Genomic DNA, 57671 nt, shown 5'->3' with positions numbered 1-57671 from the left:
TTTCCTTTGAAGCCGAAGCCGCCGGCATCGATCAGGACCGGGTGGTCCAGCGGATTCTCGACGTCGTAGCCGTCGCTTGACCCCGATGAACGCCAGCCTGCCGCCCGAGCCGGGCATCCGTGTCAGCCTCGCCGATCTGATCGAGATGCGCCATCGCGTGCGTGAAGTGCAGCTTTTTTCCACACCGAGCCAGCGCAGCCCGCTGATCGGCCTGCACCACTCCAAACTGCGCGGACGTGGCGTCGACTTCGATCAGGTGCGGGTCTATCAGGCCGGCGACGATGTGCGCACCATTGACTGGCGCGTGACGGCCCGTACCCAGGAACCCCACACCAAGCTGTTCCACGAAGAACGTGAGCGACCGATCTTCATCATGGTCGAACAAAGCCGCCGGCTGTTTTTCGGCTCGGGCCTGATGTTCAAGTCGGTGCTCGCCGCCCAGGCCGCGAGCCTGATCGGCTGGGCCGCCCTGGGGCACAACGACCGGGTCGGCGGGCTGGTGTATGGCGACAATGAGCACTACGAAATCAAGCCCCGGCGCAGCAAGCAAAGCCTGCTGCAATTGCTCAACCGGCTGGTGCGGGTCAATCAGTCGCTCAACAGCGAAAGCGAGCCGGACCGCGACGCCTTTGGCATTGCCCTGCGCCGCGCCCGGGAAGTGTCGCGCCCTGGCAGCCTGGTGATCGTGATCTGCGACGAACGCGCCCTTTCGGACAGCGCCGAGCAACAGCTGAGCCTGTTATCGCGCCACTGCGACCTGTTGCTGCTGCCGTTGTCCGATCCGCTGGACCATGCCCTGCCCGCCGCCGGTCTTTTGCGTTTCGCCGAACGCGGCGCGCAACTGGAACTCGATACGCTGAATTTCGACCTGCGCCAGACTTACCGGGCCCAGGCCGAAGCACGTATCGCCCGCTGGGAACTGCTCGCGCAGAAACTGCGGGTGCTGCTGATGCCGTTGAGTACTCAGAGCGAGATGGTCGAGCAATTGCGCGAATACCTGAACCCGCAGAAACCGGGGAAAGGCCGATGAGCAGCCTTGATCAACTGCAACCGCTGATTTCCCCGCCACCGGTGGAATTCTGGCCTCCGGCACCGGGTTGGTGGCTGCTGCTTCTCGTGGTGCCGCTGATCGGTTTGGGCCTGTGGAAGCTGCGTCGCTTCATTGCGCACAAACGCCCCGTGGTACGTGCCGAACAGCCGCTCGACCCGGTACGCCTTGCGGCCCTGGCCGAGCTGGCACTGATGCCCAAGCCTTACGACGGTGCGCCGGCCGGTGCCTGGCTGCAGCAACTCAACGGCCTGCTCAAGCGCCTGTGCCGCAACCACTATCCCTACAGCCAGAGCCACACCCTCAACGGCCGCAAATGGCTGGCGTTCCTCGACAATCGCTGCCCGGCGGCCGGCCTGACCCGCTGGATGGTGCTCGTGGAAGGCGCCTACAAACCCGAATGCAAACTCGACGACAAGGCCATTGCCGGCCTGACCCAAGCCGTCGATACGTGGATTCGCAAACATGTTTGAATTCGCCTGGCCGTGGATTTTTGCCCTTGCGCCGCTGCCGTGGCTGATGCGCATCCTATTGCCGGTGGCCGACAGTGGTGAACCGGCCCTCAAGGTCAGCTTCCTCAGCGACCTGGAAGGCCTCGCCGGGCGACGCGCCCGGGCCAACCTGCCCGCCTGGCGCCAGCAGGCCCCGTTCATCCTGCTATGGCTGTTGCTGCTGGTCGCGGCGGCGCGCCCGCAATGGCTCGGCGAACCCCTGCCAATTGCTGCCAGCGGCCGTGACCTGCTGGTGGCAGTGGACGTTTCCGGGTCCATGGATTTCCCTGACATGCAATGGCAGGACGAAGACATCAGTCGCCTGTCACTGGTCCAGCATCTGCTCGGGGACTTTCTCGAAAGCCGCGAAGGTGACCGGGTCGGGCTGATCCTGTTCGGCAGCCAGGCCTACCTGCAGGCGCCGCTGACCTTCGACCGCCACACCGTGCGCGTCTGGCTCGATGAGGCGCGCATCGGCATCGCCGGCAAAAATACCGCCATCGGCGATGCCATCGGCTTGGCCCTCAAGCGCCTGCGTTTGCGTCCGGCCACCAGCCGCGTGCTGATCCTGGTGACCGATGGCGCCAACAATGGCGGTGAAATCGCCCCACTCACCGCTGCGCGACTCGCCGCCAAGGAAGGCGTGAAAATCTACCCGATCGGCATCGGCGCCGATCCGGAACAAAGCGGCACGGTCGGTTTTCTTGGCGTCAATCCGAGCCTGGACCTGGACGAGCCGTCCCTCAAGGCCATCGCCGAGGCCACGGGCGGCCAGTACCTCCGTGCTCGCGACGGCAAAGAGCTGCAGGCGATCAAGGACACCCTGGACCAACTGGAGCCCGTGGCCCAGCAACCCACCCAGGCCCGCCCGACTCAAGCGCTGTACCACTGGCCACTGGCCCTGGCGCTGTGGTTGAGCATGCTGCTGGTGGCCCCCGTGCTCTGGCCGGACAACCCCTTGCAACGCCTGTTTACCAAGGATCTGTTCTTGCAAACCCAACTGCTGCCTGACTGGCGCCAGCGTCTCAAACGCCTGCGCCTGCGGAGGCGTCGATGAGTGCGCTGTGGCCGTACTGGTTCCGCCCCTGGTGGCTGCTGTTGCTGCCGGTGCTTGGCTGGTTGCTCTGGCAACTCTGGCACCGCAAGAAGCGCGCCGGGCGCTGGCAAATGATTCTGCCACCGGCCTTTCACGCGGCACTGCTCAGTGGCGGCAGTGGCCGTGACAGTAAACTGCCCTGGATCGCCCTCGGTCTCGCGTGGCTGTTGACCGTGCTCGCCCTGCTCGGTCCGGGCTGGCAGCGTGTCGAACAGACCAGTCAAAAGCCCGCCGACCCGCTGGTGGTGGTGCTCGAGCTGACCCCGGAAATGCTCGCCACCGACGTCATGCCCAACCGCCTCGAACAGGCGCGACGCAAGCTGTTCGATCTGCTGCAGATTCGCAGCGACGCGCAAACCGCCATCGTCGTCTACGCCGGCAGTGCCCACACGCTGGTACCGCTGTCGGATGATCTGTCCACCAGCCGCAACCTGCTGGACGCACTGAAACCGTCGTTGATGCCAGAGGCCGGGCATCGCGCCGATCTGGCGGTCACCAAGGCCCTGGCACTGCTCGAACAAGCGGCGCTGGGCGACGGCCGGATCCTGCTGATCGGTTCGTCCTTGACCGAACAGGAACGGCTGGGCATCCGTCACGCGCTCAACGGCAAATCGACCCAATTTCTGATGCTTGGCATCGGCACCGCCGAAGGCTCGCCCATCACCCAGGAGGACGGCAGTTTCCTCAAGGATGAACAAGGGGCCATTCTCGTGCCGCGCCTGGACGAGCCGGCCTTGAAAGGTTTTGCCAGCGACCTGGATGGACGCTTTCGCCAGGCACGCCTGGACGACAGCGACCTGCACGCCCTTGGCCTGTTCGACGGGCCACGCAACCTGCGCAACGACGGTCAGACCCTGCGCCTGGACACCTGGGCCGATCAAGGTTACTGGCTGTTGCTACCGCTCCTGTTGCTGGCGGCCTGCGCGGGACGTCGTGGCTGGCTGCTGTGCCTGCCGCTGTTATTGGCGCTGCCTCAACCGAGCTACGCCTTCGACCTCGTCGACCTGTGGTTGCGTCCGGATCAACAAGGTGTGCACCTGCTCAAACAAAAGCGCCCGGCCGAAGCCGCCCGGCGTTTCGAAGACCACCAGTGGCAAGGCGTGGCGCTCTATGAGGCCGGAGATTACGCCCGCGCCGCCGAGCGGTTCGCAGAAGGCAACGATGCCCACGCCCACTACAATCGAGGCAATGCCCTGGCCAAAAGCGGTGAGCTGGAGGCAGCACTGGACGCGTACGAACAGGCACTGGAACGTCAACCGGACTTGCGCCCGGCGCTGACCAACAAGGCGCTGGTGGAAGAGCTGCTCAAGCAGAAAAACAGCCCGCCCGCCCCGGAACCGGACTCTTCCGCCGGCGATGAACCCCAGGCCATGCAACAACAGACTCCACCCGGCGTCTCATCGCAGTCTTCGGACAGCGGCGAGCTGCAGGCGCAAGAACCGCCGGCCGACTCCAGGGCCGCGCAACCGCCGGTGTCGCCACCCAGGCCGGGTGCCAATGAAGTGCCCGGCAGCGAGTTGGGTGACGAACAACACACCACGCCGCCCTTGCGCCCTGCCACCGACAGTATCGAAGGTGAACAGCGTCAGGCGCTGGAGCAGTGGTTGCGGCAGATCCCGGACGACCCCGGTGAGCTGCTGCGGCGAAAATTCTGGTACGAACAGCAACAACATCAGGATCAGGAAAAAACTCGATGACCCGCTTCACCGTTTTATTGCTCGCGCTGTTGCATGGCCTGTTGTTCTGCACTGTCCAGGCGCAGGCTGCAGAGCTGGCCGCCAGTGTGGACCGCAGTCGCCTGAGCTCAGGCGAGACGGTCGAGCTGACCCTGGAATCCACCGACGTGACACAGTTCGGCAAACCCGACCTGACACCGCTGGAGCCGTTGTTCGAAGTGCGCGGCACCCGCCAGGTCAACCAGTTGAACACCCTCAGCGGTGAAAACCAGGCCGCCACGCGCTGGATCATCACCCTCCTGCCCCGGCAAAACGGCAGCGTCGTGATTCCGCCACTGCAACTGGGCGAGCTACAGAGCCAGCCGATCACCCTGCAAGTGGTCGAGAGCGAAACACCGGACAACCCGAACAAACGCACCCCGGTGTTCATCGATGCCAGCCTCGATCAAACCAGCGTGTACGTTCAGGCCCAGGCAGTCCTGACCCTGCGCATCTACCACTCGGTGTCGCTGTACGACGACAGCAGCCTGCCACCCTTGCAGATACCTGACGCACGCATCGAACAATTGGGCGAATCACGCACCTACGAAAAAGACATCGATGGCCTGCGCCACGGTGTGATCGAAATGCGCTACGCGATCTACCCGCAACACAGTGGCGAACTGATCATTCCGGCACAGGTCTTCAACGCGGCGCTGGTCGACGCACAACCGGTACAGGACAGCACTGCCCAGGGGCCGAAATCCGGCAAGCTGATGCGCGTCACCTCGGCCGAACTGCTGTTGACGGTCAAGGCCAAACCCATCACCTGGCCGGCCGATGCCCCCTGGCTGCCTGCGCGCAGCCTGACCCTGAGCGAAAGCTGGAACCCGGAGCCGGACCACGCCCAGGTCGGCGATTCACTGACCCGCAGCCTGACGGTGACGGCCGAGGGCTTGTCCAGCACCCAACTGCCACCGCTGCCCGGCACCGATGTCGGCGGGCTGCGCCGCTACCCGGATCAACCGGTGCTCGGCAACCAGAACAGCGAACGCGGCCTGATCGGTAGCCGTGAAGACCGCGAGGCCCTGGTGCCGACACGGACCGGCGCCATCGAGCTGCCCACCGTCGACGTGGTCTGGTGGAACACCTTCGAAGACCATCTGGAACACAGCAGCCTGCCTGCCCGCACGCTGCACGTGGCGGCCAACCCGAGCCTGGTGGTCGACACCCCGGCCGGCGCGTCTGCGGTCGAAGCCGGCGCCGACAGCGAAGCCCTGTGGCGCTGGAAGCTCAGCACCTTGTTCCTGGCCTGCACCACCCTGCTCGGCTTCGGCCTCTGGTGGCGTGGCCGCTGGCAACCGGCGGTGGCGCGCACAGCCCAAACCGGCCCGAGCCCGCGCACCGTACTCGACGACCTCAAGCGCGCCTGCCTGGCCAACGATTCCCACGCCACCCGCCAGGCCCTCGACGCCTGGGCCCGGCAACAACCGGAAACCCTGGCCGACATGGCCGCCCGCTTCGTGCCACTGTCCAACGCCCTCGACGGCTTGAACGGCGCGCTGTACAGCGAAACCGGCCAGTACTGGCAAGGCGACGAGCTGTGGCGGGCGATCAAGGCGATCCCGATGGCCGAACGGGTGCAGGATGTGGTTGGCGACAGTGGGTTGCCGCCGCTTTACCCCAAATAACTCGCCCTTGAGACAAAGAGCACAACCTGTGGGAGCGAGCTTGCTCGCGAATGCGGTGCGTCAGACACATCATTGTTGAATGGGCTAACGCTTTCGCGAGCAAGCTCGCTCCCACAGTTAATCGGGTATTGCCTTAAGATCGGGGCTGCCACAGGTTGAGTGCCTGACCACCTTGGGAGTGTTTCCCAGTAAACTCTCCCCCCTTTCGCCGCCTTCATTTTTCACGCGGCCATCACCTATTTTTTTGTACCGGAGTCCGCCTTGCGCTTGTTTCACACCTCCGACTGGCACCTGGGGCAAAACCTGCACGGCCAGGATCGCGATTTCGAACATGGCTGTTTTCTTGACTGGCTGTTGCGCCAGCTGAAACTGGATCAGCCGGATGTGCTGTTGATCGCCGGCGATATCTTCGACACGGTCAACCCGCCGGTCAAAGCCCAGGAGCGGCTCTACGACTTCATCGTCAGCGCCCACGAGCAGCAGCCGTCGCTGACCATCGTGATGATTGCCGGCAACCACGATTCCGGCTCACGGATCGAACTGCCGGCCCCCTTGATGCGCCGCTTGCGCACCCACGCGCTCGGCCGTGTGCTGTGGCTCGACGACGGTCAACTGGACGCCGAACGCCTGCTGCTGCCCCTGCCTGATGCCAGTGGTGAAGTCACCGCCTGGTGCCTGGCGTTGCCGTTCCTGCGCCCGGCGGAAGTCACCGGCGCGCATTTGGGCGACAACTATCTGCGCGGGATCGGCCAGGTGCACGAATGGCTGATCGAAGCGGCCAACGCCAAGCGCACGCCAGGCCAGGCACTGATCGCCATCAGCCACGCGCACATGGCGGGCGGCTCGGTGTCGGAAGACTCCGAGCGCAGCCTGATCATCGGTAACGCCGAAGCCCTGCCCGCCAGCCTGTTCGGGCCGAGCATCAGCTACGTTGCCCTGGGTCACCTGCACAAACCGCAGAAGGTCAACGGCGAGGAGCGCATCCGCTACAGCGGCTCGCCAATTCCGCTGTCGTTCTCCGAGATCAGCTATCAGCACCAGATTCTCGACATCAATCTCGACGGCGAAACCCTGGTGAGCGTCGAGCCGAAACTGATCCCTCGCGCGGTCAACCTGCAACGCATCGGTCCGGCGCCATTGAGCGAGATCCTGTTGCAGCTGGCGGACCTGCCGGACATCGACCTGTTGGCCGACCTCCAGCGCCAACCCTGGCTGGAGGTGCGGGTGCGCCTCGATGAACCGCAGCCCGACCTGCGCAATCAAGTGGAAACCGCCCTGCAAGGCAAGGCCGTGCGCCTGGTGCGCATTGCTGCCGAGTACGCCGGCAATGGCGGCCGTGACGGCGTCGAGGATGGCAGCACGCTGATCGAGCTGGACCAGCTCACGCCCCAGGAGCTGTTCAGCCGCGCCTGGCAGGACAACTACGGCAGCGAGGTCGACGAGCAAACCCTCAAGGACTTTGCCGAGCTGTTGCAGGACGTGCAGATGGAGAGCGAACAGCCATGAAGATTCTCGCGATCCGCCTGAAAAACCTCGCCTCCCTGGCCGGGCCGTTTGAAATCGACTTCACTGCCGAACCCCTGGCCAGTGCCGGACTGTTCGCCATCACCGGCCCCACCGGTGCCGGTAAAAGTACGCTGCTCGATGCTTTGTGCCTGGCGCTGTTTGGCGCCGTACCACGCCTGAACAACACCGGCCGCGACGCCAAGGTACCGGACGCCGACGGCGAAATCGGCACCGGCGACCCACGCACCCTGCTGCGTCGCGGCACGGGTGAAGGCTATGCGGAAGTGGATTTCGTCGGAGTCGACGGCCGCCGTTACCGCGCCCGCTGGGAAGCCAATCGCGCTCGGGACAAGGCCGCCGGCAAACTGCAGGCCAGCCGCCAGAGCTTGCGTGACATCGATCAGGACCAGTTGCTGGCCAGCCAGAAAGGCGAATACAAGGCTCAGCTCGAAGCCGCGCTGGGGCTGAACTTCGAACAGTTCACCCGTGCCGTGCTGCTGGCGCAAAGCGAGTTCAGCGCCTTCCTCAAGGCCGACGACAACGACCGCAGCGAACTGCTGGAGAAACTCACCGACACGGCGCTCTACACTCGTCTCGGTCGTCGCGCCTTCGACAAGACCAAGGAGGCTCGCGAGGTTCACAAGCTGCTGCAGGATCAAGCCAGCGGAGTGACGCCGCTGGCACCGCAGGCCCGTGCGGAACTGGATGAGCGCTTCAATGCCGCGCAGCAACAGCAGAAGTTGCAGCAGGCACAACTCAAACAGCTTGAGCAGCAGCACACCTGGCTCAAGGAGCTGCGTCAGTTGCAGGACACTCAACTCGCAGCGACCGAGCAACTTCACAGTGCCCAACAGCAGTGGGAAGGTTTGGCCGGCGAACGCTTGAAGCTGACACGGCTGGAACAACTCGGCCCGCAACGGCACCAGTTCGCCCGCAAAACCGAACTCGATGCACTGCTGACGCCACTGGCCGCACAGGTTGCTGCCCATACCCGGCAGCAGCACGAGCTGACTGAACGCCAGACGGTGCTGGAGCAGAACCTCTCTGCCACACAAATCGCCCTGAGCGAAGCCCTGCAACGACAAACCGACAGTGCTCCGCTACTGCGTCAGGCCTTCGAGGAACAAAGCACCCTCGCCCGCCTGGCCAGGGACACCGCCCTCAGCGCCGACGCGAAGCACACCGCAGAACAAGCCTGCATCCAGGGCCAAAGCGCCATTCAAGCCCTGTTGGAAAAGCAGAACCAGGTTGCCGATCGTTTGCAGCGTATCGCCACCGAGCTTGAGCAAAGCGGCCATCTGGCACCGCTGAGCGACGCGTGGAATGCCTATCGGGATCGCCTGCAACAGTTGATGTTGATCGGCAACCGCTTGAATAAAGGTCAGGCCGAGCTGGCGACCCTCGAACAAACCGCCACTCGCTGCGGCGAAGAACTCGCCTTGCAAAGGCAGCAACTTGAAGTGCTGTTCAAGGAGGCCGGCGCGGAGCCGGACGCCGTGGCCGAGCAGATCGGCATCCTCGGCAACCTGTTGCAGGACAACCGTAAACAGCTGCGCGCCATCGAGGACCTGACGCGGCTGTGGGCCAGCCAGCAGGAACTGGACAAGCGCGGCGCCGACCTGCAACAACGTCAGCTCGCCGCACAACAGGAACGTGAGCGCCTGACTCAGGACGGGGTGAAAACCAAAGCCGAACTGACGGTTGCCGAACAAACCTTCAACGTCACCCGGGAACTGCTGGAGCGCCAACGTCTGGCCCGCAGTGCGAGTGTCGAAGAGTTGCGCACGCAGTTGCAGGACGACCAGCCGTGCCCGGTCTGCGGCAGTCACGAGCATCCTTACCATCAGCCCGAAGCGCTGCTGCAGAGCCTCGGTCGCCACGATGAAAACGAACAGGCCCGCGCGCAGCAAGCGGTCGACCAGCTCAAGGAAAAGCTCACCGAATTGCGCGCCGAAGTGGTGGGCGTCATCGCCCGGCAAAAGGAGCTGCTGCAACAACAGGAACAACTGGACGCCCAACAACAAGCGTTGGCACCGAGCCTCGACGCTCACCCACTGGCCGCACAACTTCTGGACCAGGACGCCGAAAAGCGCGACGCCTGGCTGACCCGGCAAAACGATCAGTTGAACCAGAGCATCACTCAGGACGAACAACGTCAGCGCGCCCTGCTCACCCTGCAGCAGGATGCCGCGCGCTTGACCCAGCAATTGCGCCACGCCGAAACCGCGCATCAACAAGCGGCCCAGCACCTGAGCAACCAGCAGCGCGAACTGGGCAGCGACCGTCAACGGCTCGACGAGGAACTCGCCGCATTCGGCAGCCTTCTGCCAGCCGAAACCCTCGAAGCGCTACGGGTGGAGCCTGCTGCGACCTTCATGCAGCTGGATCGGCAGATCGCCGAACGCCTCACACAGCTCGATCAGCAGAAAGAAGAACTTGCCGAGCAGCAACAGCGTCAACAGACGCTTGAGAAAGAACAGGATCGCCAGCAAACCCGCGTGCAACAACAGCAAATCGCCGAGCAGCAATTCAGTGCACTGGCCGAACAGCAACGGGCTTGCCAGCACCAGCTTGCCCAATTGCTGGGCGAGCACGGCAGCGCCGAGCAGTGGCAGCAAGGGCTGGAAAACGCCGTAGAGCAAGCACGCAGTGCCCAGGCGACAACGGCGCAGGAGCTGCAGCACGTACGTACGCAACGGGTGCAGATCGCCGCCGAACTCAAGGCGCAGCAGGAGCGTTTGCAAGCGCTGGAAAACGAAGATCGCGATCTCACCGACAAGATCGCCGACTGGCGCAGCCGTCATCCCGAGCTGGATGACGGTGGCCTCGAAGATCTGCTGCGGGTCGACGACACGCAAGTCAGCGAACTGCGCCAACGTTTACAACACAACGAAAAAGCCATCGAGCAGGCCAAGGTGCTGCTGCAGGAGCGTGATCAGCGCTTGCTCGACCATCAAGCCCAGCACAACGGCCACCTCGATGCCGAGCAACTCGCCACGGCCCTCACCGACCTGCAACAACAGTTCGCCGTCAGCGAGCAGCACTGCGCCGAACTGCGCGCCGAGCAGGTCGAGGACCAGCGCCGGCAGAACGCCAATCAGGCCCTGGCCCAACAGATTGCCGACGCCTACAACGAGTATCAACGCTGGGCACGCCTGAATGCGTTGATCGGCTCCGCCACCGGCGACACCTTCCGCAAGATCGCCCAGGCCTACAACCTCGACCTGCTGGTGCATCACGCCAACGTGCAATTGCGCCAACTGGTGCGCCGTTATCGCCTCAAGCGCGGCGGCAGCATGCTCGGGTTGCTGGTGATGGACACCGAAATGGGCGACGAACTGCGCTCGGTGCATTCGTTGTCCGGTGGCGAGACCTTCCTGGTATCGCTGGCACTGGCCCTCGGCCTGGCTTCGATGGCATCGAGCACACTGAAAATCGAGTCGCTGTTCATCGACGAAGGCTTCGGCAGCCTCGATCCGGAGTCCCTGCAACTGGCCATGGACGCCCTCGATGGCTTGCAGGCCCAGGGCCGCAAGGTCGCGGTGATTTCCCACGTACAGGAAATGCATGAACGGATTCCGGTGCAGATCCAGGTCCGCCGCCAGGGCAACGGCCTGAGCACCCTGGAGGTGAAATGAACAGGCTGTATTCCTTCCGCCGCTGCCCGTACGCCATGCGCGCACGCATGGCCCTGCGTTATTCGGCAGTGGCCGTGGACATCGTCGAAGTCAGCCTGAAGGCCAAGCCCGCCGAGATGCTCGCGCTGTCGGGCAAAGGCACGGTGCCGGTGCTGAGCGCGGATGGCCGGGTGATCGACGAAAGCCTCGACATCATGCGCTGGGCGCTGGCACAGAACGATCCGCAAGACTGGTTGCTCAAGGATGATCCTGACGCAGCGGCGCAAATCGCCAGCCTGATCGAACAGAACGATCAGGTGTTCAAGGTGCACTTGAATCGCTACAAGTACGCCGAGCGTTATCCCGCGCAGCCGATGGAGGCGTATCGCGCCGAAGGCGAGGTGTTTTTGCAAAGGCTGGATGAGTTGCTGGAGGGGCGCGACTATTTGCTGGCCGACCATCCGAGCCTGGCCGACGTGGCGCTGATGCCCTTCGTGCGCCAATTCGCCCACGTCGACCGTGAATGGTTTGCGCAGACGCCGTATCGGCGGCTGCAGGAATGGTTGCAGCGGTTTCTGGAGTCGGAGTTGTTTACCGGCGTGATGCGCAAGTAAGCACACCACAAAGGATTCAGTGACCAGCAGGGCTCAAGCCAACACCCCACACATCCCGATCGCCGAGCAATCGACCTGGAACGGCCCGAACACCACGCCTTCATTCCTGATTGGCGGATTGCCGGCCAGCATGCCCTGCGCATTGGCATTTTCGATGTTGCGGGCGATGTTGTGATTGGCTTCGATGGCGCGCGCCACCGAGCCCGCCGAGCCCTGTCCGATCCCCAACAGGGAGGATCCGTTGGTCATGAACGCCAGGAAGGCGATCACCCAGAGTCTGTGCCCTTTCATGCGCCGGCGACTCCTGCGAGTTCAGCCTGATCAACGCTGGCGTTTTGCGCACGGTGGTCAAACTGGATGCCGGGATGAGCGACCTGGATCGGCGCTTCGAAGGTGGATTGTGACTGGGCTGACAGGCTGACCAACAGCACCATGGCAAGGTACAGACCGATCGCTACATAAGCGCCGTGTTTGGCAGAAGTGAGAATTGCGCTGGCCATGATGTTCTCCGCAGGCATGTTTCAATGCCCACAGAATCGATCAAAACAGCCTGGGTAACCACTCAGGGTTATCCATAGTGATCATCAGCTTCGTTGATCATCAAGCCAGACTATTTCAGTCTTCAATAAAACTCATCAAGCGCTCGCGCGCAGCATCCGGCTCACCGGGAACAGCGTCGGATGCCGACAAAATAGGGGTGGAATAGAGAAACAGAAGAACCAATGCCAGACGCGTCACCATGCTGCCGATCCTTGCCGTGAGGAGGAGTCAAAAAATCAGCGTCAATTTAAACGTATGGCTATGTGATATCAAGCGCGACATTGATAGCAAACTGATGCTGTCGCAAATGCGTTATGCAGGAGCGACATCACTCTGATCGTTTTCAACACCTGCTTGTCAGCATCAGGCTCTTCGATCATCAGTGACTTCGCTCCTGCATAAAGGCAGGGGGGAAGTTCAGGCTTGGGTCTTATGATCCAGCGCGGCGTAGAAGTTGGCGCTCTGTTGCAGGTATTTCTGGGTGTAGCTCTGGGTGTGGGCTTTTTTGTCGCTGACTTCAACGCTGGCACTGGCTGGCAGCGCAACGGTGGCAGAAATGGCGGAAGCGGCGATGACAGAGAAGATGTTGAAGTTCATGGCGGTATTCCTCGGATTCAGTTGGCTTGCTTGCCCGGTGGGGCCGTGAAGCAAACTTAACCCTCGAGGGTTCATGCCTTGAAATGCTTTGTAGCAGTACCAGATATCAGCGCCATTGATAAAAGCAGGCAGGCCCCGTCAACCGGGGCCTGCGGCTTATTGACGCAGCAGAAACTTCAAGTCGCTCGGAGCGTCCATCGGCAGTTTTTGCACGGTTTTACCCAACAGACCGCTCTTGGCGTCGCGTTCGACGACGACAATCTGGTTGCTCTTCTGGTTGGCGATCAACAGGAATTTTCCGCTCGGGTCGAGGCTGAACCCCCGCGGATGGTCACCTTCTACCGCCCGGCGTTGCAGCTCGTTGAGGCGTCCGGTTACCGGGTCAATGGCAAACACCAGCAGTTGATTGGCCGTGCCACGGTTGCTGACGTAGAGGAACTTGCCATCGGCCGAGGCATGCAACGCCGCGGCTGCCTTGTCCGAGACGGGTTGCCCGGCAGCCAGGTCGATCATCTGCGTCTGCTCGAGCGCGCCGTCGTGGTAATCGAACACCGCCACCTGAGCGCTCATTTCCATGGTCAGCCAGGCGTGTTTGCCATCGGCGCTGAACAGCAGATGACGCGGTCCGCTACCGGGTGGCAGTTGCACGAATGCCGGGGCGGCCGGGGTCAATGGCAGCTGCGGATTGGCCTTGGGGTCGAAACGGTAGGCAAACACCTTGTCGGCGCCCAGGTCGTTGGAGAACAGGTATTTGCCGTCCGGCGACGGGATGCTCGAATGCACGTGGGCCGAGGCCTGGCGCTTGGGATTGACCCGGCTCGCCGGGTGGCTGCTCATCTGCACCACCGGTTTGAGCGTGCCATCGGCCGCCACCGGCACCACCGCGAGGGTGCCGCCGGGGTCTTCGGCCACCGAATAATTGCTGACAAACAAATGGCTGCCATCGACGCTGAGACTGGAATGGGTCGGCTCGTTGCCCAGGCTTTGCACCTGACTGATCAGGCTCAGCACATGGGTCTTGGGATCTATCGCATAAGTGCTGACGCGCCCGACCGGATCAATCTGGCCCGGGCCGTTTTCGTTGACCACGAACAGGTGTCGCTGGTCTTTCGACAGGGTCAACCACGATGGATTTTCGCTTTTCACCACTTGCAAGGGCCTGGCGTTGATCTGCCCGGTGGTGCTGTCGAACGCCAGGCGGTAGATCCCCTGGCTTTGCCCGGCGGTGTAGGAGCCCACCAGCAGTTGATAGTCCTCGGCGGATGCGGCCTGGACGCCCATCGCGCCGATGCTGCCGGCCATCAACAGTTGCCAGAGGTTACGCATCGTCCTGGTCGTCCTCTTCGTTGTCACCGCTGACGACATCGCCCAGGCACACCAAACGGTGTTCGCCCGAGTCACCGGTGATCAACCAGCTTTGCAGCGTGGAGTCGAAGGTCGCGGCCTGGACCTGCGCCGGGGTGAACTCCCAGTGTTTGGCCGCACGGCCATCCATGCATTCAATGTGCAGGTTATCGAACTCGTCGAGGGCGAATTCGAAGGCATGCAGCCCGTCGATTTCCACCATTCCGCAGTGTTCGAGGGCATTGAGCAAGGTGTCGGTTGGGGCAGTCATGGCAATCAGTCTTTGAATGAGAAAGACGCAATGATAGCTCATCGCACCCCATTTCCCTTGGTTGGAATGATCAACCTGTGGGAGCGGGCTTGCTCGCGAATGGGGTGACTCGGTCTTTTGTAGGAAATGCGGACCTAGAAATCCCGCTTGTAGAAGATGTCCAGCGAACTGGCCACGCCGCCGGCGGCTTCGAGGTAGACCCTTTTGCTCAGCTTGTAGCGCAGGGCAATGGTGTTGGCCGGTTCGAACACGCCGACGCCGTAGCGCAGGCTGAGTTTCTCGGAAATATTGCCGCTGGCCACCACACTGGTGGCGTCGCCACTGCCCTGGGTGTCGAGCTGGAAGTCCTGGATGCCCAGGTTCTTGGCGATGCCGCTGGTCACACCGGAACTGCCCATCAAGCCCAACCCGAGGGCCGCCTGGGCGAGCATGTTGTTGTCTTCGCCATTGCTGCTCAGCGGACGCCCGAGCACCAGATAGGACAAGGCCTGCTCCTGGCTCATCGCCGGTTCGGAGAAGATCTGCGTGGTCGGTTGTTCGGCGCTACCACTCAAACGAATGCCGGCGATGATGTCGTCGGTCTTGCGAATGGCTTCGATGTCCAGGTACGGCTGGTCGATGGGCCCGGCAAACAGCAAACGTGCCCGGCGCACCGAAAGCCGCTGGCCATAGGCGCGGTAACGCCCGTCGTTGAGCCACAGCTCGCCACGGGTGTCCATGTTGTCGCCGATGTGCACATGCCCCTGCACATTCGCCGTCAGGCCAAACCCGGCAAAGCTCAGCTTGTCCTCGCCGACCAGCACTTCGATGTCCATCTTCATCGCCAGCGGTGGCTTGCCCTCCTCGGTCTGCTGACCGACGATCACCGTGTCATCGGAAACCTTGACCGTCGACGGCGGCAATTCACGAATGGTGATTTCGCCTCTGGGCACCAGCACTTTACCGGCGATGGCCAACTCATCGCCCTTCATCGAGATTTTCAGGTCCGGTGCGACTTCAAGCTTGGCGTAAGGCTCGACGGTGACCGGCAATTGCGTGCCCTTGAGCGCCAGATCCACCACCAGCGCCTGACCCCACGCGATGTTGCCGTTCAAGCTGCCCTGCCCGGCCTTGCCGCTGTTCCAGCCACCGTTCAGTTGCACGCTTTCACCGGCGATGAGCGCCTGAACGTGCAGGTTTTGCAACTCCATCGGCAACTCAGGTCCAGTTACCTCGCCGTCACTGAGTTGCAGGCTGCCATTGACCTGCGGCGCCAAAAGTCCGCCGGAAATCGTGCCGCTGCCATTCAGGCGCCCGGTCAGCTTCTCGACCATCGGCACGAACGGTCGCGCCACCGACAGGTCCAGCCCGCTCAAGCGGAACGAGCCGCTCAACGGTTTGTTCTTCGGCAACGGGTTGAGCTGCGCCTGCACCATCAGTTCGCCGAGCTTGCCGCCGACGAAATTGAGTTCGGTGTCGATACGTTTGGGCGTGAGTTTGCTGGTGAGTTTCAGGGTCTGGTACGGGAAGTCCAGCCACTGGTCCTTTTCCTTGATGCGCAACGTGCCGCCGCCGGCATCGACGCTGACCTGGCCGTTGGGGCCACTGGCCGGCAGGTCCAGTTGCAGATCGGCATTGAGCCGGCCCTGCCAGGCGAAATCCTTCGGCAACCACTGCGCGAGGCTGTCGATCGGGAACTGCCTGAGGTGATAACGCAACTTCGGCTCGGGCATCAGGCGCGAGTCTTCCCCGCACAGGCTGGCCTGGCCGGATGCCCAGCAATGGGCACCGAAGTTGATTTTGCCGTCCGCCAGGCGCTCGAGTTTCGCCGGCCCTTGCAGCTTCCAGTCCTGGCCACCGGCCTGGATATCACCGCTGGCCAGGCGTCCACGCCAATTGCCTTTATCCAGCGCACCGTCCAGACCCAGCGCCAGTTTCAGCTTCGGCCCCTGCAGATCGAGGCTCAGCTTCTGGTTCTTGATGTCGCCCTGGCCGCTGGCGGTCAGGGTTCCCAGCGAGGTGTCACCGGCCTGGATGCCGCTGCCCTTGAGGTCGATTTTCGCCCGTTGCGCACTGTCCAGCGTGGCGTCCAGGTTCAGGCTTTGCAGGCGATTGTCCTGGAAAACCAATTGCGAGCCTTGCAGGTCAAGCTTGCCCTGGGGCGCCTTGAGTGTGCCGGCGACATCCACGCGGCCATTGAGCTGGCCGCGCAGCTCCGGCCAGAGCTGGGCCAGGCGCGGCAGCTTGAGATCGATCTGCCCGGCGAGTTTCTGTTGCAGGCTGCCCTTGCCGCTGATGCTGTTCTCGCCCAGGCGAACCTGCAGGGCGTTGAGGTTCCATTGCTCACCACGGCCATCGGCCTTGGCCTGGATCACCGCCGGCTGGCCGCGCAGTTTGCCCTTGAGGTCCAGGTCGGCATTGAGGCTGAGCATTTCGCTTTTCAGTTCGCCCGTGCTGCGCAACGGCCCCGCCAGCGTGCCCGGCAGCTCCGCGACCCAGTACGCCGGGTTGATCGCCGACAGGTCCAGCGCGGTGTCCCAGGCAATACCGTCGGCGAACTGCAGGTTCAGGTGCCCTTCAGCCTTGCCCTGCCCGGCCTGGAGTTGAATCTGTTGCAGGTAGATTTTCGTCAGGTCGCCGGCGAACGGACTGGCCAGGGTGAATGCACCGGCCGGACCGTCCGCCGCGGCTTCAAAATGACCGAGGTACTTGCCGTCGGTGTAGGACACCTCACCGTTGAAGCGGCGCAACGCCACCTCTGGCTCGTCGATCAATGGATAGAGACGGTGCCACGGGAAGTCCAGCCAGTCGATTTTCGCTTCGGCGCTCAGGCCTTTGCTCCAATCCACGAGCCCTGTGAGCTTGAGGCTTTGCTTGTCGTTGGCGGTCAGGTCGAGCGCGGCGATCTGCGCGCCGTTGGCGTCGACCTTGCCTTGCAGCGCCAGGGCGACCGGCCCTTGCTCGGCGGGCAGCGTGGCTTTGCCGAGCAGCGCGTAGCCGTTCTTCAAGTCGCCAGCGCCGGTGAGTTCAAGCTGATTGAGTTGCAGGGTGTCCGGCAGATCGGCACCGGGTTTGAAACCATCGGCGGTAATGCGCACCTTGGCCGGCAGGTTGTCCACCAGGGGTTGCAGTTCGCCGGTCAGTTGCCCGTTGAGGTAACCGCTGCTGTCGGCTTTCAGGTTCAGGGTTTTCAGCAGGTCGCCGTCGACGTTCAGCGCCAGCGCCAGGGGTTCAGGCGTCGACAACAGGGTCAGCTTGCCGGAAGCACTGAGGGGCCAGTTGCCGGAGGGTTGCAGCAGACCGGACAGGTTCAGGCTCAAGTCATCGCGCTGTAACGATACCGAATCGATCTTCAAGCCGGCAGCCGTCCAGTGCGCCGCCAGTTGCAAGCCCTTGAGTTCTTCGCTGCCGTTGAACAACAGGCTGCCGACCTTGATCTCTCCCAGTTCGATGGCCAAGGGTAACTTGAGCTCCGGGAGCGTGATGGGGCCGCTGTCCGGCTCTTCGGCACCCGGCGGGAACGTCAGGCTGACCTGGTCGGCCTGCAATTGTTCGATGCACAAGGTCATGCGGGTCAGGCACAACGGCGACCAGGCGAAAATCACCTGGTTCAGTTCAACCCGGCTAGTGTCCTGCTGCCACAGCACCCGGTCGGCACTCCACTGCCCGCCCAGCCGGCCCTGGAAATTGTCCAGGGTCAAACCCGGTACGAAACCCAAGGCCCAGCGGCTGCCCGTCGCCGTGCCCAGCACCGTGGCCAGCGTCAAGACAACCAGCATCAACAGCGCGGCAATCGCCAGCAGCGTTACTTTCAAACTACGCTTCACAGCTCAGGCCCCATGGAAAAGTGCAGTCGAATGCCGCCATCGTCGTCCAGCGCATGGGCCAGGTCCAGGCGGATCGGCCCCACCGGCGAGACCCAGCGCACGCCGATACCGACCCCGGTCTTGAGGTTCGGCAGTTCGAGGGTGTTGAAGGCATTGCCCTGGTCGACAAAGGTCGCGACCCGCCATTTTTCGGCGACCGAATACTGATACTCCGCGCTGGCGGCCACCATGTAGCGGCCACCGATGCGGTCGCCGTCGGAGTTTTCCGGGGACAGGCTCTGATAGTCGTAGCCACGCACGCTCTGATCGCCACCGGCGAAGAAGCGCAGCGATGGCGGAACCGATTTGAAGCCGTTGGTGGCACTGCCGCCGACCTGTACCCGCCCGAGGAAGCGGTGTTTATCGAACACTGTGGTCAGGCCTTTGACCAATGCCGTGCCGTAGAGCAGGTTGCTGTCGGAACCCAGACCTTCCTTGGCCACTTTGGATTCGAATTGCAGGCGATAGCCGTTGTGCGGATCGATGCGGTTGTCGCTTTTGAGGTACGAATAGCTCACACCAGGCATCAGCAAGGTACTGAGTCCCGAGTCATCGCCCAGTTGGTAATCCTCGCGCTGCCACTTCAGCGACACCACCCGTTGCCAGCCGCTGGGCAGCTTGCTGTGCCACTCGGGGCCGAGGGTCAGCAGCTTGCTGTGGCTTTCCTTATCGGCGATTTCTTCATTCTGGTAGCCACCGGCAAAACGCAGTTTGTCGGTCAGTGGCGGGTCCAGCGGAATGTCGTAGAACAGCCCGACGTTTTGCCGGGGTGCCGAGACTTCGGTTTCCCAGCCATAACTGTGCCCTTGTGCGTTGACCCAGTGCCGGGTCCAGTTGGCCTTGGCCCGTGGCCCCACGTCGGTGGAGAAACCCAGGCCCAGGCCCATGGTCCGAGGCTTGCGGGTTTCGAGCTTGACGTCCACCGGGATCGCATTCTCTTTTGACGTCGCAGGTGCCGCGTCCACGCGCACGCCTTCGAAGTAGCCACTCGATTGCAGGTTCTGATTGAGTTCGGCAATCAGCTCCGAGTCATAGGGTGTACCGGCCTTGAATGGCACCATGCGTTGCAGCAACTCGTCATCGAACGGCGTATCGCCCTCGAAACTGACCTTGCCCAAGGTATAGCGCGGACCGCTTTCATAGATCAGTTCGATATCGGCAACGCCGGCCCGGGGGTCGACCGACAGTTTCGAACGGGTGAAGTGGCCGCTGAAAAAGCCATACCGCGAAGCCTGGTTCTGGATCAGGCGCTTGGCGTCCTCGTAATGCCCATGGTTGAGCACGGCACCGGGCTTGAGCGCGTCGCTTTTGGGGATTCGAAAGGATTTGAGGGACGCTGCGGGCCCTTCCACTCGCACCGTGACATTGCGCAAGTGCACCGGCTCGCCGGGGTCGACCTTCAACACCAGGCGTGGCTTATCGCCGCCCTTCACTTCACTGTCGATGTGCGGCTGGTAATAACCCAAGGCCTGGGCGGCCTTGCGCGCCTGCTCCTCGGCGCCGCGACTGAAGCGCTGCAAGGCTTCTTCGTCACGATCGCCGAGGCTGCCGATATAGCCCTCTATATTGGCCTTCAGTTCATCGTTGGACGGTTTGATCCGCACATCCAATTCACTTTGCGCCAGCGCCGTGCAGCTGGATAACAGCATGAGCACGCCACTGGTAAATCTTCCTGGAAACTTCATAGGCGCGGATGCTATCACGAGCATGGTTCATGAACATGGAAGCGTGATAGAGCCTGACAGGCAAAGAAAGTTCGTGGGCTAAGCCGTTGCTGTTTGTAACACCTGGGGATTGGGGTGAAAAAACACGTGCTCGCGAACCGGCCCTACGGCAACTTCACCGATTTCCTCGTAGCCCTGACGTTTATAGAACTCCAGATAGCGAGGATTCCCGGTATCGAGGATCACGCCCTGTGAGTGTTCATCCACCGCGCACCAGTTGTGCACGGCTTGCAACAGTTGTTCGCCGAAATGCTGGCCCTGGAATTGCGGGTGAACCCCCAGCAACGGCAAGACGTGCACCGAGTCGTTCGGCACGCAGGCCTCCACGGCAGCGTGATACTCCAGATAGCGACGAGTGCAGCGAAATCCCGTGCTGAGCACCATGCGCAGGCGCCACGCCCAACTTTCGGTGACCCCAAGGCGACGTTGCGGCGGCGCGATCAGGGCGATGCCGATCAAGCGGTCGTTGACCAGCAGACCGATGGCCGGCAGGTCCTGGAGAAAATGCTGGGTCACCAGTTCGCGCACCGTGGCGCGCACCCGCTGTTCGTAACCGGTGCGCTCGGCTTCGAACAGATAGCCGAAGGTCGGTTCGTGTCGATAAGCCTGGTACAGCAGCGAACGGGCTTCACGGGCGTAGCCGCTGTCGAGCATGTGAATATCGGCGATGGCGGTCGAGGTTTCGGGCATGACGGTTGATCTCCCCGGCACAGCTCGGATGGCTGCGCTCTTGTTGTTACTGTTGTTACGAGCTGATCGGCGCTGACACAGTTCCTTAAAGATCCGCAATCAGTGTAGGCAATGAAATCGCCTTCGCGAGCAAGCCCGCTCCCACAAAAGCAAAGGCCGGCGCATAACCTGTGGGAGCGGGCTTGCTCGCGAAAGGGCCATCACTGCCCACACAAGACTGACAGGCAAAACCCAATCCCCTCACCCCACACTGGCCCGATTCCCACATGTCAGCTAGCATCGCCCTTTTGCCAGGACTGCCGACCATGAAGATCGTCTCCTTCAACATCAACGGGCTGCGCGCCCGCCCCCATCAGCTGGCGGCGCTGATCGAAAAGCACCAGCCCGATGTGATCGGCTTGCAGGAAACCAAGGTCCACGATGAGCAGTTCCCGCTGGCCGAGGTGCAGGCGCTGGGCTACCACGTGTATTTCCACGGGCAAAAAGGCCATTACGGCGTCGCCCTGCTCTCGCGCCAGGAACCGCTGGCCCTGCATAAAGGGTTCGCCACCGACGAAGAAGATGCCCAGCGGCGTTTCATCTGGGGCACCTTCGCCGACGCCAACGGTGTCCAGGTCACCATCATGAACGGCTACTTCCCACAGGGCGAAAGCCGCGACCACCCGACCAAATTCCCGGCCAAGGAACGCTTCTACGGCGACTTGCAGCAATTGCTGGAAAGCCAGTTCAAGAACGACCAGCCGCTGGTGGTGATGGGCGATGTGAACATTTCCCCGGAAGACTGCGACATCGGCATCGGCCCGGACAACATGAAGCGCTGGCTGAAGACCGGCAAATGCAGCTTCCTGCCGGAAGAGCGCGAGTGGATGGCCCGCCTGAAGAACTGGGGCCTGGTCGACAGTTTCCGTCACCTGAACCCGGACGTGACCGACACCTTCAGCTGGTTCGACTACCGCAGCCGTGGCTTCGAAGACGAACCCAAGCGAGGCCTGCGCATCGACCTGATCCTCGCCTCCCACGGCTTGCTGCCGCGGGTGAAGGCCGCCGGTGTGGACTACGAACTGCGCGGCATGGAAAAACCTTCGGACCATGCGCCGATCTGGCTTGAGTTGAGCTGATTCAGGACCAACCACAATCCCCTGTGGGAGCGAGCTTGCTCGCGATGAGGGAGTGTCAGTCGACATCATTGTCACTGAACCACCGCTATCGCGAGCAAGCTCGCTCCCACAAGGGACCATCACTGCAACCTGTCATTTTTCGGAAACCTTACTGACTTAATCTCCCGACACCTCCTTTGGCTATATAAGGTGCCGGCATGATGCTGCGCGTGTTGTTCCTGTTGATGCTGTGCCTCGGCTTCCCACACCTGGCGGCTGCTGGCAATTTGCCGACATCCGGACAAGGCCCGGTGCTGCGCATTCAGGGCTCCAACACCATCGGCGCGGCCCTGGGACCTGCGCTGGTCGAGGGTTTGATGGGCGAACAAGGCCTGCGCAGGATTCACCGCGAAACCCCGGACACCGCCAACGAACTGCGCATTGTCGGCGAAACCGCTGAGGGCCATCGGGTCGTGGTGGAGGTGGCGGCCCATGGTTCCGGCACCGGTTTCACTGCACTCAAAACAGCCAGCGCCGATCTTGCCACCTCGTCGCGCCCGATCAAGGACAGCGAACTGACAAGCCTGCAATCCCTCGGTGACCTGAAAAGCCCGAGCGCCGAACAGGTCATCGCCATCGATGGCCTGGCGATCATCGTTCACCCGGACAATCCATTGAGCCAACTCGACACCGTGCAACTGGCGCGCATATTCAGTGGCGAGGTGAAGACCTGGGAAGACATCGGCGGTCGCGGCGGGCCGATTCACCTGTATGCGCGGGATGATCAGTCCGGGACCTACGACACCTTCAAGGAACTGGTCCTGAGCGATCGAGGGAAAAGTCTCAGTGGCATGGCGAAACGTTTCGAATCCAGTGAACAACTGTCCGACGCCGTGAGTGCAGACCCACAAGGCATTGGTTTTATCGGCCTGCCCTACGTGCGTCGGGCCAAAGCCGTGGCGATTGTCGATGGGCAATCACAAGCCATGCCGCCACTGAACAACCTGATTGCCACGGAAGACTATCCGCTGTCCCGCCGACTGTTTTTCTATCTGCCGCCGGGCGCAAAGAACCCTTGGGCCGATGCACTGGCGGCGTTCGCCCAAAGCAGTAAAGGACAAGCGATTGTCGCCGCCAACGGTTTCATCGCCCAGACCGTCCAGGCCATGACCGTGACACCCAATGCGTTGATGCCCGAGGGTTATCAGGCCCTCAGCCGTCATGCGCAGCGTTTGTCGGTCAACTTTCGTTTCGAAGAAGGCAGCGCAACGCTGGACAACAAGGCGCAACAAGACTTGTCCCGGGTGCTCGACTATATAAAGCAGCACGACAAAGCCAATGGCCAGGTAACACTGGTGGGCTTTGGCGATGCCAAGAGCGACCCGGCGCGCGCCGATCTGTTGTCGAAGCTGCGGGCCATGGCAGTGCGGCGGGAGTTGGTGAAAAGCGGTGTGGTGTTTCGCGAGATTCGCGGGTTTGGAGCTCAGATGCCGGTGGCAGCCAATAGCGCTGATGAGGGAAGGATCAAGAATCGGCGGGTTGAGGTTTGGGTGTATTAGATGTTTACGCGCTTTAAAGATGAGCAAGACTGCTAAATAGACTAACGAACTGTCAAAGTTGACAGTTGTTCGATCGATTTCGTTGAAATAGCCTCGCTATGAACGCTGACCTGTTCATTTGCCTGAATGCAGGTGATGTCAGTGACTCAAGGCAAACTTAACGGGTCAATCATGAGCACTCAAAATACATCCCCCAAAAGGCCAGGTAACCTGGACGATCAATTCGGCGACTACGGCGTTGTCAGAGGACCTGCAGAAGCAACAACCTATTCATTGTCCTCACAACCCGGCGGGAAGTTGATTTATGCCGTACACAGCGCGAATCAATATTTAATTTATCGCACAAACTCCGACGGACAGTCGGACCCATCGTTCGGTAACAACGGCAGCGTTAGCGGTAAATTCCTGGAAGACAAGAACTCTGAACCTACTCGATTAATCTCCAGAGAAAAAAAAATACTCATCATCGGCGATGCATTATCCGGAACCCAAGGAACGCCCGCGGCAAATCGACTGAATGAAAGTGGCAGCCCGGATCTGATTTTCAAACCCGTTCTGGTCCCCCGCCCTGCCATATCGTCGAATGCTGATGCATCTGATGGAGCTCTACTTGAGGATGGCAGAATTCTGATTCTTAGCCAACGAACCAAAGATGGAGGTCAGTCTCATAACGTGGGCCAGTTGACCTGCATGCTCCCCGATGGAACGCCCGATCGCTCTTTTGGAGATCAAGGGCATATTACTGTTTTTCTGGGTGACCAACTCAACCGAATGGTCAGCGTCGCGATTCAAACAGACGACAAGATCGTCATTGGTATGGACTACATTACATTGCCATCTGGCAGCCAAATAGTACTTTGCCGCTACACGTCAAAGGGCAAGCTCGACAAGAGTTTTGGTACTGACGGCTATACTCGGCTCGGTCCTGATAGAGGGACATACGGTCTTAACAAGATGATAGCCCAACCCGATGGGAAACTGATTTGCGTAGGGGCAACCGGATTCTCCAAAGCATTCATCATGCGATATAACGAGGACGGTTCTCCAGATCCAGGATTCAACGGCGGCAAGGAGGTGCTGATGGAAATACCTTACGGCGGTCGGTTGAGCGCCGTAGGAGTACAACCTGAGGATGGCAAGATTGTCGCTGCAGGCTGGAGTGGATCCCCTATGCGAATGTTTTGGGGACGCTTGAACGAGGATGGCACGAACGACTCCAGTTTTGGAGACGAGGGTTGGGTCAGAGAATTAGCGACAGGCATCCCCCACGACATTCTGCTTCAAGATGGCCGTTTTATTATCGCCGGGCGAACATCCGGCCCTGCGGAAGCAGTGCTTTACGGCATCCTGCGTTGATGGTTGTACCTGCCAGGAAAAAGCTGTGTCAGTCCTGAGATTGCGGACGACACAGCTTTTTTTCAATTAATTCCCGCTACGCATCATCTCTTTCGGCACATATTTGCCGATTTCGAACTTGCCGATCGCCGCACGGTGCACTTCGTCCGGACCGTCGGCCAGGCGCAGGGTGCGCTGCATCGCGTACATGTAGGCCAGCGGGAAATCGTTGGAAACCCCTGCCCCGCCATGAATCTGGATCGCCCGGTCGATCACCCGCAGCGCAACGTTCGGCGCGACGACCTTGATCTGTGCGATCTCGCTGCGGGCCACTTTGTTGCCAACGGTGTCCATCATGTACGCCGCCTTCAGTGTCAGCAGGCGTGCCATGTCGATCTCCATCCGCGAATCGGCGATCTTGTCGACGTTACCACCCAGCCGCGCCAGGGGCTTGCCGAATGCCGTACGGCTCACCGAGCGCTTGCACATCAGTTCCAGTGCACGCTCGGCCATGCCGATCGAACGCATGCAGTGGTGAATCCGGCCCGGGCCAAGGCGACCTTGAGCGATTTCGAAGCCGCGCCCTTCGCCCAGCAGGACGTTTTCGTACGGCACCCGGACGTTTTCAAACAGCACTTCGGCGTGACCATGGGGCGCATCGTCGTAACCGAATACCGGCAGCGGGCGCACAATCTTCACGCCGGGGGTATCGACCGGCACCAGAATCATCGAGTGCTGGGCATGGCGTGGCGCGTCCGGATTGCTCAGCCCCATGAAAATCAGGATTTTGCAGCGTGGGTCGCAAGCACCCGAGGTCCACCATTTCTTGCCGTTGATCACCCACTCGTCGCCATCGCGCACCGCACGGGCGGCCATGTTGGTGGCATCGGAGGACGCCACGTCCGGTTCGGTCATGGCGAATGCCGAGCGGATCTCGCCGCGCAGCAAGGGTTCGAGCCAGCGTTGCTTCTGCTCTTCGTTGGCGTAACGCACCAGCACTTCCATGTTGCCGGTGTCCGGTGCCGAACAGTTGAACGGCTCTGGCCCCAGCAACGAGCGGCCCATGATTTCCGCCAGCGGCGCATATTCGAGGTTGGTCAGACCGGCACCGAGTTCAGACTCAGGCAGAAACAAATTCCACAGCCCTTCAGCCTTGGCCTTGAGTTTGAGTTCTTCCATGATCGCGGTCGGCTGCCAGCGGTCGCCCTCGGCGACCTGGCGCTCGAACACGGCTTCGGCGGGATAAACGTAGGTGTCCATGAACGCTGTTACGCGCTCACGCAGTTCCTGAACCTTGGGCGAATAAGCGAAATCCATGAGCGAGATACCTTCTTGGGGGAGGTTGTTTAGATCATGCAATCGATGCTAGAACAGCCATGAAAATTTACCTAGCCTATTCTCGGCGTGTATAAACATTCATCACCGATATATGATCGGCTGATCGTCAAGGTCAGCCCGCCCACACAATAAGAGAGCCGCGTAATGAATCTGAGCAAGGTCGATCTCAACCTTTTCATCGTCTTCGACGCGATCTACACCGAAGCCAACCTGACCCGTGCCGGGCAGATTGTCGGCATCACCCAACCGGCGGTGTCGAACGCTCTGGCCCGCCTGCGCGAGACCTTCAACGACCCGCTGTTCGTACGCACGGCCCAGGGCATGGTGCCGACGCCCATGGCGCAGAACATCATCGGCCCGGTGCGCAATGCGCTCTCACTGCTGCGCGTGTCGGTGCAGGAAAGCCGCATTTTCAACCCGCAGCAAGCGGTCAAGACCTATCGCATCAGCATGACCGACCTCACCGAAGCGGTGATCCTGCCGCCGCTGTTCCAACGCCTGCGCCGCCTGGCGCCGACGGTGATCATCGAGAGTTTTCTGTCCAAACGCCGCGAGACCACCAAGGAGCTGGCGGCCGGCCGCCTGGACTTTGCGGTCGATGCGCCGCTCAACACCGACCCGCAGGTGCGTCACGTCAAGTTGATGGAAGACCGCTACGTGTGCGCCATGCGCAAGGGGCATCCGCTGGCGGGCAAGGAAAAACTCACGCTGGATGATTACCTGAGCCTGACCCACATCCATATTTCCAGCCGCCGCAGCGGCCTCGGCTATGTCGACCTGGCGCTGGGCAAGATGGGCATCCAGCGCAAGATCGCCCTGCGTTCCCAGCATTACCTGATGGCCTCGCAGGTGTTGCAGCAGACGGACATGGTCATGACCGTGCCGGAACGCTTCGCCCGCCGCAACGACCTGCACGCCTTTTATCTGCCGGTCAACGATGTGCCGCCGGTCGAAACCCACCTTTACTGGCACGAAAGCACTGACCAGGACCCGGCGAACCGCTGGATGCGCGAGCAGATGATCGAGCTGTGCCAGCAGGTAACGGCGCAGGAGAAAAAGCTGGATAAGCAGCCGGTTTGAGAAAAATCAAAAGATCGCAGCCTGCGGCAGCTCCTACAGGGTGAATACAAATCCCATGTAGGAGCTGCCGCAGGCTGCGATCTTTTCTCCCTTGACGTAAACGTCAACCTGCCATTAGCTTAGCGCCATGACCTTTTGCGAGCGCTTCCATGAGCAGCCAGACCTACAGCATTTCCGACCTCGCCCGCGAGCTCGACATCACCACCCGCGCCATTCGCTTTTATGAGGAGCAAGGCCTGCTCAGCCCCGAGCGCCGCGGCCAGGAACGCATCTACTCGCCCCGCGACAAAGTCAGCCTGAAGCTGATCCTGCGGGGCAAACGCATCGGTTTCTCACTGGCTGAATGCCGCGAGCTGATCGAGCTTTACGACCCGTCCAGCGGTAACACCAAACAGTTGCACAGCATGCTGGCGAAAATCAGCGAGCGCCGTGAGCAGCTTGAACAGCAGCTGCTGGACATCGAACAGATGAAACTGGAGCTCGATACTGCCGAAGAGCGCTGCGTACAGGCGCTGGAGCAGACCCTCAAGAGTCAGCAAGCGGTTCAATAACCTGCGCAAATCATGTGTGGGAGCGGGCTTGCTCGCGAAAGCGTCGGGTCAGTCGACATAAGTGTTGAATGGAAAACCGCCTTCGCGAGCAAGCCCGCTCCCACATTAGATCCCCGCTCACCATGACTACAGGTGAATCTCATATGTCCCTCCCCTCCCACGTACGCATTGTCGAAGTCGGCCCGCGCGACGGCCTGCAAAACGAAGCCCAACCCATCAGTGTTGCCGACAAGGTGCAACTGGTCGATGCACTGACCGCAGCCGGGCTCGGCTATATAGAAGTCGGCAGTTTCGTGTCGCCCAAGTGGGTGCCGCAGATGGCCGGCTCCGCCGAGGTTTTCGCGCAGATCCAGCGCAAACCGGGTGTGGTCTATGGCGCGCTCGCTCCCAACCTGCGCGGTTTCGAAGATGCCCTCGCTGCCGGGGTCAAGGAAGTGGCCGTGTTCGCCGCGGCGTCCGAAGCGTTTTCCCAGCGCAATATCAATTGCTCGATCAGTGAAAGCCTGGAGCGTTTCGCGCCGATCATGGAGGCCGCCAGACAACAGGGGGTGACCGTGCGCGGGTATGTGTCCTGCGTGCTGGGCTGCCCCTATGAAGGTCACATTCCCCCGGAGCAAGTCGCTTTGGTCGCTCGCGAGCTCTATGCCATGGGCTGCTATGAGGTCTCGCTGGGGGACACCATCGGCACCGGCACCGCTGGCGCGACCCGGAAAATGTTCGAAGTGGTAGCAAAGGATGTACCCCGTGAAAAACTCGCCGGGCACTTCCACGACACCTACGGCCAGGCCGTGGCCAACATCTACGCCAGCCTGCTGGAAGGTATCTCGGTGTTCGACAGCTCCATCGCCGGCCTCGGCGGCTGCCCCTATGCCAAGGGAGCCAGCGGTAACGTCGCGACCGAAGACGTGGTTTACCTGCTGAACGGCCTGGGTATCGCCACCGGAATCGACCTCGACGCCCTGATGCTCGCCGGTCAACAGATTTGCAGCGTATTGGGTCGCCCTACCGGTTCCCGCGTGGCCAGGGCCCGCAGCGCACAGTGAGTGGGTTGAGTGTGTCCGGGTGTTACCGCGCAGACTCAAACGTGGGCGCAAGCGAGTAACACGGAAACAAAATGTAGGGCTTTGCCTGAGGCGAAAAACCCTACAAAACCGCAAAGCGTTGATTTTAAAGGCTTTTAAAAAGTTGGCACGGCTCCTGCTATACCTATCGCATAACAAGAATAAAAAAATTGCGGCAACCCTAATAAAAACAAGACGTAACGACTCTGACATAACAAAAACAACACGGCAGAGACGCAGCTAACAGATTTTTTTGGAGAAGATGTGCTTTTCAGGGTGCTTTTCGAAGTGACCCGCAGCCAGACAGAGAATAATAAAACTACCTTCAGGTAGCTCCCGTACTGGTTGGATCGCTCAGCGAAAAAGCAGATCAGCGCTCAAAAAAATACGTTTGCTCTTGATCCCGGATGGGGATCGCCAAAAACAGCGGTAAAGGGCAACGGTTGCCAAAAACAAAAACAGACCGACCCTCAATAATAAAAAAAGAGCACGCGCAACGACAAATTAAAGGGGAGCTTCGGCTCCCCTTTGTGCTGTCTGGCATTCAGGTTTCCCACATACATCTGTAGGAGCTGGCGCAGCCTGCGATCTCTTGAAAATCAAAAGATCGCAGCCTTCGGCAGCTCCTACAGCTTCGCTTTGAGCTCCTCGATACTGATCTCGCGCATCCGGAATTTCTGGATCTTGCCGGTCACGGTCATTGGAAACTCTTCCACGAACTTGAAGTAACGCGGCGTCTTGAAGTGCGCGATGCGCTCCTTGCACCAGGCTTGCAGCTCTTGTTCGGTAGCGCTGTGGCCGGGGTGGAACTTGATCCAGGCGACGATCTCTTCGCCGTAGCGCGAGCATGGAATGCCGATCACCTGAACATCCGCAACGGCCGGATGCGTGAAGAAAAACTCTTCCAGCTCCCGTGGGTAAATATTCTCACCGCCACGGATGATCATGTCCTTGTTGCGCCCGGCAATACACACGTACCCCTCATCGTTCATGCTCGCCAGATCACCGGTGTGCATCCAGCCTGCCTGATCGATGGCTTCCGCGGTGCCTTCGGGGTTGTTCCAGTAACCCAGCATCACGCTGTAACCGCGAGTGCACAGCTCACCGATGGTGCCCCGTGGCACCAGGTTGCCCGCTTCGTCGATGATCTTGCTTTCAAGCTGCGGCTGGGTGCGGCCGACGGTGGTCACGCGCAATTCCAGGTCGTCTGCAGGACCGGTCTGCAATGACACCGGACTGGTTTCCGTCATGCCGTAGGCAATCTGCACTTCGCTCATGTGCATGTCGCTGATGACCCGGCGCATCACTTCGATAGGACAGGTTGCGCCTGCCATGATCCCGGTGCGCAGGCTCGACAGATCGAATTCGGCGCGTTGCGGTTGATCGAGCATGGCGATGAACATGGTCGGCACGCCGTACAGCGCCGTGGCTTTTTCGTCAGCCACAGTGCCGAGGGTCAGCAACGGATCGAACGCGTCGTTCGGATAAATCATCGTGCTGCCATGGGTGATGCAGCCGAGGTTGCCCATGACCATGCCGAAGCAGTGATACAAGGGCACCGGGATCACCAGGCGATCGGCCGCCGTCAGGCCCAGGCTTTCACCGACCATGTAACCGTTGTTGAGAATGTTGTAGTGACTGAGGGTCGCGCCCTTGGGGAAACCGGTAGTACCAGAGGTGTACTGGATATTCACCGGCTGGTCGAAATGCAGGCTGTTCTGGCGCTCATGCAGTTGCTCGACCGTCACGCTGTCCGCCAGACCGGCCAGTTGCGACCATGGCAGGAACCCCGACGGTGGTTGGGCATCCAGGCTGACAACGCCACGCAACTGCGGCAATCGCTCGCTCTGCAGTTTGCCGATGGATTGCTCGGCCAGCTCGGGCACCAGGCCTTGCAGCATCGCGTGATAGTTCGACGTCTTGAAGGCGCCGGCGCACACCAGCCATTGGCAGCCGGATTGCTTGAGTACGTATTCGAGTTCGGAACTGCGATACGCCGGATTGATATTGACCAGGATCACGCCGATTTTCGCGGTGGCAACCTGGCTGATGCACCACTGCGCACAGTTCGGCGCCCAGATACCAAGGCGGTCCCCGGCTTGCAGCCCCAGCGCCAGAAGTGCCCTGGCGTGCAGGTCCGCGGCATCGGCCAACTGCCGCCAGGTGTAACGCAGCTGTTGATGGCGCACCACCAGCGCCTCCCCGTCCGGGTACTGCGCAACCGTGTTGTCGAACGCCTGGCCGATGGTCATCGCCAGCAAGGCTTTGTCCTGGGAACCACGGGTGTAACTGCGTTGCGGGCTTGCACTGGGTTGATCCATGACGACCCCTATTGTCTTTATTTATGGGCTACCGGCGGTCCCTTGTGGGAGCGGGCTTGCTCGCGAAAGCGGTGTATCAGACAACATGAATGTCGACTGACAGGACGCCTTCGCGAGCAACCCCGCTCCCACAGGATGGGTCCGCGTTCTATCTTGAACTGGCTCTACTCTCGCTCAAGTTGACGTTAACGTAAAGGGTGATTGACAGCCATTCGTCACAGGCTTACGTTAACGTAAAGGTGAGAACCCAATCACGGCCCTCCCCACCCGACAAAAAAGCCAAAAGGTGCCCCATGAGCTATCCATCCCTGAACTTTGCCCTCGGTGAAACCATCGACATGCTGCGCGATCAGGTTCAGTCCTTCGTCGCCAAGGAGATCGCCCCGCGCGCCGCTCAGATCGACATCGACAACCTGTTCCCTGCCGACCTGTGGCGCAAATTCGGCGATATGGGCCTGCTGGGCATTACCGTGCCGGAAGAGTACGGCGGCGCTGGCCTGGGTTACCTGGCCCACGTGGTCGCGATGGAAGAAATCAGCCGTGGCTCGGCCTCGGTGGCCCTGTCCTATGGCGCCCACTCCAACCTCTGCGTCAACCAGATCAACCGCAACGGCAACCACGAACAGAAATCCAAATATCTGCCGAAGCTGATCAGCGGCGAGCACATCGGCGCGCTGGCCATGAGTGAGCCGAATGCCGGTTCCGACGTGGTCTCGATGAAACTGCGCGCCGACAAGCGTGGCGACCACTACGTGCTCAACGGCAGCAAGACCTGGATCACCAACGGTCCGGACGCCAACACCTACGTGATCTACGCCAAGACCGACCTGGAAAAGGGCCCCCACGGCATCACCGCGTTCATCGTCGAGCGCGACTGGAAAGGCTTCAGCCGCAGCAACAAATTCGACAAGCTCGGCATGCGCGGTTCGAACACCTGCGAGCTGTTTTTCGATGACGTCGAAGTGCCGGAAGAAAACATCCTCGGCGTACTCAACGGCGGCGTAAAAGTGCTGATGAGCGGCCTCGACTACGAGCGTGTCGTCCTTTCAGGTGGCCCGACCGGCATCATGCAGGCGTGCATGGACCTGATCGTGCCGTACATCCACGACCGCAAGCAGTTCGGCCAAAGCATCGGCGAATTCCAGCTGATCCAGGGCAAGGTCGCCGACATGTACACCCAGCTCAACGCCAGCCGCGCCTACCTGTACGCCGTGGCCCAGGCTTGCGAGCGCGGCGAAACCACGCGCAAGGACGCCGCCGGCGTGATCCTCTACAGCGCCGAACGCGCCACGCAAATGGCCCTCGACGCGATCCAGATTCTCGGTGGCAACGGCTACATCAATGAATTCCCGGCCGGCCGTCTGTTGCGTGACGCCAAGCTGTACGAAATCGGCGCCGGTACCAGTGAGATCCGTCGCATGCTGATCGGTCGCGAACTGTTTAACGAGACGAAATGAATTTCGTCAGCTGCAAGCGGCAAGCTTCAAGCGACAAGCAGAAGCGTTCCTCTTGCAGCTTGAAGCTTGCCGCTTAAAGCTGCTTACGGAGTAAGCCATGATTCTGCATACCCAGCTCAACCCTCGTTCAGCGGAGTTCGCCACCAACAGTGCGGCGATGCTCAAGCAGGTCGACGCGTTGCACACCCTGCTCGCCCAAGTGGCGCAAGGTGGCGGCCCGAAGGCTCAGGAACGCCACACCTCGCGGGGCAAACTGCTGCCTCGCGAGCGCATCAACCGCTTGCTCGATCCGGGTTCGCCGTTTCTGGAAATCAGCCAACTGGCGGCGTATGAGGTGTATGGCGAAGACGTCCCCGCTGCGGGCGTGATTGCCGGGATCGGTCGTGTGGAAGGCGTCGAATGCATGATCGTCGCCAACGACGCCACGGTGAAAGGTGGCTCGTATTACCCACTGACGGTGAAAAAACACCTGCGCGCCCAGACCATTGCCCAGCAGAACCGTCTGCCGTGCATCTACCTGGTGGACTCCGGCGGCGCCAACCTGCCGCGCCAGGATGAAGTGTTCCCCGACCGTGAGCACTTCGGCCGGATCTTCTTCAACCAGGCCAACATGAGCGCCATGGGCATTCCGCAGATTGCCGTGGTCATGGGCTCCTGCACCGCTGGCGGCGCCTACGTGCCAGCGATGGCCGACGAAGCGATCATGGTCCGCGAGCAAGCGACGATCTTCCTCGCCGGCCCGCCGCTGGTGAAGGCCGCGACCGGTGAAGTGGTCAGCGCCGAAGACCTCGGCGGGGCCGATGTGCACTGCAAGATTTCCGGGGTGGCCGACCATTACGCCGAGAGCGATGAACACGCCCTGGCACTGGCACGCCGCAGCGTGGCCAACCTCAACTGGCGCAAGCAAGGCGAGGTTCAGCAACGCACGCCGATCGCTCCGCTCTACAGCAGCGACGAGTTGTACGGCGTGGTGCCGGCCGATGCCAAGCAGCCGTTCGACGTGCGTGAAGTCATCGCGCGTCTGGTGGACGGGTCGGTGTTCGACGAGTTCAAGGCGCTGTTCGGGACCACGCTGGTCTGCGGTTTTGCTTACCTGCACGGTTACCCGATCGCGATCCTCGCCAATAACGGCATTCTTTTCGCCGAAGCGGCGCAGAAAGGCGCGCACTTCATTGAACTGGCGTGCCAGCGCGGTATTCCGTTGTTGTTCCTGCAAAACATCACCGGCTTCATGGTCGGCCAGAAATACGAAGCCGGCGGTATTGCCAAGCACGGCGCGAAACTGGTGACGGCGGTGGCTTGCGCCAAGGTGCCGAAGTTCACGGTGATCATCGGCGGCAGCTTCGGTGCCGGTAACTATGGCATGTGCGGTCGCGCCTACGATCCGCGCTTCTTGTGGATGTGGCCAAACGCACGCATTGGTGTGATGGGCGCCGAACAGGCGGCCGGCGTTCTGGTGCAGGTCAAGCGCGAACAGGCCGAACGCAGCGGCCATGGTTTCAGTGCCGAACAGGAAGCCGAGATCAAGCAACCGATCCTCGACCAGTACGAAGAACAGGGTCACCCCTACTATTCCAGCGCGCGCCTGTGGGACGACGGTGTCATCGACCCGGCCCAGACCCGCGACGTACTGGCCCTGGCCTTGTCCGCGTCGTTGAACGCGCCAATCGAACCGAGCCGCTTCGGCGTGTTCCGGATGTGATTTTCTGTGGGAGCGGGCTTGTGTGGCGAGGGAGCTTGCTCCCGTTCGATTGCGCAGCAATCGTAAAATCGTTTCGCGAGCAAGCCCGCTCCCACAAGGACCGTGGAGACGGACGAATATGAGCGACTTCAACACCCTCGAACTGCTGAGCGATCCAAGGGGTTTTGCGACTCTCTGGCTCAGCCGTGAAGAAAAGAACAACGCCTTCAACGCCGAAATGATCCGCGAACTGATCATCGCCCTCGACAAAGTCGCGAGCGATGCCAGCCTGCGCTTCCTGATCCTGCGCGGCCGTGGCAAGCATTTCAGCGCCGGCGCCGACCTTGCCTGGATGCAGCAATCGGCCGAACTCGATTACGCCACCAACCTCGATGACGCCCGGGAACTGGCGGAATTGATGTACAACCTGGCCAAGCTGAAAGTGCCGACCCTGGCCGTGGTGCAAGGCGCAGCCTTCGGCGGTGCGCTGGGCCTGATCAGTTGCTGCGACATGGCCATCGGTGCCGATGACGCGCAGTTCTGCCTGTCGGAAGTGCGCATCGGCCTGGCACCCGCGGTGATCAGCCCATTCGTGGTGCAAGCCATCGGCGAGCGCGCGACCCGGCGTTATGCCCTGACGGCCGAGCGCTTTGGCGGGCAACGGGCACGGGAAATCGGCCTGTTGTCGGAGAGCTATGCCAGTGCCGAGCTGGAGCAGAAAGTCGAGCAGTGGATCGACAACCTGCTGCTCAACAGCCCGGCCGCCATGCGCGCCAGCAAGGATCTGTTGCGCGAAGTCGGCGACGGATCATTGACCCCGGCATTGCGCCGCTACACCGAAAACGCCATCGCCCGCATCCGCGTCAGCCCCGAAGGGCAGGAAGGCCTGCGCGCCTTCCTGCAAAAACGTCCACCGAGTTGGCAAGCCGAAACCACCAAGGAGCCCCGTTGATGAGCGCACCTGTCCTCACCACCCTGCTGGTGGCCAACCGTGGCGAAATCGCTTGCCGGGTGATGCGCACCGCCAAGGCCCTGGGCCTGACGACCGTGGCCGTGCACAGTGCCACCGACCGTGACGCCCGGCACAGCCGCGAAGCCGACATTCGCGTTGACCTGGGTGGCAGCAAAGCCGCCGACAGCTATCTGCAGATCGACAAACTGATCGCCGCCGCCAAGGCCAGCGGCGCCCAGGCGATTCACCCCGGCTATGGTTTTCTGTCGGAGAACGCCGGATTCGCCCGCGCCATCGAAAACGCCGGCCTGATTTTCCTCGGCCCACCGGCCTCGGCCATCGACGCCATGGGCAGCAAGTCCGCGGCCAAAGCCTTGATGGAAACCGCCGGCGTGCCACTGGTGCCTGGTTATCACGGCGAAGCCCAGGACCTGGAAACCTTCCGCGCCGCCTGCGAACGCATCGGCTACCCGGTGCTGCTCAAGGCCACCGCGGGCGGCGGCGGTAAGGGCATGAAAGTGGTCGAGGACGTCAGCCAACTGGCCGAAGCCCTGGCCTCGGCCCAGCGCGAGGCGCAATCGTCGTTCGGCGATTCGCGGATGCTGGTGGAGAAATACCTGCTCAAGCCACGTCATGTGGAAATCCAGGTGTTCGCCGACCAACACGGCAACTGCCTGTACCTCAACGAGCGTGACTGCTCGATTCAGCGCCGGCACCAGAAGGTCGTCGAAGAAGCCCCGGCACCGGGCCTGAGTCCGGAACTGCGGCGCGCCATGGGTGAAGCGGCTGTGCGCTCGGCGCAGGCCATCGGCTACGTCGGTGCCGGCACCGTCGAGTTTTTGCTGGATGCCCGCGGCGAATTCTTCTTCATGGAGATGAACACCCGCCTGCAAGTCGAACACCCGGTCACCGAAGCCATCACCGGTCTCGACCTGGTAGCCTGGCAAATTCGTGTGGCGCGCGGCGAAGCGTTGCCGATGACTCAGGATCAGGTGCCGCTGGTGGGCCACGCGATCGAAGTGCGGCTGTACGCCGAAGATCCGGGCAATGATTTCCTGCCGGCGACCGGTCGCCTGGAGTTGTATCGCGAATCCACCCCGGGGCCTGGGCGCCGGGTAGACAGTGGCGTTGAAGAAGGCGATGAGATCTCGCCGTTCTACGACCCGATGCTCGGCAAGCTGATTGCCTGGGGCGAGGATCGTGAACAGGCACGGTTGCGCTTGCTGAGCATGCTCGACGAGTTCGCCATCGGCGGGTTGAAGACCAACATCAATTTCCTGCGGCGCATCATCGGTCATCCAGCGTTCGCCGCTGCCGAACTCGATACCGGCTTCATTCCGCGCTATCAGGAACAGTTGCTGCCGGCGCCAGCGGAACTCGGCGATGAGTTCTGGCAAGCCGCCGCCCAGGCATTTGCCCAGAGCCAGCCGCACGCAATCCGTGCCGATGACCCGAGTTCACCGTGGGCGGCGCCTTCTGGTCTGCGTGCCGGTTTGCCGAGAGAAATCACTCTGCACTTGAGTTGTGAAGGCCAGGACCGCGCGCTGACGCTGGGCGACATCAATGCCCACAGCGCCAGGCTCAAAGGTGAGCATCTGTTGACCGAGCAGGCTGGCGTGCGCCGTCAACACCGCGCGATACGCCGTGGTGAGCATGTGTATTTGCAGTGGGATGGCGAATTGCACCGCATCGAGGCCTACGACCCGATCAGCGCCGTCGAGGCCAGCCACAGCCATCAGGGCGGGCTGACCGCACCGATGAACGGCAGCATCGTCCGCGTGCTGGTGGAGGCCGGGCAATCGGTCGAGGCCGGGGCGCAGTTGGTGGTACTTGAAGCGATGAAAATGGAGCACAGCATTCGCGCCCCCCATGCCGGGGTGATCAAGGCGCTGTATTGCCAGGAAGGCGAGATGGTCAGTGAAGGCAGTGCGCTGGTCGAACTGGAAGAAGCGTGAAATGAAGATCGGTCCTACGCATTGCCAGGACCGATCTGATCAGAACCTGGCTGTTGCCTGAACCACCACGCCGATGATTCGACATTCGTCGGCGTACAAGGCTTTCGGATACGTCGGATTGAGCGGGACCAGATAACGCTGACCGCCCTCTTCGATCAGCTTGCGAAACGTGGCTTCGGCGCTGTCCGGCCACTGGGCAATGACCAGTTTGCCAGGCACGGCTTCCACGGCCGGGTCCACCAGAATCAACATGCCTTCCGGGATGCTGATGCCATTGGGTGCGGTCATCGCATCGCCTGCCACTCTCAACCAGAATGCCGGCCCCCGGGCGTGGTAATCGGACAGTTCATAGCGCTCCTTGCCGTACACCGGGACCTCGCCGTCGCGCACTTCGGCAGGCTCGTGCCAGTCACTGATCGGGTAGCGAAAGTACGGGTTGTACTTGTGGGCCAGGGGGACTTCGTCGTCCGTTGATGCCTGCGGTTCCCGGATCACCAGCGCCACTTCGAGAAACTCGAGGCCCAGCGCCTGCAACACACGGTTCATGTCTTCGATGCCCGGTTCACGACGTTTGTTGAGCCAGTGGCCAATGCCGCCCTGGGACATCCCGAGGCGCTCGGCGAGTATCTCTTGAGTGATTTTGAGTTCACTCATCTTGGCCTTGACCAATTCAATCCATTTATCCATGTGCGGCACGATACGTGGGCGACTCCGACCATCAAAACACAAATTGTAGTATTTAAATCCTCGTCACAAATACAGTTCGTATTAGGATCGAATCACGGATCTGAATCTAACACGGAGCTTGCCATCGCCATGAACCCACCCGCCAATGACCTGCCGGACGTGCAAATCGACACTACCCTCACCTCATCCCTGGACTCGGCGGCGGCACAACGCGCGCTGGACTATTACTTGAAACCTGCCGTTTCGGAGGAAGTGGCCGAGTCGCGTTTTTTTGATGTGAACCGCAACATCAGCGGCGAAGAGGCGCTGGTCCATGCTTTGGACCTGTTGCGCTGTGCTGCCGCCACTGCGTACGAATCAGCCAGTCACCTGCAAGGCGTAAACCGTGACCTGGCGTTTTCGACGGTGCACATGATCGACATGGCCAAGGCGATGGTCGATCGCTCGCTGGAAAAGTATGAAAATGCTTGAGGTGAGAAGGCAAATCGAGAGGACAGGAAAGAATTTTCCTGTCGCGCAGATAAAAACGCTTGACCCGTAAACGAGAATGATTATTATTGCATCAACTGATCGCGAGATCAGTCGATGGACCAGGTGACCTTAGGTCGGTCTCCTGGACTATCTCCTCATCAGGCTAATCACGGTTTTTGACCCGGCTTTTTGCCGGGTCTTTTTTTTTGCCAGTTTTTTCTGGCTTTGGCTTCAGGCTAATGAAGTCTTTGGGTGCCGCAAATTCGATGGCGCGGATGATATCAAAAGAATTCCAGTTGGCAAGAGAAGCCCGGCATCATTGGTTCAAACCAGCGACAGATAGCACTTGAGAATCAATCGCATAGCTTCTAAGCTGCGTCGGCGTCAAGGAGGACGCCCCCACCCCTGCAACCCGCAATTTCCCTCGGTTTCACCCCTCTCTTGCGTGTAAAGTAGCCGCGATAAAAATCATATTCAGGACCCGATTATGACCGTGGCCAAATCCTCTTTCGACATCAGTGCCAACTTCGACAGCGGCAACATCCAAGTCATCGACATCAGCGATCCGCTCAAACCGCTTCTGGCCATTCGCCCGGACACCCGCAGCGCCCATTTCCAGTGGTTCCACTTCAAGGCCAGCGGCCTGCATGTCGGCCAGGAGCACTGGTTTCGCCTGAACAATGCCAGCCAGTCCTCCTATAACAAGGCCTGGACCGGCTATCAGGCGGTGGCCTCCTACGATCACGTCAACTGGTTCCGCGTACCCACCATTTTCGAAGGCGACTGCCTGCGTTTCAGCCTCGAAGCCGAGCAGACCCACGCCTGGTTCGCCTACTTCGAACCCTACAGCCGTGGCCGTCACGACTGGCTGATCGAGCAGGCGCTGAGCAAGGCCGGTACCGAACTGCTGGCCACCGGCAAAAGCGTCGAAGGCCGTGACATCCAGTTGTTGCGCAAAGGCACCGGGGCCGAAGGTCGACGCAAGGTGTGGATGATTGCCCAGCAACATCCGGGCGAACACATGGCCGAGTGGTTCATGGAAGGCGTGATCGAACGCCTGGAAAAACACGACGACCCTGTGCTGAACAAACTGCTGGCCAGCGCCGACCTGTACCTGGTGCCGAACATGAACCCGGATGGTGCCTTCCACGGCCACCTGCGCACCAACGCCATGGGCCAGGACCTCAATCGTGCCTGGCAGAGCGCCAGCCAGGAAATCAGCCCGGAGGTCCTGTTCGTTCAGCAGCAGATGGAAAAGTACGGCGTCGATATGTTTCTCGACGTCCATGGTGACGAGGAAATCCCTCACGTGTTCACCGCCGGCTGCGAAGGCAATCCAGGCTACACGCCACGGATCGAAAAGCTCGAGGAGCACTTCCGCAGTCATCTGAAGCACACCACCAAGGACTTCCAGACCAAGTACGGCTACACCCGCGACGAACCGGGCCAGGCCAACATGACGCTGGCCTGCAACAGCGTCGGCCAGAAGTACGACTGCCTGTCGCTGACCCTGGAAATGCCGTTCAAGGATCATGACGACCATCCGAATCCGTTGACGGGCTGGTCGGGCAAGCGCTCGAAGCAGTTGGGCAAGGATGTGCTAACCACGCTCGCCGATATGGTCGATACCTTGCGCTGATCACCCTTCAAGATCAAAAGATCGCAGCCTGCGGCAGCTCCTACAGGAATCGGCGTACCTCTGTAGGAGCTGCCGAAGGCTGCGATCTTTTTCAGGCGGTGATTAACCGCGATCCTTACCCCGCAACATACTGTCCAGCACCTCATCACGCCGCACCCAACCGTGAAACAACGCAGCCGCCAGATGCAGCAACACGGTCAGAAACAGCAGGTACGCCAGATACCCGTGCGCCTTGCGCAAAAACGCAAACAGCTGCGCATTCGCCGACACAATCGACGGCAGCTGCAACGAACTGCTGAGCATCACCGGTTCGCCCGATGCCGAAATCATCGCCCAGCCCAGCAGCGGCAAGACCAGCATCAGTGCGTACAACAAGACGTGCGAAGCCTTGGCCGCCAGCGCTTGCCAACCCGGCAGGTCCGCCGGCAGCGGTGGCTGCGTGGTAGAGAAACGCACCACCAGACGCACAATCACCAACAGCAAAATCGCGACCCCCAAGGGTTTGTGCAAATGGATCAGCCATTCATGCCGCTCGGACACCGAGGCGACCATGCCGGCGCCGATAAACAGCATGGCGATGATCATCAGCGCCATCAGCCAGTGCAGCAGGCGCGCCAGCGGGGCGAAGTGGTTCGGTTGGGTGCTCATTGCTGGACCTCCTGCTTGGCGGCGGGCAACTGGCTGACTTCGCTGGTGCGACGCAGGTAGGAATTGGCGTAACCGGCTGAACGGGCGGCGAGCAACGGGTCGTCGGAACCTTCGATCCCGGCAGGCAACACCAGCGGATCGTAATTGATGTCACGGCATTCGCCGTTGAGTTGCGGCTGAGTCTTTTCAAGCACCAGCGTGCCAGCGTTCAACACCTTGCGTCCTTCGGGCCAGGCCTTGCTGGCGTCGTTCACCGGATCGCCGGGGTTGGCCAGGGTGATGTTCAGTTGCCAGCGCAACGGGCCGGCGGCGATTCGCTGGACCAGGTCTTTCTCCAGGAAATCACCGCCCTCAGCTGCCGTGGCCCCGGGTGCGTCCTGGGCCAGAGGCACCATGTTCCAGCGCACGGCCTGGCGTTGACCCGCCGCGTTGACCAGGTAGAACGCATTGACGCTGTTGTAGTTTTCGGTCACGTAACTGGCCGACGGCTTGGCGGTTTTGATCCAGGCCAGGAAGGGCGCCGCTTCCGGGTGCGAAGCAAAGAATGCGGGCACCGCCTTGGGGTCCGGCTTGCCGGTGGCCGGGTCTGGCGACTGGGCTTTTTGCAATTGATAGAACGCCTCGGGCGTGCCCACCGGGAACACCGGCATGCTGTTCATCCCGGTGCGCCACTGCTGGCCGTTGGCCTGAGTGAAGCGCAAGGCCATGCTGCGGATCGGCACGGCACTGTCCGGCGCGTAGGGGTTTCCGGCCGGCAAGGCGAAACGCCCGACCACCGGCGTCTGCGCCTCATTGAACACCTGAGCGGTGGAATAGCTGCGCGCCTCACCGCTGCTTTCGAAATGTCCGATCACACACACGCCTTTGGAATGGTTGCGGCGGAAACCCGGGTGCACGCCGTTGTTGGTTTCCAGCACGTTGATCAGTTTCTTCGGGGTCAGGCGTTGTGGGTCGAAGGTGCCGTTGACGTAGGCAAATGCCCCGGCCAGTGCGGCAACGACCACGGCAATGCCAGCCAGACGCAACGTCAGGCTCCCTGCACTCAAGGGTGGCCGGGTGGGCGGTGATGATCGATCTACCATGAAAGACTCCAGGGCCATCGGCCACAAGTGAGAAGAATCAAGCAGACGAACCGCACACAGGTTTATTCCCACGCGCGGTATTTATTTTTTCTGACGTGGAATAACCTCGAATACCGAGCGTCTTCCTGGTCCACTGTCCAGCGTAGTGACTAGTCAGGACTTCATGAACGATATCGACGAACAACTCAGAGAAATCATTCCCGGATTGCGACGGTTCGCCGTATCGCTGACGCGCAACCCGAGCAGCGCTGACGACCTGGTGCAGGCGAGCCTGGAGCGGGCGCTGTCGAGGTGGGCTGGCAAACGCGCCGAGGGCGACTTGCGCGCCTGGCTGTTCTCGATTCTGTATCGGCAGTTTCTCGATGCGCACCGCCGCTCCCGGCGCTACGCGCGCATGCTCGACTTTTTTACCGGGCGTGACGATGCCCAGCCCTCGGTGGAGCGCACGGTCATTGCCCAATCGACCCTCAATGCCTTCGATCAACTGCCCACCGAACAACGCGCGCTGCTGCTCTGGGTCTCGGTAGAAGGCTTGAGTTACAAAGAGGTCGCCGAGATTCTCGACGTCCCCACCGGCACCGTGATGTCCCGCCTGTCCCGGGCTCGCCAGGCCCTGCGCCAACTCAGCGATGGCGAAATCAACCGCCCATCCCTGCGGAGACTCAAATGATCAGCATGCCCCCCAGCGAGCGAGACCTGCACGCCTACGTCGACCACCAACTGAGCGAGGCCGACCGGCGCCTGGTGGAGACTTTCCTGGCCAGTAACCCGCAGGTGGCGGCGCAAGTGCGCGCCTGGCAGCAGGATGCGCAGACACTGCGCGCGGCCTTGAGTGGCGCCTTCCAACAACCGTCGAACCCGGACCTGGATCCGGCGGTGATACGCCAACGCCTCAAACGCCAATCCCGTCGACACCTGGCCAGCGCCGCGGTATTGCTCATCGCGGTCAGCGTCGGCGGTTTCAGCGGTTGGCAAGCACGGGAGATGACACTCGCGAGCCCCCAGCTTCCAATGACCGATGCCCTGCAGGCGTATCGCCTGATTGCCCAGCAAGGCATCCTGCCGGCGGATTACAAGGCCGACGACGACGGTGACATGCAAGGCTGGCTCGACCGCTACTTCACCCGGGCCAATCGCCTGCCCGACCTCTCGGATGCCGGGTTCAAGCCGGCCAGCGGGCGTTTGCTGAGTACCGAGCAAGGCCCGGCAGCGATGGTGGTCTACGAGAATCAGGGCGGGCAGAAAATCAGTTTCTATGTGCGCCCGCCAGGACCGAAAAACTTCCTGCTGCCCCGTGGCAGCCGTAGCGATGGAGACCTGCAGGCCGAGTACTGGTCGGGTGGTGGCTACAACTATGCGATGGTCAGCCCGGCGGACACAGCGGCAGCGCAGATGCTCAAGCAGACCACTCAGTTCTGATCCCCCTCTGTGGGAGCAAGCTCGCTCCCACAGGGTTTGCGGTGCTCCCTTAGAACCCGGTTACGGTGGCCCGGAATATTCCGACACAGCTGGAGGCAAATTCCCTCATCTGGTTACACTATGCCGCCGCAGCTCAGGGAGCCTGCCCGCACACCAGAGGTGACATCTCAGTGGCCGTTTCACCGCCCAATCGTTCGCGAATCAAATCGCGCTGGCAATCGTTGCGTCGTCTTCTCGGCAAGACACCGGCTGCCGGCAGCGCCGAGGCAAGCGAGGTTATCCACGACTACTTTCGTCACCAGGCCCATTCCCGGGGCTACACCCTCAGTCACAGCCAGCAACGCGTGATCGACTGTATGGCCCGACATGCTTGTCTGTTGATAGGCACTTCGACGCAAACCCTTCCGGGCCTTTACCTGCATGGCGCCGTAGGGCGCGGCAAGAGCTGGCTGCTCGACGGTTTTTTCCGCGCCGTTCCCCTTGCGCAAAAACATCGCCTGCACTTCCATCAGTTTTTCGCCCAACTGCACCAGGGCATGTTCGAGCATCGCGATCATCCCGACGCCCTGGCGATCACCCTGGATGCCCTGCTCAGCGATTGCAGGGTGCTGTGTTTCGATGAGTTCCATGTGCACGACATCGGCGATGCGATGCTCATCACCCGCTTGTTCAAGGCACTGTTCCAGCGTGGCATCCTGTTGCTGGTCACCTCCAACTACCCGCCCGCAGGCCTGTTGCCCAATCCGCTGTACCACGCCCGCTTCAAACCGGTGATCGACTTGATCAATGCGCGCATGCAGGTGATGGAAGTCGGCGGGCCGCACGATTATCGCAGCCAGGTCCGCAGCCACGCGCAACAGCTGTTCACCCAAGGCCGTTATGTGTGGCCGGCCAGCGCGGTGCAGCGGCGCTCTTTGAATCTGCCGGATCGCGGCGCCCCACCCCTGTCGCTCCCCGTGGGCACACGGCATTTCCAGGCGCGTCTATGCGATGAGCGCCGCATCGGCTTTACTTTCGCCGACCTGTGCGACCAGCCTGTGGCCGTGATGGACTACCTGGAGTTGTGCCGCCGCTTCGATCACTGGATCATCGATGACCTGCCGCGACTCGGTGAGTGCTCGATGGCCGCCCAGCAACGTTTCATCAACCTCATCGACGTGCTCTACGATCAGGACAAGCACTTGACGCTGCTCGGGCAGCACGCCTTGCGCGAAAGCCTGGACGGCGATGCTATTGATCTGGCACGCACCCGCAGTCGACTGGGGCAACTGGTTGAAGTCAGCGAGCCGGCCTGAGCGATATTATTTTGTTGTATTGAAGGGCCTCTTCGCGAGCAAGCCCGCTCCCACAATGGATTTTTGTCGTGGCACAGATCCAGTGTGGGAGCGGGCTTGCTCGCGAAGGCGGCCTGACAGTCGCCACATCTTTCCCGCTATCATGTCGCCCCTTTCCAGGGCCACGCGTCCTCCCCTTGGCTAATGGCGAATCTGTTCATGCATACCCTTGCTCAATTGCGTGCCGGCGAGTTGTCAGGCATCACGCGGCTGGATCTGGTCGACGACCTCACGGAATTCCCTCGGGAAATTTTCGATCTGGCGGACTCGCTGGAAGTACTCAACCTCAGCGGCAATGCCTTGAGCGCCCTGCCGGAAGACTTGCATCGCCTGACCCGTCTGCGCGTGCTGTTCTGCTCCGATAACCGTTTCACCGAGTTGCCGGCCTGCCTGGGCCAATGCGCCGCACTGACGATGATCGGCTTCAAAGCCAACCGCATCGCCCATGTGCCCGCTGCGGCACTGCCCCCGCTGCTGCGCTGGCTGATCCTGACCGACAACTGCATCGAGACGCTGCCGAGTGAGTTGGGAGAGCGCCCATATCTGCAAAAGCTCATGCTCGCCGGCAACCGATTGCACGCGCTGCCGGAGTCGTTGCGTCAGTGCCATCGGCTGGAGCTGATCCGCATCGCCGCCAACCAGTTGACCGAGTTGCCGCAATGGTTGCTGGAATTGCCGAGCCTGACCTGGCTGGCGTACGCCGGTAACCCGCTGGAAACCGAAGCCGACGCCGCGGCCCTCGACGCGACACCGCGCATTGAATGGTCGGCATTGCGCCTGGAAAAAAAGCTCGGCGAAGGGGCGTCCGGGGTGATCCATCAGGCGGTCTGGCAACCGGCTGAGCAGCCGCCCATGGCCGTTGCGGTGAAGCTCTACAAGGGCGAAATGACCAGCGATGGTTCACCGCTGCACGAGATGAACGCCTGCATCACCGCCGGCCTGCACCCGAACCTGATCCGCGTCGAAGGGCGGATTATCGATCACCCGCAGCAAACCGCCGGGCTGGTGATGCAACTGATCGCACCGTGTTACCGCAACCTCGCCGGACTGCCGAGCCTGGCGTCGTGCAGCCGTGACATCTACCCCGACGACTTGCGCTTCAGTGCGACCGTGGCGCTGCGCATTGCCTCGGGCATTGCCTCGGTGGCCGAACACCTGCACAGCCATGGCATCACCCACGGCGACCTCTACGGGCACAATATCCTGTGGAATGAGCAGGGAGATTGCTTGCTGGGGGACTTTGGCGCGGCGTCGTTCCATGCGACTTCCGACACCTTGGAAAGCCGTGCCTTGCAGCGGATCGAAGTGCGGGCGTTCGGGGTGTTGCTGGGGGAATTGCTGGCGCGGATCGACTCGGGGTTGAGCGATGAACGGCGTGGGGTGCTGGAAGATCTGGAGCGGCGTTGCTGTCAGCCGCAGGTGCTGGCGCGGCCGGGGTTTAGCGAAGTCGTGGAGCAACTGAAAAATCTGTGACCGCTGCGCGGTCATTCGCGAGCAAGCCCGCTCCCACAGGGACAGCGCTAAACCTGTGGGAGCGGGCTTGCTCGCGATGACGGTGTCACTGGCGAATCAGATCAACCCGCCAACCCGACAAACATGTCCTGCACGTCGTCATGGTTATCGAGGCCTTCGAGGAAGGCTTCAACTTCCGCCATCTGCTCGTCGCTCAGGCCGCTGACCGGGTTTTTCGGCTGGTAGCCCAGTTTGGCCGACAGCACGGTGAAGCCTTGTTCCGGCAGGGCTTTCTGTACCGCGTCGAGGTCGGTCGGTTCGGTCAGGAACAGGGTTGCACCCTCTTCACCCGGTTCGAAATCCTGCGCACCGGCTTCGATGGCGGCCATTTCCGGGTCGGCGTCCGGGGTGTCCGGCGACGCTTCGATCATGCCGACATGGTTGAAGTCCCAGGCTACCGAACCGGAAGCGCCCAGTTGGCCCTTGCGGAACGCCACGCGGATCTCGGCAACGGTGCGGTTGATGTTGTCGGTCACGCACTCGACGATCAACGGCACCTGATGCGGGGCGAACCCTTCATAAGTCACGCGATGGTACTGCACGGTCTCGCCCAAGAGGCCCGCGCCCTTCTTGATGGCGCGATCCAGTGTTTCCTTGGGCATCGAAGCTTTCTTGGCCTGTTCAACCACCAGACGCAAGTGTGCGTTGGTAGCAGTATCAGCGCCGTTGCGCGCAGCGATGGTGATTTCCTTCACCAGTTTGCCGAAGATCTTGCCCTTGGCATTGGCTGCCGCTTCTTTGTGTTTAACCTTCCACTGTGCGCCCATTTCTCACTCTCTTATCTGTGGCATCTGTGGCGCCGAGACATCTATTGGCCGACGCTTTGCACAAGTTTATACGGCCTAAAGTTGGCAATCGACCAAAAAATCCCGACTGGCATCGACATCTTCACCAGCGGTTGTAGGGCGATTCGGAAATGTCGCTTTACCGTACCCGCAATGCGCCGGGGTTTCGTACGCTTTGCACCCTACTTCACGGCGGTAGCGTGTTAGATGCACAACGACAAGGAAAGTCCCACCACCCTGACGCTTCTCGATGACGACCTGAGTTTCCAGGTGGTCCGGTTCAGCGGTCATGACGCACTCAACCAGCCCTATCGATTTGACATCGAGGTTATCGGGCTGGCACCGGCCCTGAACCTTGAACGATTACTGCACCAGCCGGCGTTTCTCGAGTTTGGCCACGACCAAGGCATACATGGCGTGCTGCACAGCGCCGGGTGTGAACATCGAAGCGCACACCGGGTCGCTTACAAACTGGTGCTGGTGTCCCGTCTCCAGGCGCTGGAGCAGCGACGCCGCCGACGGGTTTTCCAGCGCGCCAGCGTGCCCATGATCCTGCACCAGCTGCTCGAGGAACATGGGTTGCCCGCCAGCAGCTATCGCTTTGAACTGGCAACCGGGCACTATCCCGTGCGACCTTTTTGCATTCAGTACGAAGAAACCGACCTGGCGTTGTTGCACCGACTGTGCGAGGAAGAAGGCATCCACTACCACTTCGAGCATCAACGCGACGGCCATGTGCTGGTATTGGCCGATGACAGCCTGAGTTTCCCCCAGGAGCCGCTGCTCATGTCGCTGCGCAGCGACGCAGTCGACGATCACGAACCCGTGATCAGCGAACTGTTCCAGCGCCATGATGCCTCGCTCCCCCCTGTGCGCCAGGGTGCGAGCAATCCTGGTGCAGCGGACATCAGCGACGGCGCAGCCAATCACTCGTTCACCACGGCCAGACCGGTTCTCGCTCGCGAACAACAACATCGCGACCAGCTCAGCCGGCGACAACTGGAACGCCTGCGGTGCCGGCACCTGCAGATCCACGGTCAAAGCAACCTGGGCGCATTACGCAGCGGACGGATCGTGCAGGTGGCCGGGCATCCGTTGGCGAGTTTCAATGATCAATGGCTGGTGACCGAAACAAGCCATCAGGGGGGGCAGCCATCAATTCTGCTCGACGACTCAGCGGGCATGGCCCTGGGTTACCGCAATCAATTCAGCGCCATCCCCTGGTCGACGGTGTTCAGGCCCGCGCTTAAACAACCCAGGCCGAGCATTCCCGGGTATCAGCCCGGCCAGGTGTGCGGCCCGGTCGGACAGCCGCCGACAGTGGACGAGGATGGCCGGATTCGGGTGAACCTCTGGCCCGCCACAGATTCCGCCACAGAGTCGTTGTCCAGCGGCCTGTGGTTGCCCTTGGCGCTGACCACCGCCGAGGACTGGATCGATCCCTCCCGCTTGCCCGTGGCGGGCAGTGAGGTACAGGTGATTTTCCTCGACAGTGACCCGGATCGCCCGGTGCTCTGTACGGCGCTGGGCCCTCGGCCACGACCTCTGAACCCACAGTCCCGTGAACCCCGGGGCGATACCCGCCTGCTGTTCGACTGGCTGCTCCACCGTCCATGAGCATGATCGCGGTCCACAGCCCGGTGTAACCGCCGCCGATGATGCACATCGGCGACGAGGAACAGGATTCAGGTACGCAGGGGTTTGATGTTCATCGCCCGGTTGGGCACGCAGGGATGGTTGGTTTTCAGGCCGTTGGGGCGGCTGTTCCAGTGCGGGATCAGCACCAGCGCCGAGAACAGCGCGCAGCCGGCGAAGACAATGAACACGGTGACCGAGTCGAAGTAACCCGGCAGCAATCCGCCGAGCACCGCCCCGACGGAACCGCAACCGTTGACGAACCCGGCCGCCGTCGCACCGGCCTTGGCCGTGCCGAAATCGATCGCCGCCGCGCCGCTGATCATCGAGTCCGGCCCGTAGAGGGTCAGGCCCATGACGAACAAGAGCGCCACCACCAGGACCACACTGCCGGTATGCAGGGCGCCCATGAACAATGCCAGGGTCACGGTGAGTGCCAACAGACTGAGTACGCAAGCCGGCATGCGCCGGGCGCCGAACAGTTTGTCCGAGGCCAGGCCGATCATGATCGGCCCGAGCAGCCCGGCCAGCTCGAACGAGGTCGGAATGATCGCCGCACCGACCTTGCCCACCGAAGGCATCTGTTCGAAGACGATCACCGGTCCCCACAGCAGAATCGCGTAGCGCGCCGGTTTCAGCATGAAGTACGCCAGCCCCAGCACCAGTACCGTGCGGTTGCGCAGGATTTCCTTGAGTGGCTCCCAGATACTGATTTTGCTTTGGGCAAGGGTTTCTTCAGCGGTCAGCTCTGGCTCCGGCTCCACCGCCGGCAAGCCGACGTCTTCAGGTTTGTTGCGCTGGAAAATAAAAAACAGCACGGCGACCAGCCCAACCACCGCCGCACTGGAAATGAACGCCGCATGCCAGGTGCCGATGAGCGTATACGCCCACCAGCCGGCAAACGGCGAGGCCACGAGCCCGCCAAAGGCGTAGCAGGAACTCCACAGGCCCAATACCCGACCGCGCTGTTCGGAGGGAAAGAAACTGCCCAGGTTCTTGCACAATCCCGACCAGCCGGTGGACTGCGCCAGGCCTTGTATCAGCATGCAGGTAGCAAAAATCGGTAACGTTGCAAAATTGCCCATCACCAGCGCCGCACCCGCGGAAATCAGCAACCCGCCGAGCACCACCACCCGCGGCCCGAAGCGGTCGGCCAGGATGCCCCAGGTGAACTGCCCCACGGCGTAGGCCGTCAGGTAGATGGCATCGAGGTTGGCCATGGCCATTTTGTCGAGCATGAAGGTCGGGTCTTCGGCGATGCCGAGTTTGGCCACCGAGAAGGCTTTGCGGGTGAAGTAGAAAGCGGCGTAGGCGAGCCAGGTGATCGCGAAGATCTGCACGCGCCAACGCTTGATGGTGCCGATGTGCTGGTTCATTGTGGTTCTGACCTCAGGGTGTGAGTGTGCCGGCAGAATTGGAAGCAAACGCCTGTTTTTTTATTGTTGAGCACTGCGATATCGCCCTGTCCCTACGGCGGATACCGGTCAGATGAGTCCTGTTTCGCACGCCCAGGCTCATGGCACCCGCTGCGGTTCGACTGACCGGTCAGCGGGGCTGAGAGTGATAAAAACAATTACTGTTTAATAAGTGAAATCGATTTATCGTATTTCCAAAATAAGCTTTGCTTGTTACTGGAGATATCGATGTCGGTTTCCCACGCCCAACTCAAAGCGTTCCATGCCGTTGCGGTACATGGAAGCTTTACCAAAGCCGCCGAGCGGCTATTTCTGACGCAGCCGGCGATTTCCGACCAAGTGCGCAAACTTGAAGAGCGCTACGGTGTTTTGCTGTTTCACCGCAACAAGCGTTCGGTGCGCCTGACCGATCTGGGCGAACGCCTGCTGAGCGTTACCCAGCGGCTTTTTGTGATTGAAGCCGAAGCCCAGGAACTGCTGCAGGAGTCCCAGGCCCTGCAGACCGGCAGCCTGATTCTGGCGGTGGATGCGCCGGTGCACGTGCTGCCGCAGATTGCCCGATTCTGCGAACGCTACCCCGGCATCAGCGTGAAGATCGAAACCGGCAACACCGATGAGTCGCTGTTTCGACTGTTCAACTATCAGGCCGACCTGGCGTTGCTGGGCCGTGACGTCAGTGACGAACGCCTGATCTCCCTGCCCCTGCGCAATGACCCGATGGTGGCGTTCGTGTCGCGCAATCATCCGTGGGCCGACCGTGAATCCATCACCCTCGCCGACCTCGATGACACACCGCTGGTACTGCGGGAAATCGGTTCGGTGACGCGCCAGACCCTAGAGGAGGAAATGGCCGGCGCCGGGTTCCGCATTCGTCCGGCGATCCAGGTTGAAGGCCGGGAAGCGGCGCGTGAAGCGGTGGTGGTCGGGATTGGCATCGGCGTGGTGTCGGCGGCCGAGTTCGGCGCCGACTCACGGGTTTGCTCATTGCCGATTACCGATTGCAAACGGCGGCTGACTGAAACGCTGGTGTGCTTGCGCGAGCAGAGTTCGCGGCGAATCGTGGCGACGTTTCTTGAGATGGTTCGCGAGAGTCTTGTGTAGGCAGGACCGGCCCCTTCGCGAGCAAGCCCGCTCCCACAGGGGAATGCATTCCAAATGTGGGAGCGGGCTTGCTCGCGAATGCAGGCGGCGCGGTCTACCTGACTGACGCCAACCCCAAAAAAGCCTGAATCAACCGCAAATCCCGGCGCCGCTCCATGCACCCGATCATGTGCCGGTTCACCAACCCCTCGCCAATGATCGGCACCGCCGCCACTCGCGGGTCGTGGCTGACTTCCACCGACGACACCACCCCTACCCCCAGTTCGGCGGCCACCGCCTCGGTCACCGCTTCGCGGCTGTCCAGTTCCAGCAGCACCCGTGGATTGACCATGGCCTGGGCGCAAGCCTCATCGAAGGTGCGCCGGGTAATCGAACTCGGTTCGCGCAGCACCATGATCACCTGATCCAGTTCCTTGAGCTGCACGCCTTTGGTCTTCTGCGCCCAAGGGTGCCCGTCGGGCACCAGCGCACAAATCCGTGATTCGTTCAGCGCCTGCAAATGCAAGCCCTTGCGCGGCTCGACTTCGGTCAGCACCGCCACGTCGGCATGTTCGGACAGCAGCGCCGCCAGGGTTTCCTGGGCGTTGCCCAGGCGCAGGTTCACCGTGATCCCCGGATAGCGCGCGCGCAGGCTGGCGAGCATCGGCATGACCATGTGCGGACCGTCCGCCGCCACCTCCAGGCGCCCCGTCAGCAATTGCCGGTTGGCTTCGAGCATCACCTGCGCCTCTTCGGCCAGGCCGAACATCGCCCGGGTGATCGCCGCCAACTTGGTGCCCTCCTCCGTCAGTTCCACCCGTCGGGCGGTGCGGCGCAACAGGGTGATCTGATAGTGCTCTTCCAGCGCCTTGATGTGCCCGGTGACCGCCGGCTGGCTGATGAACAGCCGCGCCGCCGCCCGGGTAAAGCTGCCCTCCCGGGCCACCGCATCGAAGGCGCGGAGCTGAAACAGGTTCATGAATAACCCTCACTGATGACTGGCATAACAACAAACAATTTGATTGATAGCACGGCAAATTGCAATTTAAGCCCCGTAGCTTCACCCCATCGATTGCGAGGACACGAAAATGAGTGCTGCCGAACCCATCCTGCTCACCCCCGGCCCGTTGACCACTTCGGCCCGCACCCGTCAGGCGATGATGATCGACTGGGGCTCATGGGATGACCGCTTCAATCAACTGACCGCCAGCCTCTGCGAGCAATTGCTGGCGATCGTCAACGGCGCCGCCACCCACCACTGCGTGCCCTTGCAAGGCAGTGGCACCTTCGCCGTCGAGGCAGCGATCGGCACCCTGGTGCCTCGCGATGGCAAGGTTCTGGTACTGATCAACGGCGCCTACGGCAAACGCCTGGCGAAAATCTGCGAAGTGCTGGGCCGTTCCTTCAGCACCTTCGAGACCGCCGAAGACGAACCGACCACCGCCGCCGACGTCGACCGCCTGCTGCGCGCCGACGACGGCATCACCCACGTCGCCCTGATTCACTGCGAAACCAGCACCGGCATCCTCAATCCGCTGCCGGAGATCGCCCAGGTCGTTGCACAACACGGCAAGCGCCTGATCATCGACGCCATGAGTTCCTTCGGTGCCTTGCCGGTGGACGCGCAACAAGTGCCGTTCGACGCCCTGATCGCCGCCTCGGGCAAATGCCTGGAAGGCGTGCCTGGCATGGGCTTCGTCTTCGCTCGCAAAGAATCCCTGGCCAGCGCCGCCGGCAACTCGCATTCGCTGGCGATGGACCTGCAGGACCAGCACGCCTACATGGCCAAGACCGGCCAGTGGCGCTTCACCCCGCCGACCCACGTGGTCGCGGCGCTGCACGAAGCCCTGCTGCAATACAACGAAGAAGGCGGCTTGCCGGCCCGGCACGAACGCTACGCCGCCAACTGCCAGGCACTCATGGAAGAGATGGGCAACCTGGGGTTGCGCAGCTTCCTGCCGGCGGCCATTCAGGCGCCCATCATCGCCACCTTCCACGCCCCGAAAGATCCTCGCTACCAGTTCAAGGAATTCTACGAGCGGGTCAAGGCCAAGGGTTACATCCTCTACCCCGGCAAACTGACCCAGGTCGAAACCTTCCGCGTCGGCTGCATCGGGCATGTGCAACCGGACGAGATGCGCCAAGCCGTGGCCGCGATTGGCGAAGTGTTGCGCGAGATGGAAGTGCTGGAGATCTAAATCACACCGCATTCCCCTGTGGGAGCGGGCTTGCTCGCGAAGACGGACTGACATTCAACATGGATGTCGGCTGACACACCGCTTTCGCGAGCAAGCCCGCTCCCACCCAAAGCTGCTCTTCATCCGCCAGTTTCCAAGGAATTTGATCACCATGAACTACTCCAACCCTAGCAAACTCCAGGCCGCCATCCTCGACTGGGCCGGCACCGTGGTCGACTTCGGCTCTTTCGCCCCGACGCAGATTTTCGTCGAGGCGTTCGCCGAGTTCGACGTCCAGGTGTCCATCGAAGAAGCCCGTGGCCCGATGGGCATGGGCAAGTGGGACCACATCCGCACCCTGTGCGATCTGCCGGAAGTTGCCGAGCGTTATCGCAAAGTCTTCGGCCGCACGCCGACCGACGACGACGTCACCGCGATCTACCAGCGTTTCATGCCGCTGCAGATCGAAAAAATCGCCGAACACTCGGCGCTGATTCCGGGCGCTCTGGAGACCATCGCCAACCTGCGCGAGCAAGGGATCAAGATCGGCTCCTGCTCCGGCTATCCGAAACAGGTCATGGACAAGGTGGTCGAACTGGCTGCCACCAACGGCTATGTGGCCGATCACGTGGTCGCCACCGACGAAGTCCCGAATGGCCGCCCATGGCCGGCCCAGGCGCTGGCCAACGTCATCGCCCTGGGCATTGACGATGTCGCCGCGTGCGTGAAGATCGATGACACCGTGCCGGGCATTCTCGAAGGTCGCCGCGCCGGCATGTGGACCGTGGCGCTGATCTGCTCGGGCAACGCCCTGGGCCTGGATTACGAAGGTTATCGCGCGTTGGGCAGCGACCAACTGGACAGCGAGCGCAAGCGCATCCATGGGATGTTCGAAGATTCGCGCCCGCACTACATGATCGACACCATCACCGATCTGCCGCAGGTGATCGCTGACATCAACAAGCGCCTGGCCAACGGCGAAATGCCGCAATCGAGCTAAAAACCGCACCGCCCTTGTAGGAGCTGCCGCAGGCTGCGATCTTTTGATTTTCGGCGTCATTGGGGACCTGAAGATCAAAAGATCGCAGCCTGCGGCAGCTCCTACAGGGGCCGATGTGTTTTTGCCGTCAATTACCTGATCCAGAGCAACGAGCAATCGATCACCTCAGGCAAACCCGGTGAAACAGGATTACAGTTAAGGCACACCGTCGGACAAGAGCGGTGGCTTTAAACCGGACCTCTGAGGAACACCGTATGCCGTGGAAAAACTCCGAGTCGCGCTACAGCACCGTATCGATCACGCTGCATTGGTTGATGCTGGTCCTGCTGGCGTTGGTTTATGCCTGTATCGAGTTTCGCGGGTTCTTTCCCAAGGGCAGTGGCGGGCGCACGCTGATCGTCGAATCACACTTCATGCTCGGCCTGACCGTATTCGTCCTGGTCTGGCTGCGATTGTTCGCACGCAGTCTCGGCCCGGCGCCGCAGGTCTTCCCCGCTTCGCCGCCGTGGCAAACGACGCTGGCCAGGCTGATGCACTGGGCGCTGTACATTTTCATGATCGTTACGCCGATTCTCGGCTGGCTGGTCACCAGCGCCAAAGGCAACCAGGTGATGTTCTACGGTTTCGACCTGCCGATGCCGATCGCGGAAAACAAGGACCTGGCCAAACAACTCCAGGAATGGCACGAGCTCGGCGGCACTATCGGCTATTGGCTGATCGGCCTGCATGCCGTGGCCGCGCTGTATCACCATTATGTGGTGGGCGATAACACCTTGCTGCGGATGATGCCCAAAGGCGAAACCCGCGATAGCTGAACTTGACGGCAACCCGAGATGTGGGAGCGAGCTTGCTCGCGATGGCGGTATGTCAGTCGACAAATGTGCTGAATGCAATGCCCTCATCGCGAGCAAGCTCGCTCCCACATTGATCTGCGGTGCGTTTCAGGTTTGTGAATCAAACCCTCGCCGCCCCTGCAAGCCGCCGGTGTGGATGAAGATCAGTCGTGTACCTTGGGCGAATCGGCCCGCTTCGACTTGTTGCTTGAGTGCCAGCAGCGCTTTGCCGGTATACAGCGGTTCCAGGGGTATGCCGCTGGCCTGCCCGGTCTTTTCGATGAACTCAAGCAGCAGCGGATCGACCTTCGCGAAGCCGCCGCGACTGGCCTCAAACAGCTCATACGCCGCATCGACCACTCCCGCCTCCTGCACGATCCGCTCGACCTGCTGCGCCACCCCATGATCGTCAGGCACCGCCAGCGCCCCGTAAACCGGATGATCACCGGCTTCGGCCAGCACCAGCCCCGCGAGGGTCGTGCCGGTTCCGCAGGCCAGCCACCAGCCGTCGTAATCACTCCAGCCTGATCCAGTCAGTTGCGCACAAACCTGCGCCCGCAACTGCATGCACCCTCGTGCGCCGGGTAATCCGCCTCCACCTTCAGGCACCGGATGCAATGTCGGATACTGCGTTTGCCATGGCTGCCAAAAACCGGCCTCGTGTCGCGCCCGATAGCCGCCGTAACCCAGCCAGTGCAACTGCATGCCAAATGCCTGCAAATCCCTCACGGTCGGCGTTTCCTGAGGATGCCCACGCAACAGGCCGACGGTGGCAAAGCCGAAACGCTGGCCCGCCGCCGCCAACGCGTGGAGGTGATTGGAGTGCGCGCCACCGAGACTGATGATGCCTTCGGCCCCCGCGCGGTCGGCGATCTTCAGGTGTTCGATGAGCTTGAACCATTTGTTGCCGCTGATCAGCGGGTCGATCCGGTCCAGACGCAGGATCGCCACTTCGATACCGGCGTGGGTGAGCCAGTCGAGTTGAAGGGGTTCGAGGGGAGCCTGGGGTAGCCAGGTATCGGGAGGGAGAAGCATCAATGCCGGCTCTGGGTGAAGAGCCGGCATGTTATCACCTGGTTTGTGGCGAGGGAGCTTGCTCCCGCTCGCCTGCGCAGCAGGCGCAAACCCGGAACACTCGATACTTCTGATGTACCGGACCTACCGATTTGGGGCCGCTTCGCGGCCCAGCGGGAGCAAGCTCCCTCGCCACAGACCTGTCTGTTACAACTGCGCCGCCAACCGCGAACCCTGATTGATCGCCCGCTTGGCATCCAGCTCTGCCGCGACGTCCGCGCCACCGATCAGGTGCACGCTCTGCCCCGCCGCCACCAGGCTTTCATGCAATTCACGCAGCGGGTCCTGCCCGGCGCAAATCACGATGTTGTCCACTGGCAGCACCTGCGGCTCGCCGGTTTCGCCGATGCGGATGTGCAGACCTTCGTCGTCGATCTTCAGGTATTCAACGCTGTTGAGCATCTGCACCTGCTTGTTCTTCAGACCCGTGCGATGGATCCAGCCGGTGGTCTTGCCCAGGCCGTCGCCGACCTTGGACTTCTTGCGTTGCAGCAGGAACACCTCGCGGGCCGGCGCATGAGGTGCGGCCTTGATACCGGCGACACCACCGCGTGCCTCAAGGTGCGTATCGATGCCCCACTCCTTCCAGAACGCGGCGCGATCCTGACTGGTGGCGACACCTTCATGAACGAGGAACTCGGAAACGTCGAAACCAATACCACCGGCACCAATCACCGCAACACGCTTGCCGACCGGTTTGCGCTCCAGGATCACATCCAGGTAGCTCAGCACCTTGGCGTTTTCCACGCCAGGAATGGCCGGCACGCGCGGCGCAATGCCGGTGGCCAGGATGATCTCGTCGTAGCCGCCTTCGACCAGCTGTGCCGCGTCGACGCGGGTGTTCAGGCACACCTCGACATTGGTGGTCTGCAGCTTGCGGTTGAAGTAGCGAATAGTCTCAAAGAACTCTTCCTTGCCCGGAACGCGCTTGGCGATGTTGAACTGACCGCCGATTTCGCTGGCCGAATCGAACAGCGTCACCTGATGGCCACGCTCGGCCGCCACGGTCGCGGCGGACAAACCGGCAGGGCCGGCACCGACCACGGCGATTTTTTTCGGTTGCTGCACGGGCAGGTAATTGAGTTCGGTTTCGTGGCAGGCACGCGGGTTGACCAGGCAACTGGTCAGCTTGCCGCCGAAGGTGTGATCGAGGCAGGCCTGGTTGCAGCCGATGCAGGTGTTGATTTCATCGGCACGACCTTCAGCGGCCTTGTTGACGAAATCCGGATCGGCGAGGAATGGCCGCGCCATGGACACCATGTCAGCATCGCCCTCGGCCAGGATTTGCTCGGCGACTTCCGGCGTGTTGATGCGATTGGTGGTGATCAGCGGAATATTCACCGAACCCCGCAGCTTGGCAGTGACCTTGCTGAACGCCGCACGCGGCACTTTGGTGGCGATGGTCGGAATCCGCGCTTCGTGCCAGCCGATACCGGTGTTGATGATGGTCGCGCCGGCCTGCTCGATGGCCTTGGCCAGTTGAACGATCTCTTCCCAAGTGCTGCCGCCTTCGACCAGGTCGAGCATCGACAGACGGAAAATGATGATGAAGTTCGGGCCGACCGCTTCACGCACGCGGCGAACGATTTCCACCGGCAGGCGCATGCGGTTTTCATAGCTGCCACCCCAGCGGTCGGTACGGTGGTTGGTGTGGGCGGCGAGGAACTGGTTAATGAAATAACCTTCGGAGCCCATGATTTCCACACCGTCGTACTCGGCGGTTTGCGCCAGTACCGAGCAGGTGACGAAATCGCTGATCTGCTT

Annotated in this window: 49 protein-coding genes (2 of these 49 cut by a window edge); 30 read left to right on the top strand and 19 right to left on the bottom strand. The window is 61.3% G+C overall.

Annotated features, from left to right (window positions below; genetic code table 11):
* The 9 genes from AC07YV_RS13070 to AC07YV_RS13030 all read left to right on the top strand — a co-directional run.
* Positions 1-80, top strand: the 3' portion of a protein-coding gene (locus AC07YV_RS13070; RefSeq protein ID WP_102700673.1) for an AAA family ATPase. Its footprint begins 880 nt before the window's first position; the window shows 80 of its 960 coding nt (coding positions 881-960); its start codon lies beyond the left edge, outside the window; the stop codon is at positions 78-80.
* Between the two features lie 5 nt (positions 81-85).
* Positions 86-1030 carry a DUF58 domain-containing protein gene (locus AC07YV_RS13065; protein ID WP_015095343.1) on the top strand — a complete coding sequence of 315 codons (945 nt, stop codon included), beginning with the start codon at positions 86-88 and terminating at the stop codon, positions 1028-1030.
* Positions 1027-1521: a DUF4381 domain-containing protein gene (locus AC07YV_RS13060; protein ID WP_102700672.1), complete on the top strand. Its 495-nt coding sequence runs from the start codon at positions 1027-1029 to the stop codon at positions 1519-1521. The genes AC07YV_RS13065 and AC07YV_RS13060 overlap by 4 nt, the downstream gene beginning before the upstream one ends.
* Positions 1514-2596, top strand: a complete 1083-nt coding sequence (locus tag AC07YV_RS13055; RefSeq protein WP_102700671.1) for a vWA domain-containing protein — start codon at positions 1514-1516, stop codon at positions 2594-2596. The genes AC07YV_RS13060 and AC07YV_RS13055 overlap by 8 nt, the downstream gene beginning before the upstream one ends.
* A complete protein-coding gene (locus AC07YV_RS13050) occupies positions 2593-4332 on the top strand; it encodes a tetratricopeptide repeat protein (RefSeq protein WP_102700670.1) in 1740 nt (579 codons plus the stop codon). The genes AC07YV_RS13055 and AC07YV_RS13050 overlap by 4 nt, the downstream gene beginning before the upstream one ends.
* Complete coding sequence (locus AC07YV_RS13045; RefSeq protein WP_102700669.1) at positions 4329-5981, top strand: BatD family protein; 1653 nt, start codon at positions 4329-4331, stop codon at positions 5979-5981. The genes AC07YV_RS13050 and AC07YV_RS13045 overlap by 4 nt, the downstream gene beginning before the upstream one ends.
* Positions 5982-6242: 261 nt before the next feature.
* Entirely contained in the window at positions 6243-7487 is a 1245-nt protein-coding gene (locus tag AC07YV_RS13040) for an exonuclease SbcCD subunit D C-terminal domain-containing protein (protein ID WP_102700668.1), read from the top strand.
* Positions 7484-11125 (top strand): AAA family ATPase, encoded by a 3642-nt coding sequence (locus AC07YV_RS13035; RefSeq protein WP_102700667.1) that lies wholly within the window; start codon positions 7484-7486, stop codon positions 11123-11125. Before AC07YV_RS13040 ends, AC07YV_RS13035 begins: the two co-directional genes overlap by 4 nt.
* A complete protein-coding gene (locus AC07YV_RS13030) occupies positions 11122-11718 on the top strand; it encodes a glutathione S-transferase (RefSeq protein ID WP_102700666.1) in 597 nt (198 codons plus the stop codon). Before AC07YV_RS13035 ends, AC07YV_RS13030 begins: the two co-directional genes overlap by 4 nt.
* Before the next feature lie 33 nt (positions 11719-11751).
* Here the strand turns inward: AC07YV_RS13030 and AC07YV_RS13025 are convergent, their stop codons facing one another.
* The 9 genes from AC07YV_RS13025 to AC07YV_RS12985 all read right to left on the bottom strand — a co-directional run bounded on the left by AC07YV_RS13025 (position 11752) and on the right by AC07YV_RS12985 (position 20729).
* A complete protein-coding gene (locus tag AC07YV_RS13025) occupies positions 11752-12009 on the bottom strand; it encodes a hypothetical protein (RefSeq protein ID WP_007979945.1) in 258 nt (85 codons plus the stop codon).
* Positions 12006-12218, bottom strand: coding sequence for a hypothetical protein (locus AC07YV_RS13020; protein ID WP_102700680.1), 213 nt, complete (start codon positions 12216-12218; stop codon positions 12006-12008). The genes AC07YV_RS13025 and AC07YV_RS13020 overlap by 4 nt, the downstream gene beginning before the upstream one ends.
* A 115-nt stretch (positions 12219-12333) precedes the next feature.
* Positions 12334-12459, bottom strand: coding sequence for a hypothetical protein (locus tag AC07YV_RS13015; RefSeq protein ID WP_256357711.1), 126 nt, complete (start codon positions 12457-12459; stop codon positions 12334-12336).
* Positions 12460-12675: 216 nt separating this feature from the next.
* A complete protein-coding gene (locus AC07YV_RS13010; protein WP_102700665.1) occupies positions 12676-12855 on the bottom strand; it encodes a hypothetical protein in 180 nt (59 codons plus the stop codon).
* A gap of 156 nt (positions 12856-13011) precedes the next feature.
* Complete coding sequence (locus tag AC07YV_RS13005) at positions 13012-14181, bottom strand: lactonase family protein (RefSeq protein WP_102700664.1); 1170 nt, start codon at positions 14179-14181, stop codon at positions 13012-13014.
* On the bottom strand, positions 14174-14512 hold the full coding sequence (locus tag AC07YV_RS13000; RefSeq protein WP_102700663.1) for a DUF5629 family protein: 339 nt from the start codon (positions 14510-14512) through the stop codon (positions 14174-14176). Before AC07YV_RS13000 ends, AC07YV_RS13005 begins: the two co-directional genes overlap by 8 nt.
* Before the next feature lie 92 nt (positions 14513-14604).
* The gene (locus AC07YV_RS12995; protein WP_102700662.1) at positions 14605-18276 is read right to left on the bottom strand and encodes a translocation/assembly module TamB domain-containing protein; all 3672 of its coding nucleotides are present in this window, start codon (positions 18274-18276) and stop codon (positions 14605-14607) included.
* Positions 18273-20000, bottom strand: coding sequence for an autotransporter assembly complex protein TamA (locus AC07YV_RS12990; RefSeq protein ID WP_102700661.1), 1728 nt, complete (start codon positions 19998-20000; stop codon positions 18273-18275). Before AC07YV_RS12990 ends, AC07YV_RS12995 begins: the two co-directional genes overlap by 4 nt.
* 78 nt (positions 20001-20078) lie before the next feature.
* Positions 20079-20729: a GNAT family N-acetyltransferase gene (locus AC07YV_RS12985; protein ID WP_102700660.1), complete on the bottom strand. Its 651-nt coding sequence runs from the start codon at positions 20727-20729 to the stop codon at positions 20079-20081.
* A gap of 305 nt (positions 20730-21034) precedes the next feature.
* On the opposite strand from AC07YV_RS12985, the gene xthA reads away from it, so the two are divergent.
* From xthA to AC07YV_RS12970, 3 genes are all read left to right on the top strand, one after another.
* Positions 21035-21847: an exodeoxyribonuclease III gene (gene xthA, locus AC07YV_RS12980; RefSeq protein WP_102700659.1), complete on the top strand. Its 813-nt coding sequence runs from the start codon at positions 21035-21037 to the stop codon at positions 21845-21847.
* A 197-nt stretch (positions 21848-22044) separates the two neighbouring features.
* Positions 22045-23385, top strand: a complete 1341-nt coding sequence (locus tag AC07YV_RS12975) for a substrate-binding domain-containing protein (protein WP_102700658.1) — start codon at positions 22045-22047, stop codon at positions 23383-23385.
* Between the two features lie 171 nt (positions 23386-23556).
* On the top strand, positions 23557-24741 hold the full coding sequence (locus tag AC07YV_RS12970) for an NHL repeat-containing protein (protein ID WP_158248452.1): 1185 nt from the start codon (positions 23557-23559) through the stop codon (positions 24739-24741).
* 66 nt (positions 24742-24807) lie between these two features.
* Here AC07YV_RS12970 and AC07YV_RS12965 read toward each other — a convergent pair whose 3' ends face one another.
* On the bottom strand, positions 24808-26037 hold the full coding sequence (locus AC07YV_RS12965) for an acyl-CoA dehydrogenase (RefSeq protein WP_102700656.1): 1230 nt from the start codon (positions 26035-26037) through the stop codon (positions 24808-24810).
* A gap of 165 nt (positions 26038-26202) precedes the next feature.
* Here AC07YV_RS12965 and AC07YV_RS12960 point away from each other — a divergent pair, with 165 nt between their 5' ends.
* From AC07YV_RS12960 to AC07YV_RS12950, 3 genes are all read left to right on the top strand, one after another.
* Complete coding sequence (locus AC07YV_RS12960) at positions 26203-27138, top strand: LysR family transcriptional regulator (RefSeq protein ID WP_102700655.1); 936 nt, start codon at positions 26203-26205, stop codon at positions 27136-27138.
* A 149-nt stretch (positions 27139-27287) separates the two neighbouring features.
* Positions 27288-27689: a MerR family transcriptional regulator gene (locus AC07YV_RS12955; RefSeq protein ID WP_102700654.1), complete on the top strand. Its 402-nt coding sequence runs from the start codon at positions 27288-27290 to the stop codon at positions 27687-27689.
* Between the two features lie 143 nt (positions 27690-27832).
* Positions 27833-28732 (top strand): hydroxymethylglutaryl-CoA lyase, encoded by a 900-nt coding sequence (locus tag AC07YV_RS12950; protein WP_095966523.1) that lies wholly within the window; start codon positions 27833-27835, stop codon positions 28730-28732.
* A 644-nt stretch (positions 28733-29376) separates the two neighbouring features.
* On the opposite strand, the gene AC07YV_RS12945 is transcribed toward AC07YV_RS12950, so the two are convergent.
* Positions 29377-31071, bottom strand: coding sequence for an AMP-binding protein (locus AC07YV_RS12945; protein WP_102700653.1), 1695 nt, complete (start codon positions 31069-31071; stop codon positions 29377-29379).
* 293 nt (positions 31072-31364) lie between these two features.
* Here AC07YV_RS12945 and AC07YV_RS12940 point away from each other — a divergent pair, with 293 nt between their 5' ends.
* The 4 genes from AC07YV_RS12940 to AC07YV_RS12925 all read left to right on the top strand — a co-directional run bounded on the left by AC07YV_RS12940 (position 31365) and on the right by AC07YV_RS12925 (position 37116).
* Positions 31365-32528 (top strand): isovaleryl-CoA dehydrogenase, encoded by a 1164-nt coding sequence (locus AC07YV_RS12940; protein ID WP_102674656.1) that lies wholly within the window; start codon positions 31365-31367, stop codon positions 32526-32528.
* Positions 32529-32625: 97 nt separating this feature from the next.
* A complete protein-coding gene (locus AC07YV_RS12935; RefSeq protein WP_102700652.1) occupies positions 32626-34230 on the top strand; it encodes a carboxyl transferase domain-containing protein in 1605 nt (534 codons plus the stop codon).
* Positions 34231-34348: 118 nt separating this feature from the next.
* Positions 34349-35161, top strand: a complete 813-nt coding sequence (locus AC07YV_RS12930) for a gamma-carboxygeranoyl-CoA hydratase (RefSeq protein ID WP_102700651.1) — start codon at positions 34349-34351, stop codon at positions 35159-35161.
* Entirely contained in the window at positions 35161-37116 is a 1956-nt protein-coding gene (locus AC07YV_RS12925) for an acetyl/propionyl/methylcrotonyl-CoA carboxylase subunit alpha (protein ID WP_102700650.1), read from the top strand. Before AC07YV_RS12930 ends, AC07YV_RS12925 begins: the two co-directional genes overlap by 1 nt.
* 39 nt (positions 37117-37155) lie before the next feature.
* Here the strand turns inward: AC07YV_RS12925 and AC07YV_RS12920 are convergent, their stop codons facing one another.
* Entirely contained in the window at positions 37156-37803 is a 648-nt protein-coding gene (locus tag AC07YV_RS12920; protein WP_102700649.1) for a LexA family protein, read from the bottom strand.
* Between the two features lie 129 nt (positions 37804-37932).
* Between AC07YV_RS12920 and AC07YV_RS12915 the strand changes: the two genes are divergently transcribed.
* The gene (locus tag AC07YV_RS12915) at positions 37933-38274 is read left to right on the top strand and encodes a DUF6124 family protein (protein ID WP_007981011.1); all 342 of its coding nucleotides are present in this window, start codon (positions 37933-37935) and stop codon (positions 38272-38274) included.
* Between the two features lie 487 nt (positions 38275-38761).
* Positions 38762-39913: a M14 family metallopeptidase gene (locus AC07YV_RS12910; RefSeq protein WP_102700648.1), complete on the top strand. Its 1152-nt coding sequence runs from the start codon at positions 38762-38764 to the stop codon at positions 39911-39913.
* Between the two features lie 102 nt (positions 39914-40015).
* On the opposite strand, the gene AC07YV_RS12905 is transcribed toward AC07YV_RS12910, so the two are convergent.
* The gene (locus tag AC07YV_RS12905; RefSeq protein ID WP_007976988.1) at positions 40016-40561 is read right to left on the bottom strand and encodes a cytochrome b; all 546 of its coding nucleotides are present in this window, start codon (positions 40559-40561) and stop codon (positions 40016-40018) included.
* Complete coding sequence (locus AC07YV_RS12900) at positions 40558-41643, bottom strand: catalase family peroxidase (RefSeq protein ID WP_102700647.1); 1086 nt, start codon at positions 41641-41643, stop codon at positions 40558-40560. The genes AC07YV_RS12905 and AC07YV_RS12900 overlap by 4 nt, the downstream gene beginning before the upstream one ends.
* Before the next feature lie 163 nt (positions 41644-41806).
* On the opposite strand from AC07YV_RS12900, the gene AC07YV_RS12895 reads away from it, so the two are divergent.
* The 4 genes from AC07YV_RS12895 (at position 41807) to AC07YV_RS12880 (ending at position 45869) form a co-directional block, all read left to right on the top strand.
* Positions 41807-42313, top strand: coding sequence for a sigma-70 family RNA polymerase sigma factor (locus tag AC07YV_RS12895; RefSeq protein ID WP_102700646.1), 507 nt, complete (start codon positions 41807-41809; stop codon positions 42311-42313).
* A complete protein-coding gene (locus tag AC07YV_RS12890; protein WP_102700645.1) occupies positions 42310-43062 on the top strand; it encodes an anti-sigma factor family protein in 753 nt (250 codons plus the stop codon). Before AC07YV_RS12895 ends, AC07YV_RS12890 begins: the two co-directional genes overlap by 4 nt.
* Positions 43063-43232: 170 nt before the next feature.
* Complete coding sequence (gene zapE / locus AC07YV_RS12885) at positions 43233-44357, top strand: cell division protein ZapE (protein WP_102700644.1); 1125 nt, start codon at positions 43233-43235, stop codon at positions 44355-44357.
* A gap of 198 nt (positions 44358-44555) precedes the next feature.
* A complete protein-coding gene (locus AC07YV_RS12880; protein ID WP_102700643.1) occupies positions 44556-45869 on the top strand; it encodes a leucine-rich repeat-containing protein kinase family protein in 1314 nt (437 codons plus the stop codon).
* A gap of 101 nt (positions 45870-45970) precedes the next feature.
* On the opposite strand, the gene AC07YV_RS12875 is transcribed toward AC07YV_RS12880, so the two are convergent.
* Complete coding sequence (locus AC07YV_RS12875) at positions 45971-46675, bottom strand: YebC/PmpR family DNA-binding transcriptional regulator (protein ID WP_056854673.1); 705 nt, start codon at positions 46673-46675, stop codon at positions 45971-45973.
* Between the two features lie 225 nt (positions 46676-46900).
* Here AC07YV_RS12875 and AC07YV_RS12870 point away from each other — a divergent pair, with 225 nt between their 5' ends.
* Positions 46901-48310: a type VI secretion system Vgr family protein gene (locus tag AC07YV_RS12870; RefSeq protein ID WP_102700642.1), complete on the top strand. Its 1410-nt coding sequence runs from the start codon at positions 46901-46903 to the stop codon at positions 48308-48310.
* Positions 48311-48378: 68 nt separating this feature from the next.
* On the opposite strand, the gene AC07YV_RS12865 is transcribed toward AC07YV_RS12870, so the two are convergent.
* Complete coding sequence (locus AC07YV_RS12865; protein ID WP_102700641.1) at positions 48379-49704, bottom strand: MFS transporter; 1326 nt, start codon at positions 49702-49704, stop codon at positions 48379-48381.
* A 267-nt stretch (positions 49705-49971) separates the two neighbouring features.
* Here AC07YV_RS12865 and AC07YV_RS12860 point away from each other — a divergent pair, with 267 nt between their 5' ends.
* Positions 49972-50844: a LysR family transcriptional regulator gene (locus AC07YV_RS12860; protein WP_102700640.1), complete on the top strand. Its 873-nt coding sequence runs from the start codon at positions 49972-49974 to the stop codon at positions 50842-50844.
* 94 nt (positions 50845-50938) lie between these two features.
* Here AC07YV_RS12860 and AC07YV_RS12855 read toward each other — a convergent pair whose 3' ends face one another.
* Positions 50939-51802, bottom strand: a complete 864-nt coding sequence (locus AC07YV_RS12855; protein ID WP_102700639.1) for a LysR substrate-binding domain-containing protein — start codon at positions 51800-51802, stop codon at positions 50939-50941.
* A gap of 109 nt (positions 51803-51911) precedes the next feature.
* Between AC07YV_RS12855 and AC07YV_RS12850 the strand changes: the two genes are divergently transcribed.
* The 3 genes from AC07YV_RS12850 (at position 51912) to AC07YV_RS12840 (ending at position 54815) form a co-directional block, all read left to right on the top strand.
* Positions 51912-53021: a 2-aminoethylphosphonate--pyruvate transaminase gene (locus AC07YV_RS12850; RefSeq protein ID WP_102700638.1), complete on the top strand. Its 1110-nt coding sequence runs from the start codon at positions 51912-51914 to the stop codon at positions 53019-53021.
* A gap of 151 nt (positions 53022-53172) precedes the next feature.
* Positions 53173-54000, top strand: coding sequence for a phosphonoacetaldehyde hydrolase (gene phnX / locus AC07YV_RS12845; RefSeq protein ID WP_102700637.1), 828 nt, complete (start codon positions 53173-53175; stop codon positions 53998-54000).
* 254 nt (positions 54001-54254) lie between these two features.
* On the top strand, positions 54255-54815 hold the full coding sequence (locus AC07YV_RS12840; protein WP_102700636.1) for a cytochrome b: 561 nt from the start codon (positions 54255-54257) through the stop codon (positions 54813-54815).
* Between the two features lie 126 nt (positions 54816-54941).
* On the opposite strand, the gene AC07YV_RS12835 is transcribed toward AC07YV_RS12840, so the two are convergent.
* Positions 54942-55868: a 1-aminocyclopropane-1-carboxylate deaminase/D-cysteine desulfhydrase gene (locus tag AC07YV_RS12835; RefSeq protein ID WP_102700679.1), complete on the bottom strand. Its 927-nt coding sequence runs from the start codon at positions 55866-55868 to the stop codon at positions 54942-54944.
* A gap of 186 nt (positions 55869-56054) precedes the next feature.
* Positions 56055-57671, bottom strand: the 3' portion of a protein-coding gene (locus AC07YV_RS12830) for an oxidoreductase (RefSeq protein WP_102700634.1). Its footprint extends 423 nt past the window's final position; only the last 1617 of its 2040 coding nucleotides appear in the window; its start codon lies off the right edge, out of view — the gene reads right to left on this strand; it ends in the stop codon at positions 56055-56057.

This window comes from Pseudomonas sp. GW456-E7, from assembly GCF_059424105.1.
This window is presented reverse-complemented; position numbering and strand designations above follow the sequence as displayed.

Excerpts from the sequence above, each read along its gene's own strand:
- AC07YV_RS13065 (WP_015095343.1), top strand. The coding sequence starts at position 86 with ATGAACGCCAGCCTGCCGCCCGAGCCGGGCATCCGTGTCAGCCTCGCC.
- AC07YV_RS13060 (WP_102700672.1), top strand. The coding sequence starts at position 1,027 with ATGAGCAGCCTTGATCAACTGCAACCGCTGATTTCCCCGCCACCGGTG.
- AC07YV_RS13055 (WP_102700671.1), top strand. The coding sequence starts at position 1,514 with ATGTTTGAATTCGCCTGGCCGTGGATTTTTGCCCTTGCGCCGCTGCCG.
- AC07YV_RS13050 (WP_102700670.1), top strand. The coding sequence starts at position 2,593 with ATGAGTGCGCTGTGGCCGTACTGGTTCCGCCCCTGGTGGCTGCTGTTG.
- AC07YV_RS13045 (WP_102700669.1), top strand. The coding sequence starts at position 4,329 with ATGACCCGCTTCACCGTTTTATTGCTCGCGCTGTTGCATGGCCTGTTG.
- AC07YV_RS13035 (WP_102700667.1), top strand. The coding sequence starts at position 7,484 with ATGAAGATTCTCGCGATCCGCCTGAAAAACCTCGCCTCCCTGGCCGGG.
- AC07YV_RS13030 (WP_102700666.1), top strand. The coding sequence starts at position 11,122 with ATGAACAGGCTGTATTCCTTCCGCCGCTGCCCGTACGCCATGCGCGCA.
- AC07YV_RS13025 (WP_007979945.1), bottom strand. The coding sequence starts at position 12,009 with ATGAAAGGGCACAGACTCTGGGTGATCGCCTTCCTGGCGTTCATGACC.
- AC07YV_RS13020 (WP_102700680.1), bottom strand. The coding sequence starts at position 12,218 with ATGGCCAGCGCAATTCTCACTTCTGCCAAACACGGCGCTTATGTAGCG.
- AC07YV_RS13015 (WP_256357711.1), bottom strand. The coding sequence starts at position 12,459 with ATGGTGACGCGTCTGGCATTGGTTCTTCTGTTTCTCTATTCCACCCCT.
- AC07YV_RS13010 (WP_102700665.1), bottom strand. The coding sequence starts at position 12,855 with ATGAACTTCAACATCTTCTCTGTCATCGCCGCTTCCGCCATTTCTGCC.
- AC07YV_RS13005 (WP_102700664.1), bottom strand. The coding sequence starts at position 14,181 with ATGCGTAACCTCTGGCAACTGTTGATGGCCGGCAGCATCGGCGCGATG.
- AC07YV_RS13000 (WP_102700663.1), bottom strand. The coding sequence starts at position 14,512 with ATGAGCTATCATTGCGTCTTTCTCATTCAAAGACTGATTGCCATGACT.
- AC07YV_RS12990 (WP_102700661.1), bottom strand. The coding sequence starts at position 20,000 with ATGAAGTTTCCAGGAAGATTTACCAGTGGCGTGCTCATGCTGTTATCC.
- AC07YV_RS12985 (WP_102700660.1), bottom strand. The coding sequence starts at position 20,729 with ATGCCCGAAACCTCGACCGCCATCGCCGATATTCACATGCTCGACAGC.
- xthA (WP_102700659.1), top strand. The coding sequence starts at position 21,035 with ATGAAGATCGTCTCCTTCAACATCAACGGGCTGCGCGCCCGCCCCCAT.
- AC07YV_RS12975 (WP_102700658.1), top strand. The coding sequence starts at position 22,045 with ATGATGCTGCGCGTGTTGTTCCTGTTGATGCTGTGCCTCGGCTTCCCA.
- AC07YV_RS12970 (WP_158248452.1), top strand. The coding sequence starts at position 23,557 with ATGAGCACTCAAAATACATCCCCCAAAAGGCCAGGTAACCTGGACGAT.
- AC07YV_RS12965 (WP_102700656.1), bottom strand. The coding sequence starts at position 26,037 with ATGGATTTCGCTTATTCGCCCAAGGTTCAGGAACTGCGTGAGCGCGTA.
- AC07YV_RS12960 (WP_102700655.1), top strand. The coding sequence starts at position 26,203 with ATGAATCTGAGCAAGGTCGATCTCAACCTTTTCATCGTCTTCGACGCG.
- AC07YV_RS12955 (WP_102700654.1), top strand. The coding sequence starts at position 27,288 with ATGAGCAGCCAGACCTACAGCATTTCCGACCTCGCCCGCGAGCTCGAC.
- AC07YV_RS12950 (WP_095966523.1), top strand. The coding sequence starts at position 27,833 with ATGTCCCTCCCCTCCCACGTACGCATTGTCGAAGTCGGCCCGCGCGAC.
- AC07YV_RS12945 (WP_102700653.1), bottom strand. The coding sequence starts at position 31,071 with ATGGATCAACCCAGTGCAAGCCCGCAACGCAGTTACACCCGTGGTTCC.
- AC07YV_RS12940 (WP_102674656.1), top strand. The coding sequence starts at position 31,365 with ATGAGCTATCCATCCCTGAACTTTGCCCTCGGTGAAACCATCGACATG.
- AC07YV_RS12935 (WP_102700652.1), top strand. The coding sequence starts at position 32,626 with ATGATTCTGCATACCCAGCTCAACCCTCGTTCAGCGGAGTTCGCCACC.
- AC07YV_RS12930 (WP_102700651.1), top strand. The coding sequence starts at position 34,349 with ATGAGCGACTTCAACACCCTCGAACTGCTGAGCGATCCAAGGGGTTTT.
- AC07YV_RS12925 (WP_102700650.1), top strand. The coding sequence starts at position 35,161 with ATGAGCGCACCTGTCCTCACCACCCTGCTGGTGGCCAACCGTGGCGAA.
- AC07YV_RS12920 (WP_102700649.1), bottom strand. The coding sequence starts at position 37,803 with ATGGATAAATGGATTGAATTGGTCAAGGCCAAGATGAGTGAACTCAAA.
- AC07YV_RS12915 (WP_007981011.1), top strand. The coding sequence starts at position 37,933 with ATGAACCCACCCGCCAATGACCTGCCGGACGTGCAAATCGACACTACC.
- AC07YV_RS12910 (WP_102700648.1), top strand. The coding sequence starts at position 38,762 with ATGACCGTGGCCAAATCCTCTTTCGACATCAGTGCCAACTTCGACAGC.
- AC07YV_RS12905 (WP_007976988.1), bottom strand. The coding sequence starts at position 40,561 with ATGAGCACCCAACCGAACCACTTCGCCCCGCTGGCGCGCCTGCTGCAC.
- AC07YV_RS12900 (WP_102700647.1), bottom strand. The coding sequence starts at position 41,643 with ATGGTAGATCGATCATCACCGCCCACCCGGCCACCCTTGAGTGCAGGG.
- AC07YV_RS12895 (WP_102700646.1), top strand. The coding sequence starts at position 41,807 with ATGAACGATATCGACGAACAACTCAGAGAAATCATTCCCGGATTGCGA.
- AC07YV_RS12890 (WP_102700645.1), top strand. The coding sequence starts at position 42,310 with ATGATCAGCATGCCCCCCAGCGAGCGAGACCTGCACGCCTACGTCGAC.
- AC07YV_RS12880 (WP_102700643.1), top strand. The coding sequence starts at position 44,556 with ATGCATACCCTTGCTCAATTGCGTGCCGGCGAGTTGTCAGGCATCACG.
- AC07YV_RS12875 (WP_056854673.1), bottom strand. The coding sequence starts at position 46,675 with ATGGGCGCACAGTGGAAGGTTAAACACAAAGAAGCGGCAGCCAATGCC.
- AC07YV_RS12870 (WP_102700642.1), top strand. The coding sequence starts at position 46,901 with ATGCACAACGACAAGGAAAGTCCCACCACCCTGACGCTTCTCGATGAC.
- AC07YV_RS12865 (WP_102700641.1), bottom strand. The coding sequence starts at position 49,704 with ATGAACCAGCACATCGGCACCATCAAGCGTTGGCGCGTGCAGATCTTC.
- AC07YV_RS12860 (WP_102700640.1), top strand. The coding sequence starts at position 49,972 with ATGTCGGTTTCCCACGCCCAACTCAAAGCGTTCCATGCCGTTGCGGTA.
- AC07YV_RS12855 (WP_102700639.1), bottom strand. The coding sequence starts at position 51,802 with ATGAACCTGTTTCAGCTCCGCGCCTTCGATGCGGTGGCCCGGGAGGGC.
- AC07YV_RS12850 (WP_102700638.1), top strand. The coding sequence starts at position 51,912 with ATGAGTGCTGCCGAACCCATCCTGCTCACCCCCGGCCCGTTGACCACT.
- phnX (WP_102700637.1), top strand. The coding sequence starts at position 53,173 with ATGAACTACTCCAACCCTAGCAAACTCCAGGCCGCCATCCTCGACTGG.
- AC07YV_RS12840 (WP_102700636.1), top strand. The coding sequence starts at position 54,255 with ATGCCGTGGAAAAACTCCGAGTCGCGCTACAGCACCGTATCGATCACG.
- AC07YV_RS12835 (WP_102700679.1), bottom strand. The coding sequence starts at position 55,868 with ATGCTTCTCCCTCCCGATACCTGGCTACCCCAGGCTCCCCTCGAACCC.